The following is a 49,893-nucleotide window of genomic DNA, read 5'->3' as shown; positions in this document are numbered from 1 at the left end:
CTGCAGGGGGGACCCTGTGGGAGAGTAGGACGCCGCCGAACAAATTTTATGGAGAACCCCCGTACCGGGAAATCGGTACGGGGGTTTTCTGCGTTCGGGATCGTTTTTGTTGGTGGGGCCTCTTGAAGCCAAGAGGCCCCTTTTTTGTGCCGGTTTACAGGCGTCCTGCCGCCTTGAGGGCCAGATACGCGTCCGCGAGAGCGGGGGGCAGGTCGTCCGGAGTGGCGTCCACGACCGTGACTCCATGACGCAACAACTGCTCGGCCGTGCGACGGCGTTCCGCCTGGGCGTGGGCCGCTGCCGCCGCCTCGTACACGGCGTCGGCGTTTCCGCGGGCCCTGGCCATGCCGGCGACATGGGGATCGGCGACCGAAGCCACCAGGACCGTATGACGCTGTGTGAGGCGGGAGAGGACGGGGAGCAGACCCTCCTCGACCGGGGCGGCGTCGAGCGTCGTCAGCAAGACGATCAGGGAGCGGCGCGGGGCCGTACGGAGCGCGGTGGCCGTCAGTCCGCGAGCGTCGGTCTCGACGAGCTCCGGCTCCAGGGTGGCCATCGCCGCGACCAGGGAGGGCAGGACGTCGCCCGCCGCACGGCCCTGGACGAGGGCACGTACCCGGCGGTCGTACGCGAGAAGGTCCACACGGTCGCCGGCCCGGGAAGCCAGCGCCGCGAGGAGCAGGGCCGCGTCCAGGGAGGCATCGAGGCGCGGGGCGTCACCCACACGGCCCGCCGAGGTGCGACCCGTGTCGAGGACCAGCAGGATGTGGCGGTCGCGTTCGGGTCGCCAGGTGCGGACGGCGACCGTGGCGTGCCGGGCTGTGGCACGCCAGTCGATGGACCGGGTGTCGTCGCCGGGAACGTACTCGCGCAGACTGTCGAACTCGGTGCCCTCTCCGCGGGTCAGGACGCTGGTGCGGCCGTCGAGTTCACGGAGCCGGGCCAGTTTGGACGGGAGATGCTTGCGGCTGGTGAACGGCGGCAGGACGCGCACCGTCCACGGGATCCTGTGGCTCCCCTGGCGGGAGAACAGGCCGAGTGGACCGTACGAGCGAATCGTGACGCGGTCGGCGTGTCGGTCGCCGCGGCGGGTGGGGCGCAGCCGGGTCGTCAGCCGGCGGCGTTCGCCGGGCGGCACCGTCAGACGATGACGGGACGCGGCCACCTCGGTGCCCGTCTCCCAGCTGCTCGGGGGCCAGGCGTCGCGGAGACGGGCGCGCAGCGGTCGGCCCGAGGGGTTTGTGACGGTCAGGGTGACGTCGGCGGTCTCGCCCAGGCGTACCGAGGTGTCGCCGGAGCGGCTCAGAACGAGACGGCGTACCGGTGCGGCCAGGGCCGCGTCGCAGGCGCAGGCCAGGGCCAGCGGGGCGTTCACGGCGAGGATGCCCGTCCAGCTCGGTTCCCAGACGCCGATGGGGATGGTGCCGATGGCCGCCAGGAGTGCGGCGCGTCCGGTGAGTGCCATCAGCGGGGGACGGGGACGTGGGCGAGGATCGCGTTGATGACCGAGTCGGTGGTCACGCCCTCCATCTCGGCTTCGGGGCGCAGCTGGATGCGATGGCGGAGCGTGGGGAGGGCGAGGGCCTTCACATCGTCCGGGATGACGTAGTCGCGGCCGGTCAGCCATGCCCAGGCGCGGGCCGTGGCGAGGAGGGCCGTCGCGCCGCGCGGGGAGGCACCGAGGGTGAGGGACGGTGACTCGCGGGTGGCGCGGCAGATGTCCACCACATAGCCGGTGATCTCGGGAGAGACCGCGGTCTCGGCGACGGCGGCGCGCGCGGCTTCAAGGTCGGCCGGGCCCGCCACGGGGCGTACGCCGGCGGCGCGCAGGTCGCGTGGGTTGAATCCCTCGGCGTGCCGGGTCAGGACGTCGATCTCGTCCTCGCGGGAGGGGAGAGGGATCGTCAGTTTGAGCAGGAAGCGGTCGAGTTGGGCTTCCGGCAGGGGATACGTTCCCTCGTACTCGACCGGGTTCTGGGTGGCGGCGACGAGGAAGGGCTCCGGGAGCAGCCGGGGTGTGCCGTCGACCGTGACCTGGCGTTCCTCCATCGCCTCGAGGAGGGACGACTGTGTCTTGGGCGGGGTGCGGTTGATCTCGTCGGCCAGCAGCAGGTTGGTGAAGACCGGGCCGGGCTGGAAGGAGAACTCGGCGGTGCGGGCGTCGTAGACGAGTGAGCCGGTGATGTCGCTCGGCATCAGGTCGGGGGTGAACTGGACGCGCTTGGTGTCGAGTTCCAGGGCCGAGGCCAGGGCGCGGACGAGCAGTGTCTTGGCGACTCCGGGGACTCCCTCGAGGAGCACGTGTCCGCGGCACAGGAGGGCGACGACGAGGCCGGTCACGGCGGGGTCCTGGCCGACCACGGCTTTGGCGATCTCGGCGCGCAGGGCTTCCAGGGAGGAGCGGGCGGCGCCCGGATCCCCGGTGTACCCGGCGTTGTCAGTGGTCGGGGTCATCATGAACGGCGTACCTCTCTTTCGAGGGCGTCTAGTTGGTCGGCGAGGGAGACGAGGGCCGCGTCGTCGCGGGGCGGCGGCCCGAAGAGGAGGGAGTGCGGGGAGGACTGCCCGTCGCCGTGGAGCTGGGCGGACAGCGCGGGGAGCAGGGCCTCGGGCGCGTGAGCCTGGGCGGGGGACACACCGACGAGGGGGGCGAGGCGGGTGCGGGTGGCGGAGCGCAGGGCGCCGGCGGCGCGGTCGCGGGCGTTGGCCTTGCGGTAGAGGCGGGCGCGGCCCTCGACGGTTTCCGAGGCGCGGATCGCGACGGGCAGGCGTTCGGGGACGAGGGGCCCGAGTCGGCGTGCTCGCCAGAAGGCGGCCAGGACCGCGGCGATGAAGAGCTGCAGCGTGCCCCAGAGCCAGCCCGAGGGCAGCAGGTCGAGGAAGGTCTTGCCGCCCGTGTCGGTCGCCGAGGTGTCGGACAGGGAGGGGAGGTACCAGACCAGGTGGGGGCGGGAACCGAGCAGTTGGAGGGCGAGCGAGGCGTTGCCCCGCTGGTCGAGACGGTTGTTGTAGAGGATGTCGGGGGCGCCGACGACGACGGTGTCGCCGTTTGCGGAGGTTGCCGGGATCCGCAGCAGGGTGGGCAGGCCGTCGCTGGGGTAGCAGGAGTCGGCGTCGAGGCCGGTGGTGGTGTAGCGGATGCCGCCGGTGTCGGCGCTGCCCGCGCGCCGGGCGGCCGGCAGGTCGCAGTCGGGCGAGAGCGTCGAGTCGAAGCTGATCGCGGGGTCGGCGGTGACGCCGGGGGCGAGGGTGCGCAGGGAGGGAGCTTCGGGGGCGATCAGGATCGTGCGGCCGCCGGAGCTCGCGGTGGCCTTGTGGAGGCCGGTCTGCTGGCTGTCGGTGAGCAGGTCGGGGGCGGCGACGAGCAGGGTGGTGTCGGGGCCGGCCGCGGCGCGAGCCTCGTCCAGGGTGGTGACCACGCGGGTGGAGACGCCGCGGTCGCCCAGGAGTTCGGCGGTGGCGCGGCTGCCGTAGGGGTCGGCGGAGCGTGGGTCGAGGCGGCCGTGCTGGGCGCCGGAGCGGATCGCGGCGATCGCCACGGCGGCCGCCAGCAGGATCACCACCGCGAGGGTGACTCCCCGGGCGCGCGTCCACACCTGGCGGGCGGTGGGCGAGGCCGAGGTGGAGGGGAGGGCGGCCTCGGTCATGAGGCGGCTCCGTGGCCGGTGTGGTGGGCGCTGCCGGTGAGTACGGGTTTGCTGCGCTCCAGGTCGCGGTCGAGTTCGGTGAGGCGGCCGTACGCGCTGGAGTCGGCGGCCCGGCCGCCGTACGTGACGTCGTCGAAGTCGCGGGCGGCGGCGCGCAGTCGGTCGGTGTGCCCAGGCAGGGTGCGGCCCGCCTCGGCGGCCGCCTCGTCCGCCGTACGGCCGGGGCGCGGGTCGAGGAGGGTGCGTTCCTCCAGGGAGCGGACGATGGCGCGCATGCGTTCCTGGACGGCCTGGCTCCAGTGGCCCTGGGCGGCGTGGGCCTCGGCCGCCGAGCGGTGTTCGGCGGCGCTGCGGGGGCGGTCGTCGAAGAGCGCGGCGGACGAGGCGGGTGTGCGCCGCGGGGTGCCCAGGCGCCACCAGAGGGCGGCGACGACGGCGAGTACGGCCACCACGATCACCAGCAGTCCGAGGGTGCCGCCGGGGGTCGCGGAGGAAGCGGCTCCGAAAAGCTTGTCGACCCAGTCCCAGAAGGCGTTCAGGGCGCGTTGGACCAGGCTGGGTTCGTTCTCGTGGTACATCCGCTTGGACAGTTCGCGCCTGGCCGCCTCCCGTGCGGGGTCGCGCGGGATCGTCACCGGTGGTTCGTCGCCGCCGTGCGGCAGCGCGAGGACGGCCGCGGCGCCGGTGTGCGGCAGCGCTCGCAGCGTAGTGAGAACTCCCCCCGCCGGACTCACTCCGTCAGCCTCCCGCGGTGGTGCCGGGGGCGTGGGACCCGTAGTCCTGTACGCCGGCGGCGCGGGCCAGGTCGAGGTCGAGGGCCTCGCGGCGGATGCGCTGGTCGATGTAGAGGAGCACGGTGACGCCCGCGGTGATCGGGAAGGTGAGCATGGACCCGATGACCGAGCCGATCCCGCTGATGACGAGGAACGTCCAGCCGAGGCTGCCGCTGCCGCTGTTGAGGAAGCCGCTGATGCCGTTGCCGCTGAGGGCGGCGGCGAGGATGGCGAACGGGATGACGACGATCGACGCGACGATGTTGGCGATGATCGTGGCGAGCAGCTGGATGCCGAAGATCCGCCACCAGGAGCCGCGGACGAGCTTCGCGGAGCGGCTCATCGACGTGAGGACACCCTGCTTCTCCAGCATGAGCGCGGGCGAGGCGAGGGAGAAGCGGATCATCAGCCAGAGGGCGACGACGGCCGCGCCGAGTCCGCCCAGGACGGCGAGCGCGGCGCCGGCGCCGCTCGCGCCGGCGAACGCGATGATCACACCGGGCAGGGCGCCGACGGCGATGATCGCGCAGGCGAGGAGCGGCAGCAGGAAGGTCAGACCGAACAGTCTCAGCAGCTGGGGGCGGGCGTCCCGCCAGGCCTCGGTGGCGGTGACGGGCTTGCCGAGCACCGCGCGGCTGGTGACAGAGGTGAGCAGCGCCGTCGCGACGATGGTGCCGAGCAGGGTGATGAGCAGGACGATGCCCGAGCTGAGCAGGGCGGAGCCCAGGGCGTGGCTCAGTTCGCCGACGGTGGCGCTCGGGTCGTTGAGGGCGTCGGTGTCGGCGTTGTCGTTCAGGAAGAAGCCCTGGAGCAGGATCACCGCGATCTGCGTGACGACGGCGACGGTCAGCGAGATGCCCAGTACCGTGCGCCAGTACGTCCGCATCGTGGAGACCGCGCCGTCGAGGATCTCGCCGACGCCGAGCGGGCGCAGCGGGATGACGCCGGGCTTGGCGGCGGGGGGCGGGCCGCCCCAGTTGCCGCCCCAGCCGGTGGGGCCGCCTGGTCCGCGGCCGGGGCCGCCCCAGGCTCCGTAGCCGCCGCCCTGGCCCGCCGGGCCGCCGGGGCCGGGAGGCCGGCCGCCGCCCCAGCCGGGGCCGGCCGGGGACGGGGGAGGGGTCGGGCCCGGGCCCTGGGGGCTGGGGGCGGACCACTGGCCGGGCGGGGGCTGTTCCTTGGACCACTTCGACGGCGGCTCCGGGTGATCGGTGCCGCCTTGGTCCGAGGGCCGCTCCGGGGGCTGCGCGGTGCCGGAGCCGTCCGGCTCCTGCCCGTCGGAGGGGGCGGATCCGGGCGAGGCCCAGCCCGGAGTGTCGTTCATCGTCGCTCCTTCACGGTGCGCGTCCGCGGGCGCGGCGGCAGGTTGGCAGCCATCGTGTCACGGTGTGCCCGGCGGGGGACCGGCTGCCGTATGGGCTGCACATCTTCAATTGTCCGCCGGGTACGGGGCAGACTGGGCGGATGGCTGATCAGTACGCGCAATCCCGCGAGCACGACGGGCCGATGGAGATACCGGCGATCCGCTGGGACGAACCACCCGAAGGGCCCGTGGTGGTCCTTCTCGACCAGACGCGGCTGCCGGCCGAGGAGGTCGAGCTGGTGTGCACGGATGCCCCGGCGCTGGTGGAGGCGATCCGCACGCTGGCCGTGCGCGGTGCGCCGCTGCTGGGCATCGCCGGGGCGTACGGTGTCGCGCTCGCCGCGGTGCGCGGCTTCGACGTCGAGGATGCCGCCCGTGCGCTGGCCGGGGCCCGGCCGACGGCGGTGAACCTCGCCGTGGGGGTGCGCCGGGCCCAGGAGGCGTACCGAGGGGCGCTCGCCGGCGGCGGTGACCAGCGGGCGGGCGGCCAGGCGGCGCTGGCCGCGGCGCGGGCGCTGCACCGGGAGGACGCCCGGGCCAGTGCCCGGATGGCCGTGCGCGGGCTGGCGCTGCTGGACGAGCTGCTGCCGGGTGGCGGCCACCGGATCCTGACCCACTGCAACTCCGGGGCGCTGGTGTCCGGAGGGGAGGGCACGGCGTTCGCGGTGGCCCTCGCGGCGCATCGGGCGGGGCAGTTGCGGCGGCTGTGGGTGGACGAAACGCGTCCGTTGCTGCAGGGTGCCCGCCTGACGGCTTACGAGGCGGCGCGCAACGGGATGTCGTACACCTTGCTCACGGACAACGCGGCGGGATCCCTGTTCGCGGCGGGTGAGGTGGACGCGGTGCTCATCGGGGCCGACCGGATAGCCGCCGACGGTTCGGTGGCGAACAAGGTGGGGAGCTATCCGCTCGCGGTGCTGGCCCGGTATCACCATGTGCCGTTCATCGTGGTGGCGCCGGTGACGACGGTGGATCCGGACACCCCGGACGGAGCGTCCATCGAGGTCGAGCAGCGCCCCGGTCATGAGGTGACCGAGCTCACCGCGCCGCAGGTGCCGGTGGTGGGAGTGGAAGCGGGAGGCGGGATACCGGTGGCACCCCTGGGAACCCAGGCGTACAACCCGGCATTCGATGTGACACCGCCCGAGTTGGTGACGGCGATCGTGACCGAGGAGGGCGTTGTTTCGCCCGTGACGGCTGAGGCGCTTGCCGAGCTCTGCGGCAGGTCACGTCAGGTGACGACTTAGCTACTGGGACGATGTCGCGCCAACGGACGAAAAGGGCCCCTCCACCTGCGGCGATCGGCAGGGAGAGGGGCCGTGACATCCGACGGCTGCATCATTGGGCCCCGGAATCCGGCCGTTCCTCAAGATCGCCTTGATGACCCACGGATGTACACGCGGATGCACCAGGAGCGTTCCGCAGGACTTCCGGAGCCGGGATCGCGCGATGTTCTGCCCTCAGGCGGCGGCGGTCGGGATCACAGCGAGCCTCGCGCGGAAGAGATGAGCGGCCAGTGAGAGTTCCGCGGATTCGGCCCCGAAGCATCGGTGGCATGCGGTCTTCGCCGCGGTCTTCCTGGGCGTCATCGGTCTCACAGGGGGCATGATGGCGCACGATCGGTCGCAGGCGGAGCTCCTCGACAGGACCGGGGTACGGGTCGCGGGCGTCGTCTCCCGCGCCGTGCCTCCACGAGGCAAGGGTGACAGGCTCACGCACGCTGACATCGTGTACACCGTGGCAGGCCACCGCTACACCGTAGACAAGGTGCCCAATAATGGTTATCCCCTCCCGCGGAAGGGCGATCCGGTGTGCCTGGAGGCATCCGGCGAGAAACCTCGGCCGGCCCGGTTGTGCGGTGACCGCTACCCGGGCGGGGACAACAGATTCCCCGCCCTCGCCCTGGTCGCGGTGGCCGCCACCATCGGACTGCTCTTCGTCACGGGACACTGGGTCACCATGCGCCGCGAAGACCTGGCCGAGTCACCACGTCACCCGCAGGCACGACGAGCCGACATCGACCACTGACACCGACGTCGACGGACAGGGGCAGACAGTGACAGCTCCGTACGACTATCGTCACAGGTCAGTGAGCCTGCTCACCTGCACCTCCTTCACCGTTATGAGAATGGGATGATGTCGTTTATGAAGGGACGAGTCCTTGTCGTCGATGACGACACCGCACTGGCCGAGATGCTCGGCATCGTGTTGCGTGGTGAAGGTTTTGAGCCGTCTTTCGTAGCCGACGGCGACAAGGCGCTGGCCGCTTTCCGTGAGACCAAGCCCGATCTGGTGCTCCTGGACCTGATGCTCCCCGGCCGGGACGGCATCGAGGTGTGCCGCCTGATCAGGGCGGAGTCCGGAGTGCCGATCGTGATGCTCACGGCGAAGAGCGACACCGTCGATGTCGTGGTGGGCCTCGAGTCGGGTGCCGACGACTACATCGTGAAGCCGTTCAAGCCGAAGGAGCTGGTGGCACGGATCAGGGCGCGGCTGCGCCGTTCCGAGGAGCCGGCGCCGGAGCAGCTGGCCATCGGCGACCTCGTGATCGACGTCGCCGGTCACTCCGTGAAGCGGGACGGGCAGTCGATCGCGCTGACGCCGCTGGAGTTCGACCTCCTGGTGGCGCTGGCGCGCAAGCCCTGGCAGGTGTTCACGCGTGAGGTGCTCCTGGAGCAGGTGTGGGGCTACCGGCACGCGGCGGACACCCGTCTGGTGAACGTCCATGTCCAGCGGCTGCGCTCCAAGGTCGAGAAGGACCCGGAGCGGCCGGAGATCGTGGTGACCGTCCGGGGAGTCGGTTACAAGGCGGGACCGAGCTGACATGTCCAGGGACAGTGCCGCTTCGGCGCCCGGACAGCCGGGGAACCGCGCGGAGCGGCCTGTCGGCCGGAACATGACGGGCTCCGGCTGGGAGCGGCTCATGGCGGGCGGGCTGCTCCAGGGCGGAGTCAAGGGCAGCCCGATCCTCCGGCTGCTCATGCGCTGGGTGCGCCGTCCGCTGCTGCCGGTGATGCGGCTGTGGCGGCGCAACATCCAGCTCAGGATCGTCGTCACGACGCTCCTGATGTCCCTGGGCGTCGTCCTGCTGCTCGGCTTCGTCGTGATCGGGCAGGTGCGCAACGGCCTGCTGGACGCCAAGGTGAAGGCGTCACAGAGCCAGGCGACCGGCGGTTTCTCGGTGGCCAAGCAGAAGGCGGACGCGACCGCCACGGCCAACGGTGACGCCGGGGCCGGTACGGCCGACCGTCCCTCGAAGAACGTCAGCCAGTGGATGACCGACCTCGTGGTGTCCCTCTCCAGCGGTGGCCAGGGCGCCTTCGACGTGGTGACGCTCAGTTCGGGCGCGCCCGGTTCCGGTGGCGCAGGGCTCGGGCCGCGCTCCTCGGGCGACGTCGATCCGACACTGAGCGTGCCGGAGAACCTGCGGACCCGCGTCGACAGCAGCACGCTGGCGGCCCAGAGCTACACCCGGGTCGTCTACAAGGACGGCACGCAGTCGCAGCCCGCGCTGGTCGTCGGCAAGCAGGTCAACGACCCCAACGGAGACCCGTACCAGCTGTACTACCTCTTCCCGCTGACGCAGGAGGAGAAGTCGCTGAGCCTGGTCAAGGGGACGCTCGCGACGGCCGGCCTGTTCGTCGTGGTGCTGCTGGGGGCCATCGCCTGGCTCGTGGTGCGCCAGGTCGTCACGCCGGTGCGGATGGCGGCCGGTATCGCCGAGCGGCTGTCCGCCGGCCACCTGCAGGAACGGATGAAGGTCACCGGCGAGGACGACATCGCCCGGCTCGGTGAGGCCTTCAACAAGATGGCGCAGAACCTCCAGCTGAAGATCCAGCAGCTGGAGGACCTGTCGCGGATGCAGCGCCGCTTCGTGTCGGACGTGTCGCACGAGCTGCGTACGCCGCTGACGACCGTCCGGATGGCGGCCGACGTCATCCACGACGCGCGCGTGGACTTCGATCCGATGACCGCCCGGTCGGCCGAGCTGCTCGCCGATCAGCTGGACCGTTTCGAGACGCTGCTCGCGGACCTGCTGGAGATCAGCCGGTTCGACGCGGGCGCGGCGGCGCTGGAGGCCGACGCGATCGACCTCAGAGAGGTCGTACGCAGGGTGGTCAGCGGCGCCGAGCCGCTCGCCGAGCGCAAGGGCTCCGCGATACGGATCGTCGGCGACGCGCAGCCCGTGATCGCCGAGGCGGACGCCCGGCGGGTGGAGCGGGTGCTGCGCAATCTCGTCGTCAACGCCGTGGAGCACGGCGACGGCAAGGAGGTCGTGGTCAAGCTGGCCGCTGCGGGCGGAGCGGTCGCGATCGCGGTGCGCGACTACGGCGTGGGCCTCAAGCCCGGCGAGGCGACCCGGGTCTTCAGCCGCTTCTGGCGCGCGGACCCGGCCCGTGCCCGGACCACCGGTGGAACCGGACTCGGGCTGTCGATCGCCCTGGAGGACGCCCGGCTGCACGGCGGCTGGCTCCAGGCGTGGGGCGAACCGGGCGGTGGTTCGCAGTTCCGGCTGACGCTGCCGCGGACGGCGGACGAGCCGCTGCGGGGGTCCCCGATACCCCTGGAGCCCAAGGACTCGCGGCGCAACCGCGGACTCAGCGAAGCGGGACTGCCCTCCGGCGGTGGCGGCAAACTCGCCACGGTGCCGGCGCAGTCCACGGGCGGTCACGCGCCGCCCCCGATGCCGCCGCGCACGTCCATGGAGTCACGTATGGCCGGGGTGTCGCCCCCGGCCGATCCGACGGCGCTGCCGGGCAACGGCGCCCGCGTGGTGCCGCGGCCCGCCGGGGCCGTGCGAGGGCCGGACGGCACGCCCGCAGCGGGTGGGGAGCGGACCGCGGAAGACCGCGGCGAGCACGAGGAGCTCGGACAGCACGAAGAGCTCGGACAAGGGGAGACGTTCCGTGGGCGCTGACCGCGAGGGGAGCGGCCGGCTGCGTCCCGTACGTGTGGGGGTGTACCTCGGCTGCGGTGCGCTGCTGCTGACGGGGTGCGCCTCGATGCCGGACAGCGGGGATCTGAGCGGCGTCGAGTCCACGCCGAGGCAGGACTCGCAGGTCCGCGTCTTCGCGCTGCCGCCGCGTGAGGACGCCCGGCCCGCCGAGATCGTGCAGGGGTTCCTGGAGGCACTGACCAGTGACGACGCGCAGTACAAGACGGCGCTCAAGTATCTGACGACGGCCGCCCGCAAGTCCTGGGACCCCTTCAGCTCCACGACCGTCCTCACCGACGGGCCCGACGCCAAGTCCGAACAGGCGGTGAACGCCGACGGCAGCGGCGGCAGCTACTCGTACACGCTGGCCGGGACGAAGGTCGCCACGGTCAACGACCAGCACGCGTACACGCCGGACTCGGCCGCGTACCGCGCGACGGTGCACCTCACCCGGCAGAAGGGCACCAAGCAGTGGCGCATCGACGGGCTGCCGCAGGGCGTGGTGATGGGCAACTCCGACTTCCAGCGCAACTACGTGTCCGTCAACAAGTACTACTTCGCCTCGAACGCGGCCTCCGGGCCGACCGGACAGCTGGGGACCGTCGCCGATCCGGTCTACGTGCGCGAGAAGGTGGACCCGATGACGGAGATGGTCCGGGCGCTGCTGAAGGGGCCCACGCGCTGGCTCGATCCGGTGGTGGCGTCGAGCTTCCCGTCCGGCACGGACCTCAAGGAGGGCGTCACCTCGCTGTCGCCCGACGACCGCAACAGGGTGACGGTCCCGCTGAACCACAAGGCCGACCACGTCAGCCGGCTCCAGTGCGACAAGATGGCGACCCAGCTCCTGCTCACCTTCCGGGACCTGACGCCCACGGGCGTCGACGAGGTGGAGCTGCAGCGGTCGAACGGTACGCAGCTGTGCGTGGTCAACGAGGGCAGGGCCGAGGTCATCGCCTCGCACGGTACGGCCGAGCACCCCGGGTACGAGTACTTCATCGACGGCAAGCAGCGCCTCGTACGGCTGTCCAGCGCCAACGGCGGCAAGGAGCCCGAGCCGGTGCCCGGCCCGCTGGGGGACGGCGGCAGGAAGCTGCGGGCCGCCGCGGTGTCGCGGGACGAGGACAGCGCGGCCGGCGTGTCCGCCGACGGGAGTTCGCTGTACGTCGGCTCGCTGGTGTCGGGCGCTTCGCTCGGCGACGCGGTGCTGCACAGCCAGGGCAGGACGGCACAGGACCGGCTGACGACGCCCAGTTGGGACGGCCGGGGCGACCTGTGGGTGGCGGACCGGGATCCCGCGAACCCACGGTTGGTGCTGCTGGAGAAGGGCGCGGGCGAACCGCTGCAGGTCTCGACGCCGGGACTCGACGGGCGTGTCAAGGCGGTACGGGTGGCCGCCGACGGGGTGCGGATCGCGTTGATCGTCGAGAAGGACGGCAAGAGCTCCCTGCAGATCGGGCGCATCGACCGGGACACCACGGCCACCACGGCCACGAAGGCCACCACGGCCGGTGAGCGGCCCGGCGTCTCGGTTCTCGAACTGCACTCGGTCGCACCGCAGCTGGAGGAGGTCACGGCCATGTCATGGGCCGGGGACAGCCGGCTCGTGGTCGTCGGGCGGGAGTCCGAGGGCGTGCTGCAGATGCGGTACGTCCAGGTCGACGGCTCCACTCCGGTGGGGGCGGCGCCCTCCGCGCTGACGGGCGTGAAGGAGATCGCCGCGTCCGAGGACGAGAGGCTGCCGCTGGTGGCGCACTCGGAGGAGGACGGGATCGTGCGGCTGTCGTCCGGGGAGCAGTGGCAGAAGGTCGTCAAGGACGGCACGGCGCCGGTTTACCCGGGGTAGGCCGGTTCGCCGCCGTTCTCTGTCGTGTGCGTGTCGAGGTGGGGCCGTCCCGTGGTTTCGGGGCGGCCCTGTCCGCGTTCCGTGGGGCTACGGGGGTTCCGTGGGGTTTCGTGGGCTGATCCGTCAGCCGGCCCGGTCGAGGGTCGGCCTCGCGGGTGGCGGGTGACGTGTGTCCGGTGACGGGTGTCCGGTTGTCCACAGGTGGTTGTCCACAGGGGTGGCCGGTCGGCGGTGGTGTTGGCACAGTGGTGGACATGCGGGCGTGGTGGCAGGACCTCACCGACCTGGTGCTGCCGGCCGAGTGCGGAGGCTGCGGGAGACCTCGCACGGTGCTCTGCCCGGAGTGCCGTGCCGCCCTGAGCGGGGACGCACCGCGCCGGGTGCGCCCGGATCCGGCGCCCCCCGGGCTGCCGGTCGTGCACGCGGCGGCTCCCTACGGCGACGAAGTGCGCGCGGCACTCCTCGCGCACAAGGAACGGGGGGCACTGACACTGGCGACACCACTGGGAACGGCCCTGGCGGGGGCTGTGAGGGCGGCTTCGGGACTCCCGCTCCTCCCGGACCCGCACGAGCTTCCGGCGGCCTCGCAGGGGCCTCTGGACGAGAGGAACGGGTGGCTGGGGTCCGGGTGGCAGGGGTTTGCCGGCGGACCGGGGCCCGTGCTGCTGGTTCCGGTGCCCTCCTCGCGGCGGGCGGTGCGGGCGCGCGGTCACGACCCGGCGCGCCGGATCGCCCTCGCGGCCGCCGGGGAACTGCGGCGCGGGGGAGCGCCGGTCCGGGTGCTGGCCGTGCTGCGGCAGCGACGCGCCGTGGCCGACCAGTCGGGACTCAACTCCCGTCAGCGGCTGCACAATCTCGCGGGCGCGCTGGAGGTCGCCACGGGAGGCGATCGGCTGCTGGCGGGCGCGGGCCGGGTCGTGCTGGTGGACGACCTGATGACGACGGGAGCCTCCTTGGCGGAGGCGGCGCGCGCCGTACGGGTGGCGGTGGCGGGCGCCGATGCATACGGGGGAGATGCCGGGGAAGCAACGGGGGAACGGATGCGGAGACGAGTGGGGAAACGGATGACTGAGGCAACGAGAGAGGCCGAGGACCGTGCGCCGGCGGCCCGGGGAATGACGGACACGAGCCGAGGCGGCGCCATGATCTGTGCGGCCGTGGTCGCGGCATCGCCGGATGGTTTCGAAATCAACCGGAACTGACGGGGAACTTCCATCGTTGCTGGTAATGACCAGGTCAATTCACCTGAACGGAGGTACGCCGCAGTAGAGGGTGACGACATCCGTCCGGGCGAGATATGTTCGGTTGTGAGGGCGTTGGCGCTGGCCACACCTCGTAAATCCGAATGCCGTGCTGCGGGTTTCTGAATCACCCGCCCGCCATGGGGTGTAGATCTTGCCCATGGGGGAGGAGGAGGTGAAAGTCACCGAGTCCGAGGTTCCGGGGCTCACCGGGATCTGGTGCAAAAGGGAGATGCTCCGCCTGTGGAGCGGGGCTATCCGGGAACGGAGTTCTGCGTGGACATCGTCGTCAAGGGCCGCAAGACCGAGGTGCCCGAGCGGTTCCGCAAGCACGTGGCCGAGAAGCTGAAGCTGGAGAAGATCCAGAAGCTCGATGGCAAGGTGATCAGCCTCGACGTCGAGGTGTCCAAGGAGCCCAACCCCCGGCAGGCCGACCGTTGTGACCGAGTGGAGATCACGCTCCGCTCCCGCGGTCCGGTGATCCGGGCGGAGGCAGCGGCGAGCGACCCGTATGCAGCACTCGACCTGGCGGCGGACAAGCTCGAAGCCCGCCTGCGCAAGCAGCACGACAAGCGCTACACCCGCCGTGGCAACGGCAGGCTCTCGGCCGCCGAGGTCGCCGACCACGTCCCGGGTGCCGCGACACTGAACGGGAACGGGAGTGTTGTCCACGAGGACGAGCCCGACAGTGTGCCGACCAAGAAGATCGGCTCCCTCGAGGTCATGGGAGAAGGCCCCCTCGTCGTCCGGGAGAAGACCCACGTGGCCGCCCCGATGACACTCGACCAGGCGCTCTACGAGATGGAGCTTGTCGGGCACGACTTCTATCTGTTCGTCGACTCCGAGACCAAGGAGCCGAGTGTCGTCTATCGGCGGCACGCGTACGACTACGGCGTCATCCACCTCAGTACGGACCCGATGGTCACCCAGGCCGGATCGGACGCGCCGGGCGGTGCGCTCGGCGGCTAGACCCGCCCCGATGACGACTGAGCCGGTGCCCCTGGTGCGCGCGTGCGCCCCCAGGGGCACCGGTGTGCGACCACTTCGCGACCCGCTCTGTCACCCCGCTGTCGTCCGGGCGTGAAATCATGGCCGCACCGGCCCCAACCGGGGGGCTGTTGCCTTGGGTTGGCGATGGCACAGGAACACAGGCCACGGCCTTCAGGGGGAGGAACGATGGCGGACAGCTTCGGACCGATGCGTGTCGAGGATGCCGACGGCGGGGGCGCCGGCATGAGCCCGGACGCGGGCGCCTCACGCAAGGAGCCCATCCGCGTCCTCGTCGTGGACGACCACGCCCTCTTCCGCCGCGGTCTGGAGATCGTGCTCGCGGCCGAGGAGGACATCCAGGTCGTCGGCGAGGCGGGTGACGGGGCGGAGGCGGTCGACAAGGCTGCCGACCTGCTCCCGGACATCGTGCTGATGGACGTACGCATGCCGAAACGGGGCGGCATCGAGGCATGCACCTCCATCAAGGAGGTGGCCCCCAGCGCGAAGATCATCATGCTGACGATCAGCGACGAGGAGGCCGACCTCTACGACGCGATCAAGGCCGGCGCGACCGGATATCTCCTCAAGGAGATCTCCACGGACGAGGTGGCCACGGCCATTCGCGCGGTGGCGGACGGTCAGTCGCAGATCAGCCCTTCGATGGCGTCGAAACTGCTCACCGAGTTCAAGTCGATGATCCAGCGGACCGACGAACGCCGGCTGGTGCCCGCGCCGCGACTCACCGATCGCGAGCTGGAGGTCCTCAAGCTCGTCGCGACCGGAATGAACAACCGGGATATCGCCAAGCAGTTGTTCATCTCCGAGAACACGGTGAAGAACCACGTGCGCAACATCCTGGAGAAGCTTCAGCTGCACTCCAGGATGGAAGCGGTGGTGTACGCGATGCGGGAGAAGATCCTCGAGATCCGCTGAGGACTGTCGTCCGGATCGGGTGGCCGGTCCGGTGCGTCACCCGAGGGTGTGCGCCAGCTCCCTCGTCAGCGGGTCGCGCAGCTCGGGCGCGTCCACCCGCTCCACGCGCACGCTGGTGCAGTCCACCCAGCTCGCGGCCTCCACCAGGGCCTGGGCCACCGCGGGGACCGCCTTGGCGCCGTCCAGCGTGACCTGCTTGGCGACCAGGGTGTGCCCCTCCCGGGCGGGATCCACCCGGCCGACCAGTCGGCCGCCGGCGAGGACGGGCATCGCGAAATAGCCGTGGATCCGCTTCGGCTTGGGCGTGTACGCCTCCAGGCGGTGGGTGAAGCCGAAGATGCGCTCCGTCCGGGCCCGCTCCCAGACGAGCGAGTCGAACGGGGACAGCAGCGTCGTGCGGTGGCGGCCGCGCGGTGCTGTCTCCAGGGCCGCCGGATCGGCCCACGCCGGCTTGCCCCAGCCCTCCACGGCCACCGGGACCAGCCCCGAGTCCGCGATCACCGCGTCGACCTGCTCGCCCCTGAGACGGTGGTAGTCGGCGATGTCCGCGCGGGTGCCGACGCCCAGGGACTGGCCGGCGAGGCGGACCAGTCGGCGCAGGCACTCCGCGTCGTCCAGCTCGTCATGGAGCAGGGGGTCGGGGACGGCGCGCTCCGCGAGGTCGTACACCCGCTTCCAGCCGCGGCGCTCGGTGCACACCACCTCGCCGTACATCAGCGCGCGCTCCACGGCGACCTTGGTGCCCGACCAGTCCCACCATTCGCTGGTCTTCTTCGCGCCGCCCAAGTCCGTGGCCGTGAGCGGGCCTTCGGCGCGGAGCTGCTTGATGACCTGGTCGTAGGTGCCGTCCGGCAGGGCGTGGTTCCAGTGCGGGCGGGCGCGGTAGGCGCGGCGGCGGAAGGCGAAGTGGGGCCACTCCTCGATGGGGAGGATGCAGGCCGCGTGGGACCAGTACTCGAAGGCGTGAGGGGCGCCGCCGGCCCCCGGCGTCCAGTACGCCTCGTCCACCGTCCTGCGGCCCACCGCGCCCAGCCGGGCGTACGGGACGAGTTCGTGGGAGCGGGCGAGGACGGAGATCGTGTCGAGCTGGACCGCGCCCAGGTGCCGCAGGACCCCGCGGACGCCCGACCTGCGGTCCGGGGCGCCCAGGAAACCCTGGGCTCGCAGGACGATGCGGCGGGCCTCGTCGGCGGAGAGGTCGGTGGTGGGACGCGGGAGACTCGTCATGCCCGCACGATAGGCGGTGGCACTGACAGTGGGGGCCGGGCCCGTGGTCCGGGGCCGGGGAGCCCACCGCCGACGCGCCCGGGCGGCGGCAGGGACGGCGGACGGCGGGCGGGACGGCGGACGGCCCGGTGCCGCGCCGGCTGTCCCGGTTTCAGGGGTCCGGGTTCCAGAGGTCCGGGTCTCGGATGTCCGGGTCTCAGACGTCCGGCGGCCCGGAGGGGGGCGGGAGGTAGGGCGCGGTCGAGGGCAGGCCCAGGTCCGAGGGGAGCAGGGAGCCGATCCAGCAGTCCCGGCGGACGCCCTTGTTGTTGAGGGCGGAGCGGAGCGTGCCCTCCACGGTGAAGCCGGCCCGTCGGGCCACCGCGCGGGAGGCATGGTTGCCGACCTCGGCGCGCCATTCGACGCGGTCGACGGCGAGGCTGGTGAACGCCCAGCGCGAGGCCGCGACGGTGGCTTCGGTGAGATAGCCGTTGCCTCGGTGCTCCTTCGTGGCCCAGAAGCCGACCTCGCCGACACCCAGGGAGCGCATGGTGATGCCGAGCATGCCCACCAGTTCCCCGGAAGGCAGGAAGACGCCGAAGGTGGACATGGAGCCGTCCGCCCAGCCGTCGGGCACCAGCTGGTCCGTGAAACCCGCCGCGTGCTCGTGGAGATAGGGCGACGGGATCGTGGTCCAGCGCTGGATGTCGGGATCCTGGACGGCGTCGAACACGGCGTCGGTGTCGCGCGAGCCCACGGTGCGCAGGAGCAGGCGGTCGGTGGTGAGCGTGACGGGGTCCATCGGGCCGATTCTGCTCGGGCTGCCGTAAGGGCGCCATTCCTTTGCCGTGGGTGACGCTTCGGTTACTTTTCGCAGCGTGGACGCGGCACCTTACGCAACCCCTGTCCGTTGTTCCAGTGGCTGTCGTGGGCAGACCTCCCGGCGCGTGGGGTCCTCGCTTACGATGGCCGTTGCTCAAGTTGCTCTTGACACCGCCATTGAAACCGACCGTCCCAGGCCCGACCGGCAAGGAGACAAACCCCCGTGTCCGTCCTCTCGAAGATCATGCGTGCAGGCGAAGGCAAGATCCTGCGCAAACTGCACCGCATCGCGGACCAGGTCAACTCCATCGAAGAGGACTTCGTCGACCTCTCCGACGCCGAGCTGCGGGCCCTCACCGATGAGTACAAGCAGCGGTACGCCGACGGCGAAAGCCTCGACGACCTGCTGCCCGAGGCGTTCGCCACGGTCCGCGAGGCCGCCAAGCGCGTCCTCGGCCAGCGTCACTACGACGTGCAGATGATGGGTGGCGCCGCGCTCCACCTCGGCTACGTCGCGGAGATGAAGACCGGTGAGGGCAAGACCCTGGTCGGCACGCTGCCCGCGTATCTGAACGCCCTCTCCGGAGACGGCGTCCACCTCATCACGGTCAACGACTACCTGGCCGAGCGCGACTCCGAAATGATGGGCCGCGTCCACAAGTTCCTGGGCCTGGAAGTCGGCTGCATCCTGGCCAACATGACGCCGGCCCAGCGCCGCGAGCAGTACGCGTGCGACATCACCTACGGCACGAACAACGAGTTCGGCTTCGACTACCTGCGCGACAACATGGCGTGGGCCCAGGACGAACTCGTCCAGCGCGGTCACAACTTCGCGATCGTCGACGAGGTCGACTCCATCCTCGTCGACGAGGCCCGTACGCCGCTGATCATCTCCGGCCCGGCCGACCAGGCCACCAAGTGGTACGGCGACTTCGCCAAGCTGGTCACCCGCCTGAAGAGGGGCGAGGCAGGCAACCAGCTCAAGGGCATCGAGGAGACCGGCGACTACGAGGTCGACGAGAAGAAGCGCACCGTCGCCATCCACGAGCCCGGCGTGGCCAAGGTCGAGGACTGGCTGGGTATCGACAACCTGTACGAGTCGGTGAACACCCCGCTCGTCGGTTACCTGAACAACGGCATCAAGGCCAAGGAACTGTTCAAGAAGGACAAGGACTACGTCGTCATCGACGGCGAAGTCATGATCGTCGACGAGCACACCGGCCGTATCCTCGCCGGCCGCCGCTACAACGAGGGCATGCACCAGGCGATCGAGGCGAAGGAAGGGGTGGACATCAAGGACGAGAACCAGACCCTCGCCACGATCACCCTGCAGAACTTCTTCCGCCTCTACAAGCGCCACGACCAGAACGACAAGGAACTGCCGGGCCTCTCCGGCATGACCGGTACGGCGATGACCGAGGCCGCCGAGTTCCACCAGATCTACAAGCTCGGCGTCGTCCCGATCCCGACCAACCGGCCGATGGTCCGCAAGGACCAGTCCGACCTGATCTTCCGCACCGAGGTCGCGAAGTTCGAGGCGGTCGTCGACGACATCGTCGAGAAGCACGAGAAGGGCCAGCCGATCCTCGTCGGTACGACGTCGGTCGAGAAGTCCGAGTACCTCTCGCAGCAGCTCTCCAAGCGCGGTGTCCAGCACGAGGTGCTGAACGCCAAGCAGCACGACCGGGAGGCGCCGATCATCGCGCAGGCCGGCCGTAAGGGCGCCGTCACCGTCGCCACCAACATGGCCGGCCGTGGTACGGACATCAAGCTCGGCGGCAACCCCGACGACCTCGCGGAGGCGGAGCTGCGCCAGCGCGGCCTCGACCCCGAGGAGCACATCGAGGAGTGGGCGGCCGCGCTGCCCGCCGCCCTGGAGAAGGCCGTGCGGTCGGTCAAGGCGGAGTTCGAGGAGGTCAAGAGCCTCGGCGGGCTCTACGTCCTCGGCACCGAGCGTCACGAGTCGCGGCGCATCGACAACCAGCTGCGCGGTCGTTCCGGCCGGCAGGGAGACCCGGGCGAGTCCCGCTTCTACCTCTCCCTGGGCGACGACCTGATGCGTCTGTTCAAGGCGCAGATGGTCGAGCGCGTCATGTCGATGGCGAACGTGCCGGACGACGTGCCGATCGAGAACAAGATGGTCACGCGCGCGATCGCGTCCGCCCAGTCGCAGGTCGAGCAGCAGAACTTCGAGACACGCAAGAACGTCCTGAAGTACGACGAGGTGCTCAACCGCCAGCGCGAGGTCATCTACGGCGAGCGCCGCCGCGTCCTGGAGGGCGAGGACCTGCAGGAGCAGATCCAGCACTTCACGGACGACACGATCGACGCGTACATCGCGGCCGAGACCGCCGAGGGCTTCGCCGAGGAGTGGGACCTGGACCGCCTGTGGGGCGCCTTCCGGCAGCTCTACCCGGTGAAGGCGACCGTCGAGGAGCTGGAGGAGGCGGCCGGTGACCGCGCCGGTCTGACCGCCGAGTTCATCTCCGAGTCCATCAAGGACGACATCCGCGAGCAGTACGCGGCGCGCGAGGAGCAGCTCGGCTCCGAGATCATGCGCGAGCTGGAGCGCCGGGTCGTGCTCTCGGTGCTCGACCGCAAGTGGCGTGAGCACCTCTACGAGATGGACTACCTCCAGGAGGGCATCGGTCTGCGCGCCATGGCGCAGAAGGACCCGCTGGTCGAGTACCAGCGCGAGGGCTTCGACATGTTCGGCGCCATGATGGACGGCATCAAGGAGGAGTCCGTCGGCTACCTGTTCAACCTGGAGGTCCAGGTCGAGCAGCAGGTCGAGGAGGTCCCGGTCGAGGACGCCGCGCCGTCGCTGGAGAAGGAGGACGTCGTCCCCGTGGGCGCGCGTCCCGAGATCCGCGCCAAGGGGCTCGACGCTCCGCAGCGTCCCGACCGACTGCACTTCTCCGCGCCCACCGTGGACGGTGAGGGCGGCGTGGTCGAGGGTGACTTCACCAACGACGACGAGCCCGTGCGCTCCGAGGCGGACGGCCTCACGCGCGCGGAGCGCCGCAAGCAGCAGAAGAACATCGGTCGCCGCCGCAAGAAGTGACGGCTGTGACGGCAGGGCCCCGGAGGGCCGCGTGGTCCGGTGGGACCGTGTCGTGACGGACTGACGCGCTGATGGGCAGAAGGGCCGGACACCTCGGGTGTCCGGCCCTTCGCGTTGTTCAGCCGTCGTCGGCGGCGCGGGGCATGCGGGGTCCGCCCAGCTCCACCGCCGTGCACCGCCAGCGGAGGTCGGGGCCCTGTTCCAGGCGGAAGGCCATGGCGCGGATCTGGTCGCCTGCGCCGATGCGGGCGAAGGCCTCGATGGCGCCGGGACGGGGGACGTAGTAGCCGATGTCGCGGACGACCGGCAGGCTGCCGCGGGTGCGCAGCCGGCCGCGTTCGGCGAGCCAGGCGAGCTCGTCGTAGGCGCGGCCCGCGGTGTGGCGCAGCATGCAGTGGACGGGGCGCCGGCCGCTCAGCACGGCGAGCAGGCGGTCGGCGAAGAGGTCGGTGGGCCGGGGCTGCGCAGCGGGGCCCTGCCGGGTTCCGCCCGGGCCGGGGGCCGGGACCGGGGCCGTACGCGGGGGTGACGGCGGCGGGCTGCCCACGGGGGCCGTACGGGGGGCGCCGCCGCCCGGGGCGCGGGGCGGGGCGCCTCCCGGGCGACCGGTGTCCTGGCGGCCGGGAGGGCGGGTGCCCGGGCGGCGCTGCGTCCTGGTCATCACCTTGTTCATGCGTCGTCCCCGCTCGCTGCGGCCCGGTCGGTACCGGGCGGTAACTTTCGTGTCGGAGATCTTGTACGAGGCGGGGGCGGGGGCCCGCAAGGATGTCCGGCGCGCGTCGCGACGGCCGGGGGATTCACCTATCAGGGTGGCCGGCGGGTGCGGGAGCCTTGATGTGAAAGGGGCGTACCGGGTGAATCGCGGGCCGGGTGTGGACGCCGGGGGCGGCAGGGCCCGGGACCCGAAAGAGGACGCCCACACGTATCCTGAAGGCCCTCCCGGGAGGCGCGGGACAGCCCTCCCAGGAGCTCCCCGACCACCCAGGAGCTCCCGACTACGAAAGCGGCCAGCCATGCGCGTCTACGTCCCCCTGACCCTCTCCGGGCTCGCCGAGGCGCACAAGACGGGGGAACTGGGAACGGGACCGTTCGTGGCGTACGCCGTCACGCCCGCCCTGCGCGAGTGGTATCTCTCCGACGACATCGAGGAACTCGAGTACGCGGCGCTGAACCGGGCCGCGCTGGCCTCTCTCCGGCTGCTCGCGGGGGAGCGCGACACCGCGCGGCGCCGGGTGGTCGTCGCCGTCGACGTCCCCGACCGCGCCGCGGCAGCCGATCCCGACCGGGGGCTCGATCCGGTGGCGCTCGGCGAGGTGCGGGTGTCCGGGGCGGTGCCTCTGGCCAAGGCGGCCGCGGTGCACGTCGACGCCGACGACGCCGAGGAGGACGTGTCGGCCGCCGTGCGGGCGCTCGGGGCGGCCGACCACGGGGACGACGACGCGCAGTTCGTGGTGGACGGGGCGGAGGACCACGAGCTGTTGTGGTTCGCGACGCAGGAGATCCCCAACCTGGTGGGACTCGGGGACTGAGGCGCCCGCCGGCCCGTTGTCGGTGGAGCCGGGTACGTTCTTGGTATGGGGAAGCACGGAGCAGCAGCGCACATCGTGTGGGACTGGAACGGGACTCTGTTCCACGACAACGCCGCGATCATCGGGGCGACGAACGCGGCGTTCGCCGAACTGGGGCTGGAGCCGATCACGCTGGAGCGGTACCGGGCGTTGTACTGCGTCCCGGTGCCCAAGTTCTACGAGCGGCTGATGGGGAGGCTGCCGACGGACGCCGAGTGGGAGCTCATGGACGAGACCTTCCACCGGTACTACACGCGGCACCGCACGGCCTGTGAGCTGACCGAGGGGGCGGCGACGCTGCTCGCCGGGTGGCGGTCGGCGGGGCGCAGCCAGTCACTGCTGAGCATGTACGGCCACGACGATCTGGTCCCGCTGGTCAGAGGGTTCGGTATCGAGCCGCACTTCGTACGGGTGGACGGGCGGACAGGACCGTCCGGCGGCAGCAAGGCGGAGCACATGGTGCGGCACATCGGGGCGCTCGTGGGGGTGGATCCGCGGCGCACGGTCGTGATCGGGGACGCCGCCGACGACGCGGTCGCCGCGCTGCACGTGGGGGCGCGGGCCGTGCTCTACACCGGCGGATCGCACGGCCGCGCCAGCCTCGAAGTGGTGGGTGTGCCCGTGGTGGACAGCCTGGCCGAAGCGGTCGAGGAGGCCGAGCGACTGGCGGCCTGACCACGACGATGCCGCCGGGCGGGCCGGTACGCCGGGACCGCGCGCATCCCGTACGGCCCACGCGGCGGTCCTGCCGCTCACCACTGCTGCCGCAGCCGCTCACCGCTGCCGGTTCGCGGCCGTCAGGTCATCGCCGTCGCTCACCGCACTCAGGTCACCGGCGCCTTCGCGCGCAGGACCGTCAAGAACTCGCGCATCCAGCTGGAGTGGTCCGGCCAGGCGCGCGCCGAGACGAGGGTGCCGTCGACCACCGTCTCCGTGTCCTGGAAGGTCGCGCCGGCGGTCTGCATGTCCGGCTCCAGTGCCGGATACGCGGTGACGCGGCGCCCGCGCAGGGCGTCGACGGAGGCGGTGAGCAGCGGCCCGTGGCAGATCTGGGCCACCGGCTTGTCCGTCTCGAAGAAGGACCTGAGGATCTTGCGGAGTTCGGGGTCGCCCCGCAGATACTCGGGGGCGCGGCCGCCCGGGATCACCAGGGCGACGTACTGGCCGGGATCGACCTCGCTGAAGGCGAGATCGGCGGGCCAGGTGTAACCGGGCTTCTCGGTGTACGTGTCGAAGCCGGGTTCGAAGTCGTGGATCACGAAGCGGAGCTTCTTGCGGCTGGGGGCCGCGATGTGGACCTCGTAGCCCTCCTCGCGCAGGCGCTGATAGGGGTACAGGACCTCCAGTGACTCCGCCGCGTCACCGGTGACGATCAGGATCTTCGCTGCCATGTCGCTCCGCTCTGTGAGCCGTGGGTGCGTCTTCGTCAGCCGTCCTGGGCAACGTGCCTCCGCGGGCGGGGCCTGCCAAGGGGGCGCGCGGGTGTTTCCGGAACGGAGTGGCGGCTCGCCGGGGTACCGAGGGGGTGTGCCGGCCGCGGACCGCTCACCGTCCGCGCAGTTTCCGCGCCCCTCCAGGGGCCGCGCAAGCCGTCCCCCCGGCCGTACGGGGCCCGCGCCGAGGACCCCCGTGGCCCGCACTGCACGTTACCGCCCCTTTCGTCCCTGTGCAGACTGTCAAAGTTCGACCCCCGGTTTTGTACACATACGGCTCATGACGAGTCCGGGGTGAGGAGCGATAGCCTGGTGGCGTGATCAGCGCGATATCTCGCGGGGGCGTCGTCGCCCCTGCCCCGCGCCCGGAGACCACGGACGACATCCGTGACCGGGCGTCAGTCGCTGACCTTCGCGGGCGGGACGGAGCGGCAGGCGCACTCCGTATGCCGACGACACCCCGTGGACGGACGTCGCCGAGAGCAGCGTCACAGTCTCCGGAGATGCCGAACATGGCCGATATCCCCCCGCCCATCTCTCCATGCGGCATAGCGTCGGACCAGACCGGACACCCCGCGTCACGGCGTCACGTCGGAGAAGCGACCGTATTTCCTTCTACGTCACGCAACGGCGCGCGACAGGAGCCAGAGGACCATGCAGACCAAGCTGGACGAAGCAAAGGCCGAGCTGCTCGAACGGGCTGCCCGGGTAGCTGAGAACAGTCCGGTCGGGGGGCACCTACCGACCGTGAAGACGGGCGGGGGCACCCCGGACCGGGAGACCGTGCTCGCGTTCCTCCAGCGCTACTACCTGCACACCGCCCCGGAGGACCTGACCGACCGCGACCCGGTCGACGTCTTCGGAGCCGCCTTCTCGCACTACAGACTGGCCGAGAACCGCCCCCAGGGCACGGCCAGCGTCCGCGTGCACACGCCCACCGTCGAGGAGAACGGCTGGACCTGCAGCCACTCCGTCGTCGAGGTCGTGACCGACGACATGCCCTTCCTCGTCGACTCGGTCACCAACGAGCTGTCCCGGCAGGGGCGCGGCATCCACCTCGTCATCCACCCGCAGGTCGTCGTACGGCGTGACGTGACCGGCGAGCTCATCGAGGTGCTGCCCGGCCGGCCCGTCGCCGACGAGCTGTCGCACGACGCGCACATCGAGTCCTGGATCCACGTCGAGATCGACCGCGAGACCGACCGGGCCGACCTGAAGCAGATCACCGCCGATCTGCTGCGGGTCCTGTCCGACGTCCGCGAGGCCGTCGAGGACTGGGAGAAGATGCGCGACGCCTCGCTGCGCATCGCCGAGGAACTGCCGGCCGAGCCCACCGCGGGCGACCTGCGCGACCGGGAGGTCGAAGAGGCCCGTGAGCTGCTGCGCTGGCTCTCGGACGACCACTTCACCTTCCTCGGGTACCGGGAATACGAGCTGCGTGACGACGATGTGCTGGCGGCGGTGCCCGGGACCGGGCTCGGCATCCTGCGCTCCGACCCGCAGCACGGCGGCGACGACAGCCACCCCGTCAGCCCCTCCTTCGAGCGGCTGCCCGCCGACGCCCGCGCCAAGGCCCGTGAGCACAAGCTCCTGGTGCTCACCAAGGCGAACAGCCGCGCCACCGTGCACCGGCCGTCCTACCTCGACTACATCGGTGTGAAGAAGTTCGACGCCGACGGCAACGTCGTCGGCGAGCGGCGCTTCCTCGGCCTGTTCTCCTCGGCCGCCTACACCGAGTCCGTACGGCGCGTTCCCGTCGTCCGCCGCAAGGTCGAGGAGGTCCTCAGGGGCGCGGGCTTCTCGCCCAACAGCCACGACGGCCGCGACCTGCTGCAGATCCTGGAGACGTACCCCCGCGACGAGCTCTTCCAGACACCCCCGGACGAACTGCGCGCCATCGTCACCTCCGTGCTGTACCTCCAGGAGCGGCGGCGGCTGCGGCTCTACCTGCGCCAGGACGAGTACGGGCGCTACTACTCGGCGCTCGTCTACCTCCCGCGCGACCGCTACACCACCGGCGTACGCCTTCGGATTATCGACATCCTGAAGGAGGAACTCGGCGGCAGCAGCGTCGACTTCACGGCCTGGAACACCGAGTCGATCCTCTCCCGGCTGCACTTCGTGGTCCGGGTCCCGCAGGGCACCGAGCTGGCGCAGCTCAGCGACGCCGACAAGGACAGGCTCGAGGTGCGGCTCGTCGAGGCCGCCCGTTCCTGGGCCGACGGTTTCGCCGAGGCGCTGAACGCCGAGTGCGGTGAGGAGCGCGCGGCCGAACTGCTGCGCCGCTACGGCGCCGCCTTCCCCGAGGGCTACAAGGCCGACCACACCCCGCGGGCCGCCGTCGCCGACCTGGTCCACCTGGAGAAGCTCACCGACGACGACACCAAGGACTTCGCGCTCAGCCTGTACGAGCCGGTGGGCGCCGGCCCCGGTGAGCGCCGCTTCAAGATCTACCGCACCGGCGAGCAGGTCTCCCTCTCCGCGGTCCTGCCGGCCCTCAACCGCCTCGGCGTCGAGGTCACCGACGAGCGCCCCTACGAGCTGCGCTGCTCGGACCGTACGACGGCGTGGATCTACGACTTCGGGCTGCGTCTGCCCAAGTTCCTGAACGGCAACGGCGACTACCTCGGCGACGACGGCCGCGAGCGCTTCCAGGAGGCCTTCGCCGCCACCTGGATCGGCGAGGCCGAGAACGACGGCTTCAACGCCCTCGTGCTGAGCGCCGGGCTGACCTGGCGGCAGGCGATGGTGCTGCGCGCGTACGCCAAGTACCTGCGCCAGGCCGGTTCGACCTTCAGCCAGGACTACATGGAGGACACCCTCCGCAACAACGTCCACACCACCCGGCTGCTCGTCTCGCTCTTCGAGGCGCGGATGGCGCCGGAGCGCCAGCACGCCGGTGTCGAGCTGACGGACGCCCTGATGGAGGAGCTGGACGCCGCCCTGGACCAGGTCGCCTCGCTCGACGAGGACCGGATCCTGCGTTCCTTCCTCACGGTCATCAAGGCGACGCTGCGCACCAACTTCTTCCAGAAGGCGCTGGGCGGCAGGCCGCACGAGTACGTCTCCATGAAGTTCGACCCGCAGGCCATCCCGGACCTGCCGGCGCCGCGCCCCGCGTACGAGATCTGGGTGTACTCGCCGAAGGTCGAGGGTGTGCACCTGCGGTTCGGCAAGGTCGCGCGCGGAGGCCTGCGCTGGTCCGACCGGCGTGAGGACTTCCGGACGGAGATCCTCGGGCTCGTCAAGGCGCAGATGGTGAAGAACACCGTCATCGTGCCCGTCGGAGCCAAGGGCGGCTTCGTCGCCAAGCAGCTGCCCGACCCGTCCGTGGACCGCGACGCCTGGCTCGCGGAGGGCATCCGCAGCTACCGGACCTTCATCTCCGCGCTGCTCGACATCACCGACAACATGGTCTCCGGTGAGATCGTGCCCCCGGCGGACGTGGTCCGGCACGACGGGGACGACACCTATCTGGTGGTCGCCGCCGACAAGGGCACCGCCACCTTCTCGGACATCGCCAACGAGGTCGCCCAGAGTTACGACTTCTGGCTCGGGGACGCCTTCGCCTCCGGCGGTTCGGCCGGTTACGACCACAAGAAGATGGGCATCACCGCGCGCGGTGCCTGGGAGTCCGTCGAACGGCACTTCCGGGAGCTGGGCGTGAACACCCAGACCGAGGACTTCACCGTCGTCGGCGTCGGTGACATGTCCGGTGACGTGTTCGGCAACGGCATGCTGCTCAGCGAGCACATCAGGCTGGTCGCGGCCTTCGACCACCGGCACATCTTCCTCGACCCGACCCCGGTCGCGGAGAGCTCGTACGCCGAGCGCCGCCGCCTCTTCGAGCTGCCCCGCTCCTCGTGGGCCGACTACAACACCGAGCTGATCTCCGGCGGCGGCGGCGTCTTCCCGCGGACCGCCAAGGCGATCCCGGTCAACGCCCATGTCCGTGAGGCCCTCGGCATCGAGTCCGGGGTCTTGAAGATGACCCCGGCCGACCTGATGAAGGCGATCCTCCAGGCGCCGGTCGACCTGCTGTGGAACGGCGGTATCGGCACCTACGTCAAGGCGTCCACCGAGTCGCACGCGGACGTCGGCGACAAGGCCAACGACGCGATCCGGGTCGACGGCGCGGACCTGCGCGTCAAGGTCGTCGGCGAGGGCGGCAACCTGGGCCTGACGCAGCTCGGCCGGATCGAGTTCGCGCAGCACGGCGGCAGGATGAACACGGACGCCATCGACAACAGCGCGGGCGTGGACACCTCCGACCACGAGGTGAACATCAAGATCCTGCTCAACGCCGTGGTGGCCAACGGGGATCTGACCGTCAAGCAGCGCAACAAGCTGCTCGCCCAGATGACCGACGAGGTCGGACACCTGGTGCTGCGCAACAACTACGCGCAGAACGTGGCGATCTCCAACGCGCTCGCCCAGTCCGGGAGCATGCTCCACGCCCAGCAGCGCTTCCTGCGCCACCTGGTCAGGGAGGGCCACCTCGACCGTGCCCTGGAGTTCCTGCCCACTGACCGGCAGATCCGCGAGCGGCTCAACACCGGGCAGGGCCTGACCGGTCCGGAGACGGCCGTCCTCCTCGCGTACACGAAGATCACGGTCTCCGACGAGCTGCTCGCCACCTCGCTGCCCGACGACCCGTATCTGCGGAACCTGCTCTTCGAGTACTTCCCGACGGCGCTGCGGGAGAAGTTCCGCGAGCAGATCGAGGGACACGCGCTGAGCCGCGAGATCGTGACGACCCTGCTGGTCAACGACACGGTCAACACGGGCGGTACGAGCTTCCTGCACCGTCTGCGGGAGGAGACGGGCGCCTCCCTCGACGAGATCGTCCGGGCGCAGACCGCGGCCCGCACGATCTTCGGGTCGAGCGCGGTGTGGGACGCGGTGGAGGCGCTCGACAATGTCGTCGCCGCCGATGTCCAGACGCGGATCCGACTGCACTCCCGCCGGCTCGTCGAGCGCGGTACGCGCTGGCTGCTCAACAACCGGCCGCAGCCGCTCCAGCTCGCCGAGAACATCTCGTTCTTCCGCGACGGGGTCGCGCAGGTCTGGGGCGAGCTGCCCAAGCTGCTGCGCGGCGCGGACCTGGAGTGGTACCAGCAGATCTTCGACGAGCTGTCCGGCGCGGGTGTGCCGGAGGAGCTCGCCACCCGGGTGGCCGGGTTCTCCTCGGCCTTCCCGACGCTGGACATCGTCGCGGTGGCCGACCGCATGGGCAGGAACCCGATGGACGTCGCCGAGGTCTACTACGACCTCGCCGACCGCCTGAGCATCACCCAGCTCATGGACCGCATCATCGAGCTCCCGCGTGCCGACCGCTGGCAGTCCATGGCCCGCGCCTCGATCCGCGAGGACCTGTACGCGGCCCACGCCTCGCTGACCGCCGACGTCCTCGCCGTCGGTAACGGCACCTCCACGCCCGAGCAGCGCTTCAAGGCCTGGGAGGAGAAGAACGCGGCGATCCTGGGCCGCGCCCGCACCACTCTGGAGGAGATCCAGGGCTCCGACTCGTTCGACCTCGCCAACCTGTCGGTGGCGATGCGCACGATGCGGACCCTGCTGCGGACGCACTCGTAGTCCGTAGGTTCCCGACACTCCTGGGGGCGCCCCCGGCCGACAAGGCCGGGGGCGCCCCCATCTTTCTTGCCGATCTCTCAAGGACCTCACGGAAAAACCGGACTGGGATTTTACCTATTGCTGATAAAAGGGACAATTATGACCGTGAATCTCTTGGAGGGGTGGGCCCGTAGCGGGCGCCAAACCCCCTCGCCCGCCCAGCCCTCGCCCGGCCGGCTCTCGCCCGCCGGCCCTCCCGGACCCCTCGCGTGGACCCGTCGCGTCGCTCTCGAAGTGGTCAAGTTCGCGGCCGTCGGCGGCAGCGGTGTCGCGGTCAACTTCCTGGTCTTCAATCTCCTTCTGCACGGCCTGAAGTGGGCCCCGATGGCGGCCACGGTCGTCGCCAGCTGTGTCGCCATGGGCACCAACTACCTCGGCTTCCGTTTCTTCGCCTACCGTGACCGGGCCTCGCGCACCCGGCGGCAGATCTTCCTCTTCTTCGCCTTCAGCGGCATCGGCGTCGTCATGGAGAGCGCGCTGTTCTACGTCGCCTGCCACGGGCTGGGCATGAGCGGTCCGCTCGGCTCCAACCTGGCCAAGGCGCTGTCGATCGTGCTGGCCTCGGCCTTCCGCTTCCTGGTGTACCGGACGTGGGTGTTCGAGCGGACCACGCGCGACCACCAAGAGCTTGCCCAGGACCCGCGGCTGCCCGGGTGACACGCCAATGGAGCAGCCATCTGTGTAGTTTCATAGGAAATGTCTACCCTTGACAGGGTGAAACTGGATCAGCGCTGCGCGCCCGACGCATCCGGGACCGGGCCCCCCGGAACCGGAGCCGTACCCGCCGTGTCCGTGGTCGTGATCGTCTACAACGACGAGAACAGGCTGCCCACGGCCGTGCGCTCCGTCCTCGACCAGACGCTGCGGAGCGTCGAGGTCGTCATCGTGGACGACCGGAGCACCGATGGCTCGTACCCGGCGGCGCAGCGGCTCGCCGCCGCGCACCCGGACCGGGTCCGCGTTTTCCGGCTGCCCGAGAACAGCGGCGGCTGCGGAGCCCCGCGCAACCACGGCATCCAGCAGGCCCGCGGCGACTACGTCCTCTTCCTCGACAGTGACGACGTCCTGGAGCGCAACGCCTGCCGCAACATGCTGGAGGCCGCCGAGAACACCGGCGCCGACCTCGTCTCCGGGCTGTGCGTACGGGTGCACGTCGACTCGCGCACGCGCAAGGAGGTCAAGTGGTATCCCTGGCTGTACGAGCGCACCCGCACCCTGGAGTCCGTCTCCGAACTGCCCGACCTGCTGGTCTTCGACACCCTGTCGACCAACAAGTGCTACCGCAGACGGTTCCTGCTCGACGAGGGCCTGGAGTTCCCGGTCGGCATCCACTACGAGGACCTGCTCTTCTCCGCCCAGGCGTACGTGGCCGCGCGCCGGATCACCCTCATCCCCAACCGGGTCTACGACTGGCGGATCGTGGACCGGCCGGCGATGACGGCGGCGAGGTCCATCAGCAACCGGCGTGACGAGATCGCCAACTTCGACCACCGCATGGAGATCCACCGCCGCGTGGACCGGCTGCTCGCGCAACACGGCCTGCTGGAACTGAAGTTCGCCAAGGACGTCAAGTGGCTCAAGCACGATCTGGTCCTGCACCTGCGTGAGCTGCCGTTCCGGGACGCGGCCTACCGGCGGGAGTTCGCCGCGATCGCCCGCGCGTACCTGGAGTCGATCGACCGGGCCGCCTTCGACGAGACCGAGCCCATCCAGGCGATCTGCGCCTACCTCCTCCACGAGAGCGACTGGGACAACCTGCTGCCCGCCGTGGACACGCTCACCAACCGCGACAAGATCTCCTCGCCGCTCGTCGAGCGGGCCGGACGCGTCTACTGGTGCGCCCAGCACATCGAGGACGACGCCTTCGGCCGGCGCGTCCTGGACGTCACCGACCTGGGCTACCACACCAAGCCCGTGGAGAAGATGTTCCTGCGCAACGTGCTGACCCGGTACGAGGAGCACGCCGGCACCGTGCGGCTGGCCGGCCGTGTCACCAACCCGCTCGGTGTGATCCCGCCCGGCGCCCGGCTCTCCGCCGAGCTGGAGTTCTACGCCCGCCGCAAGGGTGTGCGCCTGCGGACCTTCCGTTTCCCCGTGGCCGCGGTGCGGCACGAGGGCGAGGCCATCGCCTGGGAGGCCTCGGCCGGTCTCGCCAAGGGGCTGCGGCCCATCGGCGTCGTGGACACCGTGTGGGACGTACGCCTCCATCTCGACGTGGACGGCGCCCGGACCACGACCCGGCTCACCGCCGCCGGAGCCGGACCGCCGGCCGGCGGACTGCCGGTCCGGCCCCGCCTCACCCGGCTGGTCGCCGACCGCATGGAGCCGGAGGTCTCCGCGCGCGGCCACCTCTCCTTCCGGCTCGTCCCGGGAAAGAAAGCCGAGGAGCTGGTCCGGCGGGGGATGCGCGGAAAGGTCGCACGGCGCGCCAGGTCCGGCTACCGCAAGGCCAGGGCACGGCGCAGGGATCTCGCCTCGGGACGCTCCAAACTCCGCCTCTACCACGCGGTGTTCAGCCGTCTCCCGCACCGGAAGGGCCTCGTCGTCTTCGAGAGCCATCTGGGGAGGCAGTACAGCGACAGCCCCAAGGCCATCTACGAGGAGATGCGCCGGCAAGGGCTGGAGTTCGAGGCCGTGTGGGCGTACGCGGGCAGCCCCGAAGGCTTCCCGGCCGACGCCGCACTGGTGCGCCGCTGGTCGCTTCCGTACCTCAGGGCACTCGCCCAGGCCGAGTTCTGGGTCGACAACCAGAGCTACCCGCTGAAGCTCACCAAACGGCCGGGGACCACGTATCTGCAGACCTGGCACGGTTCCGCGCTCAAGCGCATGGGCTTCGACGAGCCGGGGTGGAAGGTCAGGTCCCGCGCCTCACAGGCCGCACAGCAGCGCACCCTCGACCGCTTCGACCGGTTCCTGATCCGTTCCGAACACGACGTACGCACCCTCGCGCGGGCGTTCAGGCTCCAGGAGCGGACCCTGTTGCGGGTGGGATATCCGCGCAACGACGCGCTGGTACGCGTCAGGAAGCGCGCGGAGGAGTCCGGAGGCCGGCGGGAACCGGTTCTCCTGGCGGCCGAGCTGGGCATTCCGTCCGACAAGGAGGCGCTGCTGTACGCGCCCACCTTCCGCCGGCGCGGGGGCAAGCGGAAGCGGTTCGAGCTGCCCTTCGACGTGGAGCGCTTCGCCGACGCCTTCGGCGACCGGTACGTCCTGCTCGTCCGCTCGCACTACCTCAACCACGTCGTGCTCCCGCCGTCCGTGCGCGGCCGTGTCATCGACGTCACGGACCGTCATGACGTGACCCCGCTGCTGGCCCTCGCCGACGGCCTGATCACCGACTACTCGTCCGTGATGTTCGACTACTCCCTCCTCGACCGCCCGATGTTCTTCTTCGCGTACGACTACGAGGAGTACGTGCACGAGGACCGCGGTACCTACTTCGACCTGCTCGAACGGGCCCCCGGGCCGGTCGTCCGCACCGAGGACGAGCTCTACGCCGTCCTCGGGTCGCTGGAGGACCAGAGGGTGAAGTACGCGGCCCCGCGCGAGCGGTTCGTCGCCGACTTCAGCGAGTTCGACCGGGGGAACGCCGCGGAGAGCGTCGTCGACCAGTTCTTCGCCCACTGGAGGCGCACATGACCGCGGACCCCCGACGGGACGTCTTCTTCGTCTCCAACAGTGTCGACGAGCTGGGCGGGGTGACCAGTTGGTCGCACCAGATGGCCCGCCTGTTCACCGAGCGCGGCCACCGTGTGAAGGTCATCGGCATCACCGACCCCGAGGTTCCCCAGGAGCTCGGCGAACTCCCGTACCCCACCTTCACGTTGTACGACGTCCACCCGCCGCGGGTCGGCCCCGCGCGCGGCATCAGGGGACGGTTCGACGTGGCCGGGCGCAGGCTGCGTGCCGAACGGGCGGCGGGGATGCGCGAGCAGGCCGCCAAGCTGAGCGTACTGTTCCGGGCCGCGCGCCCCGGGGCGGTGGTGATCGTCACACAGGTGTGGGCGATGGAGTGGGTGAAACTGGCCGACACCGACGGCCGGACCGTCATCGGCATGAGCCACGAGTCCTTCGCGTACTCGCGGGTCACCTCGCGCTTCGGGCGGGTGCGGCGGCACTACCGGGACGTGGACCGGATGCTGACGCTCACCCGTGAGGACGCCGACCTGTGGATCCGGCAGGGCCTCGACAACGCGTCCTTCATGCCGAACCCGATCCCGTTCATGCCCGAGGTGCCCTCACCCCGCACCGCGAAGGTGGTCGTCAGCGTCGGCCGGCTGACCGACCAGAAGGGCATCGACATGCTCCTCGACACCTGGGCCGAGGTCGCGCCGCGCCACCCCGACTGGCGCCTGCGCATCTACGGATCGGGGGAGGACGAGGAGATCCTCAGGAAGCAGTGCACGGCCCTGGGCCTCGACGGCTCGGTGGAGTGGATGGGCGCGACCACGGACGTGCCGGGCGCGCTGCGGGGCGGCTCCGTCTTCGTACTGTCCTCGCGCGGCGAGGGCTTCCCGCTCGCCGTCATGGAGGCCATGGCGGCGGCCCTCCCGTGCGCCGCCTTCGACTGCGCGCCCGGCGTCCACGAGATCATCCGCGACGGCGAGGACGGTCTCCTCGCCACCCGCGGGAACACCGGGGAACTCGCCCGCCGCCTCGACACGCTGATGTCCGACAAGCGGCTGCGCGACCGCCTGGGCGAGGCGGCCCGCGTCAACATCCAGCGCTACTCGACGGACGAGATCGTGCGCAGGTGGGAGGAACTGTTCGTGTTCCTGGAGCGCTGAGGACCGGGCCTTGCGGGCCCGGTCCTCAGCGCCGTGTCCCGCTACTTCCCCGTGAACTTCTCGTACTCCTTGAGGACCTCTTCGGTCGGCCCGTCCATCCGCAGCTCGCCGCGTTCCAACCAGAGAACACGGTCGCAGGTGTCGCGGATCGAGTTGTTGTTGTGACTGACCAGGAAGACGGAGCCCGCGCTCTTGCGCAGCTCGCGGATCCGCTGCTCGGAGCGCTTCTGGAAGGAGCGGTCGCCGGTGGCCAGGGCCTCGTCGATCATCAGCACGTCGTGGTCCTTGGCCGCCGCGATCGAGAAGCGCAGCCGCGCCGCCATGCCGGAGGAGTACGTCCGCATCGGCAGCGTGATGAAGTCGCCCTTCTCGTTGATGCCCGAGAAGTCGACGATCTCCTGGTAGCGCTCCTTGACCTGCTCGCGGGACATGCCCATCGCGAGCCCGCCGAGGTAGACGTTCCGCTCGCCCGTCAGGTCGCTCATCAGCGCCGCGTTCACGCCGAGCAGGGAGGGCTGGCCGTCGGTGTAGATCCTGCCGTTCTCCACCGGCAGGAGGCCGGCGACCGCCTTCAGCAGGGTCGACTTGCCCGAGCCGTTGGTGCCGATCAGGCCGATGGCCTCACCGCGGTAGGCGGTGAAGGAGACGTTCTTGACGGCGTGCACCTTGCGCACGCCCGAGGCCTGCTCGGTCCGCTTGCGGCGCACGATGCGGTTGAGCGCCGCGGTGGCGGAGCCGCGTCCGGCGCCGGTGCCGTTGACCCGGTAGACGATGTCGACCCCGTCGGCGACGACGGTGGGGATGAGAGCGTCCGCGGGGCCGGCGTCGCGCGGGAGGCCGGATTCCTTGGTCAGGGTGTCAGCCACGTCCGTACGTCTCCTCGGCCTTCCAGAAGTAGATGAAGCCGCCGACCCCGGCGACCACGGCCCAGCCGATCGCCACCGCCCACACGTGCGGCGGCAGTTGGTGGGCCTTGAAGCTGTCGATCAGGGCGTAGCGCATCAGGTCGATGTAGACGGCGGCCGGGTTGCTCTCCAGCGCGACCATCACCCAGCGGGGCAGATCGTCCTTGCCGAGCACCTTGTCGAGGCTCCACATGACGCCGGAGACGTACATCCAGGTACGCAGGATGAACGGCATGAGCTGCGCGATGTCCGGGGTCTTGGCGCCCATCCGTGCCATCACCATCGCGACGCCCGCGTTGAAGGTGAACTGCAGCACCAGGACGGGGACGGCGAGCAGCCACGACATGCTCACCGGAACGCCGAAGCAGATCAGGATGACGATCAGCGCGACCATCGAGAACAGCAGCTGCTGGAGCTGCTGGAGCGCGAAGGAGACCGGCAGCGCGGCCCGCGGGAAGTGCAGGGCGCGCACCAGGCCGAGGTTCCCGGAGATGGCCCGGGTCCCCGCCATGATCGAGCTCTGGGTGAAGGTCCAGATGAAGACGCCGGTGACCAGGAACGGGATGTAGTCCGGCACACCCTTCTTGGAGCCGAGCAGCACACCGAAGATGAAGTAGTAGACCGCCGCGTTCAGGAGCGGGTTCATCACCTGCCAGACCTGGCCGAGCTTCGCCTGGCTGTACTGGGCGGTGAGCTTGGCGGTGGCGAAGGCGGTGATGAAGTGGCGCCGCGCCCACAGCTGATGGACGTACTCGCGCAGGGTCGGACGCGCGCCGCTGACGCTGAGGCCGTACCGGGCGGCGAGTGCCGCGGGATCGTCGGCCGGGGGGACCGACGTCGGGGGCGGTGTGTGGAGGACCTGGCTCACATCCGCTGCTTTCGCTCAGGGGGTGGGATGCGCGGTCCCGTCCTTGACGTTTTTCCCACTGTGTCTTTGCAAGTGGCTTACGTCGGAACGGGACCGTATCGTCGCAACGGGAGCGTAGAGCTTCGGAGCGTCGGAACGCAACCGTTTCGTCGCTACGGCCTATGCTGGTCGGCATGACGACGAACCCCGACACCACGAGTGCCGCCGCGGGTGCGGAGAGTGCTGCCGGGAAGGCCCCGCGTCGTAGGGCTCCCGCCGGTGCGGCCGTGCTGCGGGAGGACGTGACCGAGGCGATCCGGGCCGCCGTCTTCGAGGAACTCGCGGCCGTCGGTTTCGCCCGGATGTCCATCGAGGGCATCGCGCGGCGCGCGGGCGTCGGCAAGACCGCGGTGTACCGGCGCTGGCGTTCGAAACTGCACCTGGTCCTCGACCTGCTCTCGGCCATAGCGGTACAGGGGCTGCCCGCCCCCGACACGGGTTCCCTGGAGGGTGACCTGCGGCTGCTGTACGAGGTCACCTCGCGGGCGCTGCGGCACCCCGTCGCCGGCCAGATCATCCCGGACCTCCAGGCCGAGGCGGCGCGCAACCCCGACATCGCGCAGGCCTTGCAGGAGGCGCTGCGGGAGGGGCAGCAGGGAGTGGCGAGCGGGATCGTGGCGGCGGCGGCCGCGCGGGGCGAGCTGGACGAGGGGATCGACCTGGAACTCGCGCTCGACCTCATGTCGGGTCCGCTGTACTGGCGCTCGGTCGTGGTCCGCGGCCCCAAGCTGCCGAAGGGGTACCTGGCGAGCCTGGCCCGGTCGACGGCGGCGGCGCTGCGGGCGTTGTAGCGGGGCCGGGCCGCGGCGCGGTACGGAGCGGTGCGGCCCCGGTGGCGCCGCCGCCGAGGTGCGGGGTCCCCGGAGCGGGGTCACCTCGTGAGCCGCCGGGCGAGCCCGCCCAGTTCCGCCGCCCGCAGCACCCGCCCGCCGAACCCCGGCAGCGGCACGTGCAGCGGCTCGATCCACCGTCCGGGGATGGCGTCCGCCCCGTACACGGCCCCCGCGAGACCGCCCGTGACCGCGGCGACGGTGTCCGTGTCACCGCCGAGGTCGACGGCGGCGCGTACGGCACCCTCGTAGGAGTCCGTGTTCCGCAGCGCCCAGACGGCGGAGCCGAGACAGGGCCACACCGCACCGTTGAACTCCGTCGCCAGGTCGGGGTGCCAGTCGTCGGCGAGAACGGTGGCGTAGCGGGCCCGGTGGTCCGGGTGTACGGCCCGCAGGGTCGGGGGTACGGCGGTGAACGGATCGCCGCCGTCCAGCGCGACCCGGACCAACTCGTGGAAGATCGCGGTGCCTTCCCAGGCCGCGCGGTCGCCGTGGGTGAGGGCGGCGATGCGGCGCGCCGCCTCCATCGTGGCGTCCCGCCCCTGCCGCGCGAAGTACACGGCGGAGGTGGCCGCCCGCATCAACGCCCCGTTGCCCGCCGCCCGTTGGCTGACCTGGAAGTGCAGGGCGGCGGCGAGATCCCAGGGGTCCCCGCTGCCCAGCACGGCCTCGGTCTGCAGTCCGATGTCCTTGGGCTCCGCGGCCGCCCACCGCTGGAACCTGCCGAAGACGTCGGGGAGTTCGAGACCGCCCCGGTCCAGCAGCGACTCCCCGACCAGCACGGCCATCTGGGTGTCGTCGGTCGCCTCGCCCGGCTCCCACCTTCCGCCGCCGCACATCTCCCCGCCGTGCCCCGGCCGCGGGAAGCGTGCCGAGAACGCGCCCTCGGGGCCGAACTCGAAGGGTGCGCCCAGCGCGTCGCCCACGGCGGAGCCGAGGACGCTGCCGAGCACTCGGAGTTCACGGGGTTCGGTCATCGGGGCAGCGTACGGGCTGTCGTGGGGGGTGGGTCAGTGTGGTGCGGGGTGGTCGGGTGCGCAGCCGCGGAGGGTGTGGGCGATGACGTCGTCCAGGTTGGCGTCGAGGGTGCCCGGGGGCAGGGTGCTGCTGACGGCGAGGCTGGCGAAGCCGTGGAGGGTGCTGAACATGGGGATGGCGATGGCGTCGATGGGGGCGTCGCGGACCTCGCCGGTGCGGCGGCCTTCGGCGATGAGGTCGGTGGCGAGTACGGACATGCCCTGGGAGGCCTGGACGAGGGCTTCGGACGCCGTGGGGTCGTGCTTGATGGAGAACATGAGGTCGAGGAGTTCGGCGTTGGCGGTGGCGAAGCCGACGTAGCTGCGGGCCAGGGCGCCGAGCCGGTCGGCGAAGGAGTCGCCGGCGGTCTCCTGTGAGGTGGCCAGGGTGGCGCTCAGGCGTTCGAAGCCGGTCAGGGCCAGCGCGTCCAGGAGGGCCTGTTTGTCCTTGAAGTGGCGGCTCGGTGCCGCGTGGCTGACGCCCAGGTCGCGGGCGAGTTCGCGCAGGGAGAGCGCGGCCGGCCCCTTCTCCCTGAGGGTGTCCTCGGCGCGGGCCAGCAGTGCGGCGCGCAGGTCTCCGTGGTGGTAGGGGCGGGGGCGGGTCTGCATGGGCGGCAGTCTATCCGGTATGTGACCGGCGGCTACATTGTTGGCGTCGCCATCATTGTTGTCGTTGACATCATTGTTGGCGACGCCTACATTGAGGTCATGGCTACCAAGGGCTCGGCTGTCGAGCAGAGCAAGAAGAAGTGGAGCGCGGGCGACATCGGTGACCAGGCGGGCCGCACCGCCGTCGTCACCGGCGCCAACAGCGGGCTCGGCATCGCCACCGTCGACGCCCTCGCGCGGGCCGGTGCCCATGTCGTCCTCGCCGTACGGGACCCGCAGCGTGGCGAGGCCGCCGCCCGCACCGTCCACGGCAGTGTCGAGGTGCGCCGGCTGGACCTGGCGGACCTCGCCTCCGTCCGTGAGTTCGCCGCGTCCTGGCGGGGCGACCTCGACCTGTTGATCAACAACGCGGGCGTCATGAACATCCCCGAGGCCAGTACCAAGGACGGCTTCGAGATGCAGTTCGGGACGAACCACCTGGGGCACTTCGCCCTGACGAACCTGCTGCTGCCGCACGTCACCGACCGCGTGGTCACCGTGTCCTCGGGGGCCCACCGGATTCCCGGCAGCACCCACATGCACTTCGACAACCTGAACCTCAGGGGCGAGTACGCGCCCATCACCGCCTACGGCCAGTCCAAGCTGGCCAACCTGCTGTTCACCCTGGAGCTGCAGAGCCGGCTCGCGGCGGCGGGATCGCCCGTACGGGCACTGGCCGCGCACCCCGGCTGGGCCGCCACCGGCCTCCAGGGCCACGACGCCAGCGTGGTGCGTCGCGCCCTGATGGCGGTGGGCAACCGGTTCATCGCCCAGGACAACAGGGCCGGCGCGCTGCCCACGCTGTACGCGGCCACGCAGGACCTGCCGGGCGCCGCCTATGTCGGACCGGACGGGTTCGGTGAGATGCGCGGCGCGCCGACCCTCGTCGGCCGTTCGGCCGCGGCCGCCGACCCGGTCTCCGCCGTCCGGCTGTGGCGCGCCTCCGAGGAGCTGACCGGCGTCACCTTTCCCCGGCTGGGCGAGGCCGCACGGGCGGTCATGGCGGAGGGCTGAGACCGGGTCCGGGAACCGATCGAGGACGAAGAGGATCTCCACGAGGGGGAAGCCCTCCAGTCCCTCCAGTCCCTCCGGACCTGCCCGGCCCCGTCCCGCCCCGCCCGGCTCGGGCCGCGAAGGGGCGGGGCGGGGAACAGGGCTCAGGTGCGTGCCGCCCCCGGGTGCAGCCGCAGCCATCCCGCCCAGGCCGAAGTGATCATGTCCTGGACGTCGTACCTCGCCTTCCATCCCAGCTCCCCGCGGATGCGGTCGGCCGAGGCGACGACCCGGGCCGGGTCGCCCGGACGGCGCGGCGCGGTCACCGGAGGGCGGTCGTAGCCGGTGGCCGCGTTGATCAGGTCGATCATCTCGCGGACCGAGACACCCTCGCCACGCCCGATGTTGAGGGTCAGGTCCCGGCCGGGAGAGGCGTCCAGCGCGCGGGCCGCGGCCACATGGGCCTCCGCGAGGTCGACCACGTGGATGTAGTCACGGACGCACGTCCCGTCCGGCGTCGGGTAGTCGTCCCCGAAGACACGCGGCGGCGCGTCCTGTGTGAGCTTCTCGAAGACCATGGGGACGAGGTTGAAGACCCCGACGTCGGCGAGTTCGGGAGCGGCCGCGCCCGCCACGTTGAAGTAGCGCAGGGAGGCGGTGGACAGACCCGTCGCCCGGCCCGTCGCGCGGACCAGCCACTCGCCCGCCAGTTTCGTCTCGCCGTACGGGCTCATCGGCGCGCACGGGGTCTCCTCCGTCACCAGTTCCCCGGCCGCGGCCGACGGCATCCCGTACACCGCGGCCGAGGACGAGAACACGAAGGAGCGGACGGAGGCCGCCGTCACGGCCTCCAGCAGGACCCGCAAGCCCTCGACGTTCTCCCGGTAGTAGTGCAGCGGCAGGTCCACGGACTCGCCGACCTGCTTCTTCGCCGCCAGATGGACCACGCCGGTGACGGCGTGCTCCGTGAGCGTCCGGGCCAGCAGCCCCGCGTCCAGGGTCGATCCGACCACCAGCGGTACGCCCTCGGGCACCCGTTCCGCGATCCCGGTGGACAAGTCGTCGTAGACCACTGCCTGTTCGCCCGCATCCCGCATCGCGCGCACGACGTGCGCCCCGATGTAACCGGCGCCGCCGGTGATCAGCCAGGTCATGGACGGTCGTCCTCTCGTCGGTGGACCGGTGATGGTGATGGTGCCGATGCCGGTGCTGCCGGTGCTGCCGGTGCCGCCGGTCGTGGACCGGCGGGGTGGCCCTGGACCGGCGTGGACCGGTGACACGGCCGCCTCTCAGTGAAGCAGGCGGCCGAGGCGACGGCGTACCACTTCGGTCATTCCTCTCCATCCGGGCGCCAGCCGCAGCGCCAGCGCCCCCGCGTGGGTGCGGTACGGCTGCACCAGGAGCACGCCGTGCCGGGTGTCCGGGACCACGCGCCGGCGCAGCAGACCTGGGCCGCCGACCGCGTGGGCGCTGACGTCCCGGTGGGTGCCGTCGCGGAAGTGGAGCCGCAGCCGCAGGTCCCAGGTGCCGTGGCCCAGTGCCGACAGGTCCACCGGCGTCTCGGCCGACCAGCTGCCCCGGTCCGGGTCCGGCGCGAGGGCCACCCTCACACTCGGGCCCGTCCGCTCCTCCTCCCGGTGCGCGAACGTGACGTCCGCCGCGGCCGGGCCGGCCTGCGCGATCCGCCCGTACAGGTCGTGCAGGCGCAGTCGCAGCAGGGCCGTACGCGCGCGTGGCCGCAGTTCGGCGTCGACGGCGGCCGGCAGCACGTGCGCCGGCCGCAGCAGGAGGTGGTCCAGTGTCACCTGCGGCAGGTCGTGCGCCCAGACGGGTGTGCCGTCGGCGGCGCGCGCGTACGGCGGGCGCAGCCGCGCGGGGCGGGCGGCGAGTTCCTTGAGCCGGGGGAGGTCGCGGGGGCCGGGGGCGGCCAGGACGACCCGGGCGATCAGACGGCCGGGGGCGGTCGGGTCGGCGGTGAGGCGGGCCGCGTCGAACGACTCCAGATGGGCGCGCGTGAGGTCCCACCACGCACGCCGGTACGCGGGGGTGCGCAGCTCCAGCTCGCGGGTGTACATGCGCAGTTCGTGATCGAGGAACCTGGCCTGCGCGGCGCGCGCGAGGCGTTTCTCGCCGGCGCCGAGAAGGATCGCGTGGGCGGCGCGGCCGGCCTCGGTCCTGGCCCGCCAGTTGTCGATGTCGGCGCGGTCGAGCGAGATCGACAGCCGCTCGGCGGTGCGCCGTACGTGCCAGACGTACACGGTGTCGGGGATCAGCGCGATGCGTGGCCCGGCGGCCAGCACACGCGCGGTGAACACGAAGTCCTCGTAGGGGTGGCGGCCTTCGGGGAAGCGGACGCGGTGCTCACGCAGGAAGTCGGTGCGGTACAGCTTGTTGACGCAGAGGGTGTCGTGGACCAGGCGCGGCCGCCGGGAAGGGTGGGGGAACACGGCCGGTTCGGCGTAGAGCGCGCGCTGCCACGGGGTCTCGCGCCCGGAGGGCAGCTCACGGCGCACGCACAGGCCGGCCGTGACCTCGGCGCGCCGCTCCAGCGCCGCGCCGAGCAGCGCGTCGACCGCGCCCGGCGGCAGCACGTCGTCGCTGTCCAGGAACATCAGGTACGGGGCGGTCGTCGCGTCGATGCCGTCGTTGCGGGGGCTGCCGCAGCCGCCGCTGTTCTCCCGGCGGCGGACGACCCGCAGGCGCGGCTCGCCGGCGGCGAGGCGGTCGAGCAGGTCGGCGCTCCCGTCGGTCGACCGGTCGTCGACCGCGAGCACCTCCCGGACGGCCGGGCCCTGCGCGAGTGCCGAGCGCACCGCGTCCGTCACATGGGCGGCGTCGTTGTACCCGATGACGACGACACAGACCTGCGCGGCTTCTGGCTTCATGGATTCACTGGCCGAAATCGTAGGTGATGTCAGTTATTTTCCGTTAAGGGGTGTTCAGTGTCCGGTCGGGGAGACGGCGGGAGCCGGTTGCGGGTCCCGGACGGGCGTGGCGGACCGCGGCCGTTTCGTCGCGGGGAGGCCGGAACGCCACAGCCGGGTGAAGGACAGCGCGGCGGCCGTCGCCAGCAGTCCGTTGCGTACGAGCATCAGCAGACAGCCCGTCCAGGTGCTCCCGGTGATCTCGTCGTACAGGGCGGGGTAGACGACGGAGCTGACCGCGGTGGCCGCCACGATCAACGCGGCCACCGGGCGCTGGGTGGTGTGCCGCGAGGTCAGGCAGACGGCGGACAGGCCGAGCAGCCACACCATGTACTGGGGGCTGATCACCCGGCTGGTCACCGTGAACAGCAGCACGGCGGCGAGCGCCGCGTCGTACGGGGTGGCGAGCGTCCAGTGGCGCGCGCGCACCCGCCACAGCAGCAGGAGCCCGAAGCAGAGGAGCGTGAGGGCGAGCGAGGCCGCCGCGACGGTGGGGACGTGCGGGCCCACGAACTCCATCGCGCCGTACTGGTAGCGCACGCTGCCCCGCCAGCCCGCGTGGCGCGCGAAACCGAGGACCGTGCCGCCGAGCGACTCGATCTGCACGCCCCGGCCGCCCTGTTGGTGCAGGAAGTCGAAGGGGTCGCTGAAGGCCGCCGTCAGGACGGCGAGCAGGACGGCCGCCGCGAGAGCCGCCGACGTCCAGGCCTCCCGGGTCGTCCGGCCGCGCGGGGTGCCCAGCAGGGCCAGCGCGGGCCAGACCTTCACCAGGGCGCCGCACGCGGCGAACGCGCCGCACGCGCGCGGGGAGCGCTTCAGGGCCAGCAGGGAGATCACCGCGAACGCCGTGACCTGGACGTCGTAACGGGCGAGCGGTACGTGCAGCAGCAGCGGCAGGCCCAGCGTCCACAGCGTCGCGCCCCGCAGGCTGCGGCCCGCCCGGGAGCCCGCGCGCGCGAGTGCCACCGCGATCACGGCGTCGGCGAGGAGCGTGAGGGTGACGAAGGCCCGCGCGTACGTGAGGCCCGGCAGCAGCGCGGGCGAGAGCAGGACCGCGCCCGCGCCCGGCGGGTACTGCCACAGCCGGTCGCCCGCGGGAAAGGCGCCGTGCGACAGGACGCCGTACCAGCGGACGTACAGATGGCTCACCTCGCGCGAGACGCCGCCGCCGCCGAGCACGGCGAGGTTGTCGTGCGTGAGCAGCCACAGCATCAGGGCGCGGGTGACGGCCCAGGCCGCGGCGAGGGAGAACAGGCGGTGGCGGGGGCTCAGGTAAACGCTCATCAATGCCGGATCGTAAGCTTCCCGAATGCCTCAGGAGCGGCGATACGCCGTCATGATCCTTCAAAGGTTGGCTAATAGTACTAAATTGGTCTCACGGTGAGGGTGTCGATGAAGCGGTCCGGAGCCGGCCGTCCGGTGGTCGTCGCGGAGGTCGTGGCGGTCCTGCTGCCCGTGCTCGTCATGCTCGCGCTCGGGCTCTGGGGGCTCGACCGCGGCGGCATGTGGCGCGACGAGGCGGCCACCTTCCAGGTCGCGCGGCGCTCGGTCCCGCAGATCTGGCATCTGCTGCACCACGTGGACGCGGTGCACGGCCTGTACTACCTCTTCATGCACGCCGTCCTCGCCTTTGACCCCGGTGAGGTCGCGCTCCGGCTTCCCTCGGTCTGCGGCGCCGCGGCCGCCGCGGGCCTCGTCGCCGCCCTCGGCGTCCGCCTGTGCCGCCCGCGGGTCGGCCTGTGGGCGGGGCTGCTGTACGCCGTCACCCCCATGGCCGGGCACTTCGCGCAGGAGGGCCGGTCGTACGCGCTGGTCGCGGCGGGCGTGGCGGGGGCGACGCTGCTCCTGGTCAGGGGCGTGCGGTCGGCGGGGACGGGGGTCTGGTGGGCGTACGGCGCGACGGTCGCCGGCACCTGTCTGCTGCACGAGTTCGCGGTGCTCCTGCTGCTCGCGCACGCCACGACCCTGGCCGCGGCCCGGCTGCCGCGCCGGGTCTGGCGGCGCTGGGGGCGCGCGGCCGGGGGAGCGGTGCTCGTGCTGTCGCCGCTGGTCCTGGTCTCGCACGGGCAGTCCGGGCAGGTCGCGTGGCTGACGCGGCCCGACTGGGAGAGCGTGGACCGGTTGCTGCGGGCGTTCGCAGGGCCGACCCAACCGGTCTTCGTGCCCTGTCTGTTCCTGGTCGCCCTGGGGGTGCTGCGGCAGGTCCCGCGCGGGGAGGTGACCCTCGCGGCGGTCGCCGCGCCGCTGATGGTGCTGCCGCCCGCCGTGCTGATCACGGTCTCCCGCTTCTGGCCGCTGTACGACGAGCGGTACGTCCTCTACGCCCTGGCGGGGGCGCCGCTGCTGGCCGCCGCGGGGACGGACCGGCTGGCGCGGGCGGTGGCCCGGTCGCGGGAGCGGTGGGCGGGCGCGAGGCCGGGCCGGTCGGCGTGGTCGGCGCGCACGAGGGTGCGGCTGCCGGTGGCCGCACTCGCCGGAGTCCTCGCGGTCGCGGCCGCGCTCACCGCCCAGTTCCCGCTGCTGTGCCAGGACCGCGCCCCCGGCCGGCGCCCCGACAACCTGGCCGCCGTCTCCGCCGCCGTCGGGCGCGAACTGCGCCCCGGTGACCCGGTGTTGTTCCTGCCCTCACTCGCGCGGCGGTCCGCGCTGGCCTATCCGGAGGGCTTCCGGGGGGCCCGGGACATCGCGCTCCGGGCCTCCGCGACGGCCTCCGGGACGCTGTACGGAGAGGAGGAGGGGCCCGCCGAACTGCGCCGTCGGCTCGCCGGACTCGACCATGTGTGGGTGGTCGCCGCGCCCTTCACGCTGCGGTCGGGCTGGCGCCCGCACACCCCGACCGAGCGGGCCAAACTGGCCGTGATCGGCGAGGAGTTCACCCTGCGCGAGCAACTCGCGCGCCGGGGGATCACCCTGCGCCTGTATGTACGCCACCCCTCGGCGGACGACCCTCCGGCCGCCCTCCGGGCGCCCTTCAGCCGGTCTGGCGCGGCGCTAGTGCCGGCCTGATGCCGGGTCCGGCGCTTCCTTCCGGGCCGCGTCGTCCAGCGCGACCGTCAACCGGTCCAGACGGGACTGCAGTTCGAGGATCTCGTCGAGTTCGAAACCCGTCGCGGCGGCGATCCGGCGCGGCACCCGCAGGGCGCGCTCGCGCAGGGCGGTGCCCTCGTCGGTGAGGTGGACGTGCACGGAGCGCTCGTCGAGGGCGCTGCGCTCGCGCCGCACCAGACCGGTCGCCTCCAGGCGCTTGAGGAGCGGCGACAGCGTCCCGGAGTCGAGCCGCAGATGTTCGCCGACCTTCTTCACGGGCAGCTCGCCGTGCTCCCACAGCACCAGCATCACGAGGTACTGCGGGTAGGTCAGCCCGAGGTCCTTGAGGATCACCCGGTAGACGCCGCCGAAGGCGCGCGACGCCGCGTTGAGGGAGAAGCAGATCTGCTGGTCGAGGCGGAGGTAGTCCCCGTCGGACGGGGACTGGGGGTGCGGGGTCGGCATGGCGGTCATGCCCACAGGATAGCTCTCGCCCGTCACTGAGTTGTGTGCAATTGAATTGTGTGCTCTAATCGAACCCGTGAGACGGCCCGACCGGCCGCTCCGACAGAACATTCATCTGAGAGGGATGGTCTTCATGGAAGCGCTCTACACCGCTGTCGCCACCGCCACCCACGGCCGTGACGGTCGTGCCGTCAGCTCCGACGGCAAGCTCGACCTCCAGCTGGCCGTGCCGGTGGAGATGGGCGGCAACGGGCAGGGCACCAACCCCGAGCAGCTGTTCGCCGCCGGTTACGCCGCCTGTTTCGCCAGCGCCCTCGGCCTCGTCGGCCGCGCGGCGAAGGTCGACGTCAGCGAGGCCGCGGTGACCGGCGAGGTCGGCATCGGCAAGCAGGGCGAGGGCTTCGGCCTCGCCGTCACGCTGCGCGTCGAGCTCCCCGACTCCGTGGACCAGGCCACCGGCCGCAAGCTGGTCGAGCAGGCCCACCAGGTCTGCCCCTACTCCAACGCGACCCGCGGCAACATCCCGGTCGAGCTCGTCGTCGAGTAGTACCGCGTAGTACCGCGCCGTGCCCTCCCCGTGCCCCGTGAGGGGCGCGGGGAGCGGCGCGCGCCCGGCTCGTGCCGTCCCACGGTGTGCCGGACACGCCCGCACGCCCCGCCCTGCGGCTCATCGGGTGACCCTGCTGTCCGTGCGCAGCGGCCCCGGCACCATGTCCAGGCCCCGCGCCCGTGGCCGTACGGCCTGTTCCAGCAGCAGCGGGAGCCCCACCACCGGCAGCACCCACACCAGCACGATCAGCCGGTCCCCGTAGATGGTGATGTCGGGATGCCCGGCCTGGTTGAGGACGCCGGTGAGCGCGGCCGCGAGCAGCGGGACGGCGAAGGCCGGACGCCGCCGCCCCACCCCCCACGCCCCGGCCGCCAGTGCCGCGAGGACGAACGGCTCCCGCAGCTCCCGGCGCAGCCACTCCACCCAGAAGTCGGCTTCGAGATGCAGGAACTCCGGCCACGGGCGGGTGCGGTCCGGGACGGCGAAGTGCCCCGTGAGCAGGTCCTGGAGGCTCTCCGGCTCGGACGGGTAGCGCAGCGCCCGCGCCGCGAGGAGCGTGACCACGACCGCCCCGGCCGCCACCGCCCCGATCGCCCTGAGCGGCGGTGTGAGCCCGCGCAGCGGCCGGCGCAGACCCCCGTGCCGGGCGCCGGTCACCGCACACGCGCCCGTCAGGCACAGCCCGAGGAACAACGCCTGTGAGTGCTTCACCGTGAAGAGCGCCACCAGCGAGCCCCCGACCAGCAGGCTCCCGGCCCGCGCACGGCCCTCCAGCGCCAGCGCGCAGCCCCACAGCGCGGCCAGCGTCAGGTCCAGCAGCAGACCCTCGGTCATCGGGCGCATCGCGGTCGTGCCGCACGGCAGGACGTAGAAGAGCGCCTGCCCGGTCAGGGCCACGACGGTGGGGGCGCGCAGGGTGCGCAGGACGAGGAAGGCGAGCACGCCGCCGGTGACGGTGACGAGGACGCTCGACACCCACACGCCCCACTTCACCCCGAGGACCGTGACGAACGGGGCCAGCAGCGCCGGATAACCGGGCCGCGCCTCGAAGATCCGCATGAAGCGCGCCGACATGAACGGCACGGTGTGCCCCGAGGTCTGCCCGGCCCGCAGCCGCTTCGACACCCCCTCCCACTGCTCGCGCCGGCACTCCTCGAAGACCCGCCGGGTGGGGCTCGGTGCGTGGAAGCGCAGCACGTCGACGCTCTGGTCACGGCGGGCGAGAGAGGCCCTGCCGGTACAGACCCAGTCGATGGTCAGCGAGGCCGCCTCGTGCTTGCCCGCGCCGCCCAGACTCAGCGCGTACGAGACGTAGTTCTTGCTGTCCGGAGTGTCCCGGCCGGTGATGTTCGCGAGTTGCAGGACGGCGAAGACGGCGGCCAGGACGATCACCCGGAACCGCGCGGGCGGCCTGGGGCCCGGAAGCATGTCCACCGGGGCGCTCACGACGAGGTGAGGACGTCGTGCCCCGCCTGCGCGGGGACCTGGACGGAGGGCGCCGGTCCCTCGGCCCGCTCACCGAGCATCAGCGTCCGCACCACCCGCTCGGCGGCCCGCCCGTCGTCGAACGCGCAGAACCGCGCCCGGAATCCGGCCCGCAGCCGCGCCGACTCCGCGTCCCGCCACGCCCCGGACGCGAACAGCCGCGCCAGTTCCCGGTAGGAGCGGGTCACATGACCCGGAGCGTCGGCCGTGATGTCGAAGTACGCGCCCCGGCTCGCCGCGTACGCGCCCCAGTCGTCGGCGTGCACCACGATCGGCCGGTCCAGGTTGGCGTAGTCGAACAGAAGGGCCGAGTAGTCCGTGACCAGCACGTCGGAGGCGAGCATCAGCTCCTCGACGTGCGGCTCGTCCGTCGCGTCGACCACGACCCCGCGCCGGTGCAGCTCGGACAGACCCGCCCCGCGCGCCGGCCCGTCGGCCAGCGAGGGATGCAGACGTACGACGAGGGTGTGGCCCTCGCCGAGGTCGTCGGCGAACCGGGCCAGATCGACACGGTCGAGGTGGCCGCCCCTGACGTAGTCGCGGCGCGTCGGCGCGTACAGCACCACCCGGTGGCCGGCCGGGATGCCGAGACGCGCCCGGACCCGCAGTCCGTCCTCGGGCCGCGCCCGCACGAGAAGGTCGTTGCGGGGGCTGCCGGTGCGCAGCGAGGTGAAGTGGCAGGGGTAGGCGCGGTCCCAGACCAGCTCGGAGTGGCGGTTGGCGACCAGGCTGTAGTCCCAGCGGTCCGCGCGGCGCAGCATCTGCGGCACGTCGAAACCGTGCCGGGCACCGGGCTTGCCCAGCAGGTCCGCGCCCATGTACTTCAGCGGTGTGCCCTGGTGGGTGTGGATGTGCACGCTGCCCTCGCGCTTGACCAGCGAGCCGGGCCAGTTGACGTTGTTGACGAAGTACGTCGCTCGCGTGCTCACCCGGCGGTAGTCGAGCGAGTCCGGCGTGACGTGCTCGACACCGGGCGGCAGCAGTGCCACCTGGTCCGCCCGCACCACCCACACCCCCCTGATGTGCGGGGCGAGTTCACGGGCCGCGCGGTAGACGGCACCCGGGTCGCCGAGCACCCCGCGGTGCGAGAACGCCGAGTACACCGCCAGTCCGGGGTCCAGCGGCCGCAGTTCGTGCGCCACCGACCAGCCGCGCCTGATCCGGGTGACCGCGGCCGAGCGCGCCTGCTGCCCGCGCCGGACCAGCTCCCCGCCGGCGCGGGCCGCCTGCCGCCGGGCCCGGTAGCGCGCGTGACCGCCCAGCAGGACACGGAGTTCGGGCGGCACGGGTCCGTCGCGGTGTGCGCGGAAGAGCGCGGCCGTCCGCGAGAAGAACTCGCCCTTGTCGGAGGCGGGCAGCCGGTCCGGCTTGGCGAGGATGTCGAGACAGTGCTCGCCCATCTTGCGGTGCAGATACGGGCGCCAGCGCGCCAGCTCCGGACGGGAGTCCACGAACGCGAAGACGCGCTCGTACTGGTCGTGGACGTCGAAGTGCTTGCGGCTGGTGGTGGACAGGATGTTGCCCTGGCGCCGCTGCCGGTAGTTCAGACAGATCCGGTCGAGCGTGGCGATCCGCCCGGCACTGAGCATGACCGGGAAGGTCCAGGGCGTGTCCTCGTAGTAGCCGGGCGGGAAGGTGAAGCCCTCCCGCTCGACGAACTCGCGGCGGTAGGCCTTGTTCCACACCACCATCAGCAGTTCGAGGATCTCCGGGTGCTCGGCGGCGCGGAAGGTGCCGTCCCCCGCCTCGGACAGCAGGTGCGCGAGGACGTTGCGGCGGGTACCGCCCCACCAGTACGTGCGCGCGTAGTCGAAGACGAGCACGTCGGGGTCGCCGGTCTCGTCGAGGCGGTCGGCGACGGCGCGCAGGGCGCCCGGTGTGAGCGTGTCGTCGCTGTCCAGGAAGA

The 49,893-nt window shown here is 71.4% G+C and carries 37 protein-coding genes and 1 pseudogene (1 of these 38 running past the window's edge); 19 read left to right on the top strand and 19 right to left on the bottom strand.

The features are described 5' to 3' along the window. Positions 1-154 precede the first annotated feature (154 nt). The 5 genes from ABZV34_RS09270 to ABZV34_RS09250 are packed head-to-tail and all read right to left on the bottom strand — an operon-like array spanning position 155 to position 5,741. Positions 155-1,465 (bottom strand): DUF58 domain-containing protein, encoded by a 1,311-nt coding sequence (locus ABZV34_RS09270; RefSeq protein ID WP_356272822.1) that lies wholly within the window; start codon positions 1,463-1,465, stop codon positions 155-157. After that, positions 1,465-2,454 carry a MoxR family ATPase gene (locus ABZV34_RS09265; RefSeq protein WP_356272820.1) on the bottom strand — a complete coding sequence of 330 codons (990 nt, stop codon included), beginning with the start codon at positions 2,452-2,454 and terminating at the stop codon, positions 1,465-1,467. The genes ABZV34_RS09270 and ABZV34_RS09265 overlap by 1 nt, the downstream gene beginning before the upstream one ends. Then, on the bottom strand, positions 2,454-3,647 hold the full coding sequence (locus ABZV34_RS09260; RefSeq protein ID WP_356272818.1) for a DUF4350 domain-containing protein: 1,194 nt from the start codon (positions 3,645-3,647) through the stop codon (positions 2,454-2,456). The genes ABZV34_RS09265 and ABZV34_RS09260 overlap by 1 nt, the downstream gene beginning before the upstream one ends. Further along, the gene (locus ABZV34_RS09255) at positions 3,644-4,381 is read right to left on the bottom strand and encodes a DUF4129 domain-containing protein (RefSeq protein ID WP_356272816.1); all 738 of its coding nucleotides are present in this window, start codon (positions 4,379-4,381) and stop codon (positions 3,644-3,646) included. Before ABZV34_RS09255 ends, ABZV34_RS09260 begins: the two co-directional genes overlap by 4 nt. A gap of 4 nt (positions 4,382-4,385) precedes the next feature. After that, on the bottom strand, positions 4,386-5,741 hold the full coding sequence (locus tag ABZV34_RS09250; RefSeq protein ID WP_356272814.1) for a hypothetical protein: 1,356 nt from the start codon (positions 5,739-5,741) through the stop codon (positions 4,386-4,388). Between the two features lie 140 nt (positions 5,742-5,881). On the opposite strand from ABZV34_RS09250, the gene mtnA reads away from it, so the two are divergent. From mtnA to ABZV34_RS09210, 8 genes and pseudogenes are all read left to right on the top strand, one after another. Next, positions 5,882-7,027, top strand: a complete 1,146-nt coding sequence (mtnA, locus tag ABZV34_RS09245) for an S-methyl-5-thioribose-1-phosphate isomerase (protein WP_356272812.1) — start codon at positions 5,882-5,884, stop codon at positions 7,025-7,027. A gap of 322 nt (positions 7,028-7,349) precedes the next feature. Then, positions 7,350-7,808: pseudogene (locus ABZV34_RS09240) on the top strand (hypothetical protein); the annotation flags it as partial. 105 nt (positions 7,809-7,913) lie between these two features. Then, entirely contained in the window at positions 7,914-8,603 is a 690-nt protein-coding gene (mtrA, locus tag ABZV34_RS09235) for a two-component system response regulator MtrA (protein ID WP_015659998.1), read from the top strand. A 1-nt stretch (position 8,604) separates the two neighbouring features. Then, complete coding sequence (mtrB, locus tag ABZV34_RS09230) at positions 8,605-10,698, top strand: MtrAB system histidine kinase MtrB (RefSeq protein WP_356272810.1); 2,094 nt, start codon at positions 8,605-8,607, stop codon at positions 10,696-10,698. After that, a complete protein-coding gene (locus ABZV34_RS09225; protein ID WP_356272808.1) occupies positions 10,688-12,559 on the top strand; it encodes an LpqB family beta-propeller domain-containing protein in 1,872 nt (623 codons plus the stop codon). Before mtrB ends, ABZV34_RS09225 begins: the two co-directional genes overlap by 11 nt. A gap of 254 nt (positions 12,560-12,813) precedes the next feature. Next, positions 12,814-13,761 carry a ComF family protein gene (locus ABZV34_RS09220; protein WP_356272806.1) on the top strand — a complete coding sequence of 316 codons (948 nt, stop codon included), beginning with the start codon at positions 12,814-12,816 and terminating at the stop codon, positions 13,759-13,761. 282 nt (positions 13,762-14,043) lie between these two features. Further along, a complete protein-coding gene (raiA, locus tag ABZV34_RS09215; RefSeq protein WP_153290253.1) occupies positions 14,044-14,769 on the top strand; it encodes a ribosome-associated translation inhibitor RaiA in 726 nt (241 codons plus the stop codon). 207 nt (positions 14,770-14,976) lie between these two features. Then, positions 14,977-15,723, top strand: a complete 747-nt coding sequence (locus tag ABZV34_RS09210) for a response regulator transcription factor (protein WP_356272804.1) — start codon at positions 14,977-14,979, stop codon at positions 15,721-15,723. A 36-nt stretch (positions 15,724-15,759) separates the two neighbouring features. Here the strand turns inward: ABZV34_RS09210 and ABZV34_RS09205 are convergent, their stop codons facing one another. Both ABZV34_RS09205 and ABZV34_RS09200 read right to left on the bottom strand, forming a co-directional pair. Next, entirely contained in the window at positions 15,760-16,950 is a 1,191-nt protein-coding gene (locus tag ABZV34_RS09205) for a crosslink repair DNA glycosylase YcaQ family protein (RefSeq protein ID WP_356272802.1), read from the bottom strand. A 196-nt stretch (positions 16,951-17,146) separates the two neighbouring features. Then, positions 17,147-17,731 carry a GNAT family protein gene (locus ABZV34_RS09200; RefSeq protein WP_356272800.1) on the bottom strand — a complete coding sequence of 195 codons (585 nt, stop codon included), beginning with the start codon at positions 17,729-17,731 and terminating at the stop codon, positions 17,147-17,149. A 243-nt stretch (positions 17,732-17,974) separates the two neighbouring features. Here ABZV34_RS09200 and secA point away from each other — a divergent pair, with 243 nt between their 5' ends. Further along, on the top strand, positions 17,975-20,815 hold the full coding sequence (gene secA / locus ABZV34_RS09195; protein WP_356272798.1) for a preprotein translocase subunit SecA: 2,841 nt from the start codon (positions 17,975-17,977) through the stop codon (positions 20,813-20,815). Positions 20,816-20,933: 118 nt separating this feature from the next. Here secA and ABZV34_RS09190 read toward each other — a convergent pair whose 3' ends face one another. Further along, positions 20,934-21,488, bottom strand: a complete 555-nt coding sequence (locus ABZV34_RS09190) for an Rv3235 family protein (RefSeq protein WP_356272796.1) — start codon at positions 21,486-21,488, stop codon at positions 20,934-20,936. Between the two features lie 340 nt (positions 21,489-21,828). On the opposite strand from ABZV34_RS09190, the gene ABZV34_RS09185 reads away from it, so the two are divergent. Continuing rightward, positions 21,829-22,344, top strand: coding sequence for a hypothetical protein (locus tag ABZV34_RS09185; protein ID WP_168528413.1), 516 nt, complete (start codon positions 21,829-21,831; stop codon positions 22,342-22,344). A 45-nt stretch (positions 22,345-22,389) separates the two neighbouring features. Then, positions 22,390-23,058 (top strand): HAD hydrolase-like protein, encoded by a 669-nt coding sequence (locus ABZV34_RS09180; protein ID WP_356272794.1) that lies wholly within the window; start codon positions 22,390-22,392, stop codon positions 23,056-23,058. A 149-nt stretch (positions 23,059-23,207) separates the two neighbouring features. On the opposite strand, the gene ABZV34_RS09175 is transcribed toward ABZV34_RS09180, so the two are convergent. Further along, complete coding sequence (locus ABZV34_RS09175) at positions 23,208-23,774, bottom strand: DJ-1/PfpI family protein (protein WP_356272792.1); 567 nt, start codon at positions 23,772-23,774, stop codon at positions 23,208-23,210. A gap of 696 nt (positions 23,775-24,470) precedes the next feature. Between ABZV34_RS09175 and ABZV34_RS09170 the strand changes: the two genes are divergently transcribed. The 4 genes from ABZV34_RS09170 to ABZV34_RS09155 all read left to right on the top strand — a co-directional run bounded on the left by ABZV34_RS09170 (position 24,471) and on the right by ABZV34_RS09155 (position 34,237). After that, positions 24,471-29,411, top strand: coding sequence for an NAD-glutamate dehydrogenase (locus ABZV34_RS09170; protein ID WP_356272790.1), 4,941 nt, complete (start codon positions 24,471-24,473; stop codon positions 29,409-29,411). A 144-nt stretch (positions 29,412-29,555) separates the two neighbouring features. Beyond that, positions 29,556-30,107 carry a GtrA family protein gene (locus ABZV34_RS09165; protein WP_356272788.1) on the top strand — a complete coding sequence of 184 codons (552 nt, stop codon included), beginning with the start codon at positions 29,556-29,558 and terminating at the stop codon, positions 30,105-30,107. Positions 30,108-30,170: 63 nt separating this feature from the next. Beyond that, positions 30,171-33,089, top strand: coding sequence for a CDP-glycerol glycerophosphotransferase family protein (locus tag ABZV34_RS09160; RefSeq protein ID WP_356272849.1), 2,919 nt, complete (start codon positions 30,171-30,173; stop codon positions 33,087-33,089). Further along, positions 33,086-34,237: a glycosyltransferase gene (locus ABZV34_RS09155; RefSeq protein WP_356272786.1), complete on the top strand. Its 1,152-nt coding sequence runs from the start codon at positions 33,086-33,088 to the stop codon at positions 34,235-34,237. The genes ABZV34_RS09160 and ABZV34_RS09155 overlap by 4 nt, the downstream gene beginning before the upstream one ends. 41 nt (positions 34,238-34,278) lie before the next feature. Here ABZV34_RS09155 and ABZV34_RS09150 read toward each other — a convergent pair whose 3' ends face one another. Further along, positions 34,279-35,091: an ABC transporter ATP-binding protein gene (locus ABZV34_RS09150; RefSeq protein ID WP_356272847.1), complete on the bottom strand. Its 813-nt coding sequence runs from the start codon at positions 35,089-35,091 to the stop codon at positions 34,279-34,281. Between the two features lie 4 nt (positions 35,092-35,095). Next, a complete protein-coding gene (locus ABZV34_RS09145) occupies positions 35,096-36,010 on the bottom strand; it encodes an ABC transporter permease (protein ID WP_356272784.1) in 915 nt (304 codons plus the stop codon). 173 nt (positions 36,011-36,183) lie between these two features. Here ABZV34_RS09145 and ABZV34_RS09140 point away from each other — a divergent pair, with 173 nt between their 5' ends. Continuing rightward, complete coding sequence (locus ABZV34_RS09140) at positions 36,184-36,840, top strand: TetR/AcrR family transcriptional regulator (protein ID WP_356272782.1); 657 nt, start codon at positions 36,184-36,186, stop codon at positions 36,838-36,840. 80 nt (positions 36,841-36,920) lie between these two features. Here the strand turns inward: ABZV34_RS09140 and ABZV34_RS09135 are convergent, their stop codons facing one another. Together ABZV34_RS09135 and ABZV34_RS09130 are read right to left on the bottom strand one after the other, a co-directional pair. After that, positions 36,921-37,856, bottom strand: a complete 936-nt coding sequence (locus tag ABZV34_RS09135) for an ADP-ribosylglycohydrolase family protein (RefSeq protein ID WP_356272781.1) — start codon at positions 37,854-37,856, stop codon at positions 36,921-36,923. Positions 37,857-37,889: 33 nt separating this feature from the next. Further along, complete coding sequence (locus ABZV34_RS09130; protein WP_356272779.1) at positions 37,890-38,504, bottom strand: TetR/AcrR family transcriptional regulator; 615 nt, start codon at positions 38,502-38,504, stop codon at positions 37,890-37,892. Between the two features lie 99 nt (positions 38,505-38,603). Between ABZV34_RS09130 and ABZV34_RS09125 the strand changes: the two genes are divergently transcribed. Next, positions 38,604-39,557, top strand: coding sequence for an oxidoreductase (locus ABZV34_RS09125; protein WP_356272777.1), 954 nt, complete (start codon positions 38,604-38,606; stop codon positions 39,555-39,557). Positions 39,558-39,700: 143 nt separating this feature from the next. Here ABZV34_RS09125 and galE read toward each other — a convergent pair whose 3' ends face one another. From galE to ABZV34_RS09110, 3 genes are all read right to left on the bottom strand, one after another. Continuing rightward, the gene (gene galE / locus ABZV34_RS09120; protein WP_356272775.1) at positions 39,701-40,690 is read right to left on the bottom strand and encodes a UDP-glucose 4-epimerase GalE; all 990 of its coding nucleotides are present in this window, start codon (positions 40,688-40,690) and stop codon (positions 39,701-39,703) included. Between the two features lie 135 nt (positions 40,691-40,825). Further along, positions 40,826-42,421: a glycosyltransferase family 2 protein gene (locus ABZV34_RS09115; RefSeq protein WP_356272773.1), complete on the bottom strand. Its 1,596-nt coding sequence runs from the start codon at positions 42,419-42,421 to the stop codon at positions 40,826-40,828. 54 nt (positions 42,422-42,475) lie between these two features. Next, the gene (locus tag ABZV34_RS09110) at positions 42,476-43,744 is read right to left on the bottom strand and encodes a glycosyltransferase 87 family protein (protein WP_356272771.1); all 1,269 of its coding nucleotides are present in this window, start codon (positions 43,742-43,744) and stop codon (positions 42,476-42,478) included. Positions 43,745-43,852: 108 nt separating this feature from the next. Between ABZV34_RS09110 and ABZV34_RS09105 the strand changes: the two genes are divergently transcribed. Further along, positions 43,853-45,466 (top strand): glycosyltransferase family 39 protein, encoded by a 1,614-nt coding sequence (locus tag ABZV34_RS09105; protein ID WP_356272769.1) that lies wholly within the window; start codon positions 43,853-43,855, stop codon positions 45,464-45,466. Here ABZV34_RS09105 and ABZV34_RS09100 read toward each other — a convergent pair. Then, a complete protein-coding gene (locus tag ABZV34_RS09100; RefSeq protein ID WP_356272767.1) occupies positions 45,452-45,961 on the bottom strand; it encodes a MarR family transcriptional regulator in 510 nt (169 codons plus the stop codon). The genes ABZV34_RS09105 and ABZV34_RS09100 overlap by 15 nt on opposite strands. A 124-nt stretch (positions 45,962-46,085) precedes the next feature. Between ABZV34_RS09100 and ABZV34_RS09095 the strand changes: the two genes are divergently transcribed. Further along, the gene (locus ABZV34_RS09095; protein WP_356272765.1) at positions 46,086-46,499 is read left to right on the top strand and encodes an organic hydroperoxide resistance protein; all 414 of its coding nucleotides are present in this window, start codon (positions 46,086-46,088) and stop codon (positions 46,497-46,499) included. Between the two features lie 120 nt (positions 46,500-46,619). Here the strand turns inward: ABZV34_RS09095 and ABZV34_RS09090 are convergent, their stop codons facing one another. After that, positions 46,620-47,930 (bottom strand): hypothetical protein, encoded by a 1,311-nt coding sequence (locus ABZV34_RS09090; RefSeq protein WP_356272845.1) that lies wholly within the window; start codon positions 47,928-47,930, stop codon positions 46,620-46,622. A gap of 14 nt (positions 47,931-47,944) precedes the next feature. After that, positions 47,945-49,893: the 3' portion of a bifunctional glycosyltransferase family 2 protein/CDP-glycerol:glycerophosphate glycerophosphotransferase gene (locus tag ABZV34_RS09085; protein ID WP_356272763.1), read on the bottom strand. Its footprint extends 259 nt past the window's final position; only the last 1,949 of its 2,208 coding nucleotides appear in the window; its start codon lies beyond the right edge, outside the window; the stop codon is at positions 47,945-47,947.

This window comes from Streptomyces sp. NPDC005195 (genome assembly GCF_040608315.1).
Taxonomy (GTDB): domain Bacteria; phylum Actinomycetota; class Actinomycetes; order Streptomycetales; family Streptomycetaceae; genus Streptomyces; species Streptomyces kaempferi.
This window is presented reverse-complemented; position numbering and strand designations above follow the sequence as displayed.

Excerpts from the sequence above, each read along its gene's own strand:
- mtnA (WP_356272812.1), top strand. The coding sequence starts at position 5,882 with ATGGCTGATCAGTACGCGCAATCCCGCGAGCACGACGGGCCGATGGAG.
- ABZV34_RS09185 (WP_168528413.1), top strand. The coding sequence starts at position 21,829 with ATGCGCGTCTACGTCCCCCTGACCCTCTCCGGGCTCGCCGAGGCGCAC.
- ABZV34_RS09260 (WP_356272818.1), bottom strand. The coding sequence starts at position 3,647 with ATGACCGAGGCCGCCCTCCCCTCCACCTCGGCCTCGCCCACCGCCCGC.
- ABZV34_RS09200 (WP_356272800.1), bottom strand. The coding sequence starts at position 17,731 with ATGGACCCCGTCACGCTCACCACCGACCGCCTGCTCCTGCGCACCGTG.
- ABZV34_RS09095 (WP_356272765.1), top strand. The coding sequence starts at position 46,086 with ATGGAAGCGCTCTACACCGCTGTCGCCACCGCCACCCACGGCCGTGAC.
- ABZV34_RS09210 (WP_356272804.1), top strand. The coding sequence starts at position 14,977 with ATGGCGGACAGCTTCGGACCGATGCGTGTCGAGGATGCCGACGGCGGG.
- ABZV34_RS09140 (WP_356272782.1), top strand. The coding sequence starts at position 36,184 with ATGACGACGAACCCCGACACCACGAGTGCCGCCGCGGGTGCGGAGAGT.
- ABZV34_RS09180 (WP_356272794.1), top strand. The coding sequence starts at position 22,390 with ATGGGGAAGCACGGAGCAGCAGCGCACATCGTGTGGGACTGGAACGGG.
- ABZV34_RS09270 (WP_356272822.1), bottom strand. The coding sequence starts at position 1,465 with ATGGCACTCACCGGACGCGCCGCACTCCTGGCGGCCATCGGCACCATC.
- mtrB (WP_356272810.1), top strand. The coding sequence starts at position 8,605 with ATGTCCAGGGACAGTGCCGCTTCGGCGCCCGGACAGCCGGGGAACCGC.
- ABZV34_RS09220 (WP_356272806.1), top strand. The coding sequence starts at position 12,814 with ATGCGGGCGTGGTGGCAGGACCTCACCGACCTGGTGCTGCCGGCCGAG.
- ABZV34_RS09175 (WP_356272792.1), bottom strand. The coding sequence starts at position 23,774 with ATGGCAGCGAAGATCCTGATCGTCACCGGTGACGCGGCGGAGTCACTG.
- ABZV34_RS09110 (WP_356272771.1), bottom strand. The coding sequence starts at position 43,744 with ATGAGCGTTTACCTGAGCCCCCGCCACCGCCTGTTCTCCCTCGCCGCG.
- ABZV34_RS09190 (WP_356272796.1), bottom strand. The coding sequence starts at position 21,488 with ATGAACAAGGTGATGACCAGGACGCAGCGCCGCCCGGGCACCCGCCCT.
- mtrA (WP_015659998.1), top strand. The coding sequence starts at position 7,914 with ATGATGTCGTTTATGAAGGGACGAGTCCTTGTCGTCGATGACGACACC.
- ABZV34_RS09090 (WP_356272845.1), bottom strand. The coding sequence starts at position 47,930 with ATGCTTCCGGGCCCCAGGCCGCCCGCGCGGTTCCGGGTGATCGTCCTG.
- ABZV34_RS09130 (WP_356272779.1), bottom strand. The coding sequence starts at position 38,504 with ATGCAGACCCGCCCCCGCCCCTACCACCACGGAGACCTGCGCGCCGCA.
- ABZV34_RS09205 (WP_356272802.1), bottom strand. The coding sequence starts at position 16,950 with ATGACGAGTCTCCCGCGTCCCACCACCGACCTCTCCGCCGACGAGGCC.
- ABZV34_RS09170 (WP_356272790.1), top strand. The coding sequence starts at position 24,471 with ATGCAGACCAAGCTGGACGAAGCAAAGGCCGAGCTGCTCGAACGGGCT.
- ABZV34_RS09125 (WP_356272777.1), top strand. The coding sequence starts at position 38,604 with ATGGCTACCAAGGGCTCGGCTGTCGAGCAGAGCAAGAAGAAGTGGAGC.
- ABZV34_RS09155 (WP_356272786.1), top strand. The coding sequence starts at position 33,086 with ATGACCGCGGACCCCCGACGGGACGTCTTCTTCGTCTCCAACAGTGTC.
- ABZV34_RS09115 (WP_356272773.1), bottom strand. The coding sequence starts at position 42,421 with ATGAAGCCAGAAGCCGCGCAGGTCTGTGTCGTCGTCATCGGGTACAAC.
- galE (WP_356272775.1), bottom strand. The coding sequence starts at position 40,690 with ATGACCTGGCTGATCACCGGCGGCGCCGGTTACATCGGGGCGCACGTC.
- ABZV34_RS09100 (WP_356272767.1), bottom strand. The coding sequence starts at position 45,961 with ATGACCGCCATGCCGACCCCGCACCCCCAGTCCCCGTCCGACGGGGAC.
- ABZV34_RS09265 (WP_356272820.1), bottom strand. The coding sequence starts at position 2,454 with ATGACCCCGACCACTGACAACGCCGGGTACACCGGGGATCCGGGCGCC.
- ABZV34_RS09250 (WP_356272814.1), bottom strand. The coding sequence starts at position 5,741 with ATGAACGACACTCCGGGCTGGGCCTCGCCCGGATCCGCCCCCTCCGAC.
- ABZV34_RS09105 (WP_356272769.1), top strand. The coding sequence starts at position 43,853 with ATGAAGCGGTCCGGAGCCGGCCGTCCGGTGGTCGTCGCGGAGGTCGTG.
- ABZV34_RS09135 (WP_356272781.1), bottom strand. The coding sequence starts at position 37,856 with ATGACCGAACCCCGTGAACTCCGAGTGCTCGGCAGCGTCCTCGGCTCC.